The organism is Leptospira inadai serovar Lyme str. 10, from assembly GCF_000243675.2.
Classification (GTDB): domain Bacteria; phylum Spirochaetota; class Leptospiria; order Leptospirales; family Leptospiraceae; genus Leptospira_B; species Leptospira_B inadai.
The window spans coordinates 5,001-62,671 of sequence record NZ_AHMM02000008.1; the positions used below are offsets into that span (position 1 = coordinate 5,001).

45 protein-coding genes and 2 tRNA genes (2 of these 47 cut by a window edge) are annotated in these 57,671 nt (G+C 44.5%); 26 read left to right on the top strand and 21 right to left on the bottom strand.

The features are described 5' to 3' along the window. Window positions 1–1,282, top strand: partial view of an IS66 family transposase gene (gene tnpC, locus LEP1GSC047_RS02810; protein WP_010413169.1) — the 3' portion only. The gene continues 296 nt to the left of window position 1, outside the view; only the last 1,282 of its 1,578 coding nucleotides appear in the window; its start codon lies beyond the left edge, outside the window; the stop codon is at window positions 1,280–1,282. A 386-nt stretch (window positions 1,283–1,668) separates the two neighbouring features. Here the strand turns inward: tnpC and LEP1GSC047_RS02815 are convergent, their stop codons facing one another. Both LEP1GSC047_RS02815 and LEP1GSC047_RS02820 read right to left on the bottom strand, forming a co-directional pair. Then, a complete protein-coding gene (locus LEP1GSC047_RS02815) occupies window positions 1,669–2,613 on the bottom strand; it encodes a hypothetical protein (RefSeq protein WP_010413168.1) in 945 nt (314 codons plus the stop codon). Next, complete coding sequence (locus LEP1GSC047_RS02820; protein ID WP_010413166.1) at window positions 2,613–4,016, bottom strand: MBOAT family O-acyltransferase; 1,404 nt, start codon at window positions 4,014–4,016, stop codon at window positions 2,613–2,615. Before LEP1GSC047_RS02820 ends, LEP1GSC047_RS02815 begins: the two co-directional genes overlap by 1 nt. 306 nt (window positions 4,017–4,322) lie before the next feature. On the opposite strand from LEP1GSC047_RS02820, the gene LEP1GSC047_RS02825 reads away from it, so the two are divergent. Then, window positions 4,323–4,730, top strand: a complete 408-nt coding sequence (locus LEP1GSC047_RS02825) for a GFA family protein (RefSeq protein WP_039933964.1) — start codon at window positions 4,323–4,325, stop codon at window positions 4,728–4,730. Window positions 4,731–4,994: 264 nt separating this feature from the next. Further along, the gene (locus LEP1GSC047_RS02830; RefSeq protein ID WP_010413160.1) at window positions 4,995–6,356 is read left to right on the top strand and encodes a PP2C family protein-serine/threonine phosphatase; all 1,362 of its coding nucleotides are present in this window, start codon (window positions 4,995–4,997) and stop codon (window positions 6,354–6,356) included. A gap of 40 nt (window positions 6,357–6,396) precedes the next feature. Here LEP1GSC047_RS02830 and LEP1GSC047_RS02835 read toward each other — a convergent pair whose 3' ends face one another. The 3 genes from LEP1GSC047_RS02835 to LEP1GSC047_RS02850 all read right to left on the bottom strand — a co-directional run bounded on the left by LEP1GSC047_RS02835 (window position 6,397) and on the right by LEP1GSC047_RS02850 (window position 10,121). After that, window positions 6,397–6,855, bottom strand: a complete 459-nt coding sequence (locus tag LEP1GSC047_RS02835; RefSeq protein WP_039933984.1) for a DMT family transporter — start codon at window positions 6,853–6,855, stop codon at window positions 6,397–6,399. A 100-nt stretch (window positions 6,856–6,955) separates the two neighbouring features. Further along, window positions 6,956–8,959 carry a sensor histidine kinase gene (locus LEP1GSC047_RS02840; RefSeq protein WP_010413156.1) on the bottom strand — a complete coding sequence of 668 codons (2,004 nt, stop codon included), beginning with the start codon at window positions 8,957–8,959 and terminating at the stop codon, window positions 6,956–6,958. A gap of 568 nt (window positions 8,960–9,527) precedes the next feature. Continuing rightward, window positions 9,528–10,121 (bottom strand): dihydrofolate reductase family protein, encoded by a 594-nt coding sequence (locus tag LEP1GSC047_RS02850; protein ID WP_010413152.1) that lies wholly within the window; start codon window positions 10,119–10,121, stop codon window positions 9,528–9,530. Window positions 10,122–10,240: 119 nt separating this feature from the next. Between LEP1GSC047_RS02850 and LEP1GSC047_RS02855 the strand changes: the two genes are divergently transcribed. From LEP1GSC047_RS02855 to LEP1GSC047_RS02885, 6 genes are all read left to right on the top strand, one after another. Continuing rightward, window positions 10,241–10,660, top strand: coding sequence for a winged helix-turn-helix transcriptional regulator (locus LEP1GSC047_RS02855; RefSeq protein WP_039933986.1), 420 nt, complete (start codon window positions 10,241–10,243; stop codon window positions 10,658–10,660). A 177-nt stretch (window positions 10,661–10,837) separates the two neighbouring features. Beyond that, on the top strand, window positions 10,838–11,884 hold the full coding sequence (locus LEP1GSC047_RS02860) for a winged helix DNA-binding domain-containing protein (RefSeq protein ID WP_010413147.1): 1,047 nt from the start codon (window positions 10,838–10,840) through the stop codon (window positions 11,882–11,884). A gap of 279 nt (window positions 11,885–12,163) precedes the next feature. Next, window positions 12,164–12,511, top strand: coding sequence for a hypothetical protein (locus LEP1GSC047_RS02870; protein ID WP_010413140.1), 348 nt, complete (start codon window positions 12,164–12,166; stop codon window positions 12,509–12,511). 57 nt (window positions 12,512–12,568) lie between these two features. Beyond that, window positions 12,569–13,882: a TolC family protein gene (locus tag LEP1GSC047_RS02875; protein ID WP_010413137.1), complete on the top strand. Its 1,314-nt coding sequence runs from the start codon at window positions 12,569–12,571 to the stop codon at window positions 13,880–13,882. Further along, window positions 13,882–15,045, top strand: coding sequence for an efflux RND transporter periplasmic adaptor subunit (locus tag LEP1GSC047_RS02880; protein ID WP_010413134.1), 1,164 nt, complete (start codon window positions 13,882–13,884; stop codon window positions 15,043–15,045). The genes LEP1GSC047_RS02875 and LEP1GSC047_RS02880 overlap by 1 nt, the downstream gene beginning before the upstream one ends. Continuing rightward, on the top strand, window positions 15,045–18,152 hold the full coding sequence (locus tag LEP1GSC047_RS02885) for an efflux RND transporter permease subunit (protein WP_010413131.1): 3,108 nt from the start codon (window positions 15,045–15,047) through the stop codon (window positions 18,150–18,152). The genes LEP1GSC047_RS02880 and LEP1GSC047_RS02885 overlap by 1 nt, the downstream gene beginning before the upstream one ends. A gap of 70 nt (window positions 18,153–18,222) precedes the next feature. Here LEP1GSC047_RS02885 and LEP1GSC047_RS02890 read toward each other — a convergent pair whose 3' ends face one another. Then, window positions 18,223–18,672 (bottom strand): LA_3150 family lipoprotein, encoded by a 450-nt coding sequence (locus tag LEP1GSC047_RS02890; RefSeq protein ID WP_010413128.1) that lies wholly within the window; start codon window positions 18,670–18,672, stop codon window positions 18,223–18,225. A 25-nt stretch (window positions 18,673–18,697) separates the two neighbouring features. After that, window positions 18,698–20,458 carry a hypothetical protein gene (locus LEP1GSC047_RS02895; protein ID WP_010413125.1) on the bottom strand — a complete coding sequence of 587 codons (1,761 nt, stop codon included), beginning with the start codon at window positions 20,456–20,458 and terminating at the stop codon, window positions 18,698–18,700. A 735-nt stretch (window positions 20,459–21,193) separates the two neighbouring features. Between LEP1GSC047_RS02895 and LEP1GSC047_RS02910 the strand changes: the two genes are divergently transcribed. Beyond that, on the top strand, window positions 21,194–22,948 hold the full coding sequence (locus LEP1GSC047_RS02910) for a helix-turn-helix domain-containing protein (RefSeq protein WP_238325510.1): 1,755 nt from the start codon (window positions 21,194–21,196) through the stop codon (window positions 22,946–22,948). Between the two features lie 34 nt (window positions 22,949–22,982). Here the strand turns inward: LEP1GSC047_RS02910 and LEP1GSC047_RS02915 are convergent, their stop codons facing one another. Together LEP1GSC047_RS02915 and LEP1GSC047_RS02920 are read right to left on the bottom strand one after the other, a co-directional pair. Next, window positions 22,983–23,444, bottom strand: coding sequence for a TfoX/Sxy family protein (locus tag LEP1GSC047_RS02915; protein ID WP_010413114.1), 462 nt, complete (start codon window positions 23,442–23,444; stop codon window positions 22,983–22,985). A 115-nt stretch (window positions 23,445–23,559) separates the two neighbouring features. Further along, entirely contained in the window at window positions 23,560–25,839 is a 2,280-nt protein-coding gene (locus LEP1GSC047_RS02920; protein WP_020988179.1) for an NAD(P)-binding domain-containing protein, read from the bottom strand. A gap of 141 nt (window positions 25,840–25,980) precedes the next feature. On the opposite strand from LEP1GSC047_RS02920, the gene LEP1GSC047_RS02925 reads away from it, so the two are divergent. Next, on the top strand, window positions 25,981–27,621 hold the full coding sequence (locus LEP1GSC047_RS02925; RefSeq protein WP_010413111.1) for a hypothetical protein: 1,641 nt from the start codon (window positions 25,981–25,983) through the stop codon (window positions 27,619–27,621). Window positions 27,622–27,636: 15 nt separating this feature from the next. Here the strand turns inward: LEP1GSC047_RS02925 and LEP1GSC047_RS02930 are convergent, their stop codons facing one another. Further along, entirely contained in the window at window positions 27,637–28,899 is a 1,263-nt protein-coding gene (locus LEP1GSC047_RS02930; protein ID WP_010413108.1) for a PQQ-dependent sugar dehydrogenase, read from the bottom strand. A gap of 93 nt (window positions 28,900–28,992) precedes the next feature. On the opposite strand from LEP1GSC047_RS02930, the gene LEP1GSC047_RS02935 reads away from it, so the two are divergent. Next, a complete protein-coding gene (locus tag LEP1GSC047_RS02935) occupies window positions 28,993–30,654 on the top strand; it encodes a hypothetical protein (RefSeq protein WP_238325511.1) in 1,662 nt (553 codons plus the stop codon). 65 nt (window positions 30,655–30,719) lie between these two features. Here the strand turns inward: LEP1GSC047_RS02935 and LEP1GSC047_RS02940 are convergent. From LEP1GSC047_RS02940 to LEP1GSC047_RS02955, 4 genes are all read right to left on the bottom strand, one after another. Continuing rightward, window positions 30,720–30,792, bottom strand: a tRNA-Ala gene (locus tag LEP1GSC047_RS02940). A gap of 11 nt (window positions 30,793–30,803) precedes the next feature. Beyond that, window positions 30,804–30,877 (bottom strand) — tRNA-Ile (locus LEP1GSC047_RS02945). Between the two features lie 66 nt (window positions 30,878–30,943). Next, window positions 30,944–32,146: an acyltransferase family protein gene (locus LEP1GSC047_RS02950; protein ID WP_020988165.1), complete on the bottom strand. Its 1,203-nt coding sequence runs from the start codon at window positions 32,144–32,146 to the stop codon at window positions 30,944–30,946. Window positions 32,147–32,149: 3 nt separating this feature from the next. Further along, window positions 32,150–32,782: a cyclic nucleotide-binding domain-containing protein gene (locus LEP1GSC047_RS02955; protein WP_010413101.1), complete on the bottom strand. Its 633-nt coding sequence runs from the start codon at window positions 32,780–32,782 to the stop codon at window positions 32,150–32,152. Window positions 32,783–32,944: 162 nt separating this feature from the next. Here LEP1GSC047_RS02955 and LEP1GSC047_RS02960 point away from each other — a divergent pair, with 162 nt between their 5' ends. From LEP1GSC047_RS02960 to LEP1GSC047_RS02980, 5 genes are read left to right on the top strand one after another with little or no spacing between them, the layout of a single operon-like run. Then, entirely contained in the window at window positions 32,945–34,027 is a 1,083-nt protein-coding gene (locus LEP1GSC047_RS02960; RefSeq protein ID WP_020988177.1) for an SMP-30/gluconolactonase/LRE family protein, read from the top strand. A 27-nt stretch (window positions 34,028–34,054) separates the two neighbouring features. Next, complete coding sequence (locus LEP1GSC047_RS02965; protein WP_010413099.1) at window positions 34,055–35,230, top strand: acyl-CoA dehydrogenase family protein; 1,176 nt, start codon at window positions 34,055–34,057, stop codon at window positions 35,228–35,230. Between the two features lie 2 nt (window positions 35,231–35,232). Beyond that, window positions 35,233–36,276: a phosphotransferase family protein gene (locus LEP1GSC047_RS02970; protein WP_010413097.1), complete on the top strand. Its 1,044-nt coding sequence runs from the start codon at window positions 35,233–35,235 to the stop codon at window positions 36,274–36,276. 8 nt (window positions 36,277–36,284) lie between these two features. Beyond that, the gene (locus LEP1GSC047_RS02975) at window positions 36,285–36,680 is read left to right on the top strand and encodes a DUF6285 domain-containing protein (RefSeq protein ID WP_010413094.1); all 396 of its coding nucleotides are present in this window, start codon (window positions 36,285–36,287) and stop codon (window positions 36,678–36,680) included. A 6-nt stretch (window positions 36,681–36,686) separates the two neighbouring features. Beyond that, window positions 36,687–37,421 carry a histidine phosphatase family protein gene (locus tag LEP1GSC047_RS02980; protein WP_010413093.1) on the top strand — a complete coding sequence of 245 codons (735 nt, stop codon included), beginning with the start codon at window positions 36,687–36,689 and terminating at the stop codon, window positions 37,419–37,421. 110 nt (window positions 37,422–37,531) lie between these two features. On the opposite strand, the gene LEP1GSC047_RS02985 is transcribed toward LEP1GSC047_RS02980, so the two are convergent. Together LEP1GSC047_RS02985 and LEP1GSC047_RS02990 are read right to left on the bottom strand one after the other, a co-directional pair. Then, window positions 37,532–38,701 (bottom strand): PilZ domain-containing protein, encoded by a 1,170-nt coding sequence (locus tag LEP1GSC047_RS02985; protein WP_010413091.1) that lies wholly within the window; start codon window positions 38,699–38,701, stop codon window positions 37,532–37,534. 194 nt (window positions 38,702–38,895) lie between these two features. Further along, a complete protein-coding gene (locus LEP1GSC047_RS02990; protein WP_010413089.1) occupies window positions 38,896–40,062 on the bottom strand; it encodes an esterase/lipase family protein in 1,167 nt (388 codons plus the stop codon). A 163-nt stretch (window positions 40,063–40,225) separates the two neighbouring features. Here LEP1GSC047_RS02990 and LEP1GSC047_RS02995 point away from each other — a divergent pair, with 163 nt between their 5' ends. Continuing rightward, window positions 40,226–42,118, top strand: a complete 1,893-nt coding sequence (locus LEP1GSC047_RS02995; protein WP_010413086.1) for a PAS domain-containing sensor histidine kinase — start codon at window positions 40,226–40,228, stop codon at window positions 42,116–42,118. A gap of 63 nt (window positions 42,119–42,181) precedes the next feature. Continuing rightward, window positions 42,182–42,568 (top strand): hypothetical protein, encoded by a 387-nt coding sequence (locus LEP1GSC047_RS03000; protein ID WP_039933971.1) that lies wholly within the window; start codon window positions 42,182–42,184, stop codon window positions 42,566–42,568. Window positions 42,569–42,724: 156 nt separating this feature from the next. On the opposite strand, the gene LEP1GSC047_RS03005 is transcribed toward LEP1GSC047_RS03000, so the two are convergent. After that, window positions 42,725–43,342: a glutathione S-transferase family protein gene (locus tag LEP1GSC047_RS03005; RefSeq protein ID WP_010413078.1), complete on the bottom strand. Its 618-nt coding sequence runs from the start codon at window positions 43,340–43,342 to the stop codon at window positions 42,725–42,727. 289 nt (window positions 43,343–43,631) lie between these two features. Beyond that, window positions 43,632–44,231, bottom strand: coding sequence for a PaaI family thioesterase (locus LEP1GSC047_RS03010; RefSeq protein ID WP_010413076.1), 600 nt, complete (start codon window positions 44,229–44,231; stop codon window positions 43,632–43,634). A gap of 261 nt (window positions 44,232–44,492) precedes the next feature. On the opposite strand from LEP1GSC047_RS03010, the gene LEP1GSC047_RS03015 reads away from it, so the two are divergent. The 3 genes from LEP1GSC047_RS03015 to LEP1GSC047_RS03025 all read left to right on the top strand — a co-directional run bounded on the left by LEP1GSC047_RS03015 (window position 44,493) and on the right by LEP1GSC047_RS03025 (window position 47,172). Beyond that, window positions 44,493–45,524: a zinc-binding dehydrogenase gene (locus LEP1GSC047_RS03015; RefSeq protein WP_010413074.1), complete on the top strand. Its 1,032-nt coding sequence runs from the start codon at window positions 44,493–44,495 to the stop codon at window positions 45,522–45,524. 104 nt (window positions 45,525–45,628) lie between these two features. Next, window positions 45,629–46,396 carry a hypothetical protein gene (locus LEP1GSC047_RS03020; RefSeq protein ID WP_010413072.1) on the top strand — a complete coding sequence of 256 codons (768 nt, stop codon included), beginning with the start codon at window positions 45,629–45,631 and terminating at the stop codon, window positions 46,394–46,396. Between the two features lie 17 nt (window positions 46,397–46,413). After that, window positions 46,414–47,172, top strand: coding sequence for a hypothetical protein (locus tag LEP1GSC047_RS03025; RefSeq protein ID WP_010413070.1), 759 nt, complete (start codon window positions 46,414–46,416; stop codon window positions 47,170–47,172). Between the two features lie 7 nt (window positions 47,173–47,179). Here the strand turns inward: LEP1GSC047_RS03025 and LEP1GSC047_RS03030 are convergent, their stop codons facing one another. Further along, window positions 47,180–48,892, bottom strand: a complete 1,713-nt coding sequence (locus tag LEP1GSC047_RS03030; protein WP_010413068.1) for a methyl-accepting chemotaxis protein — start codon at window positions 48,890–48,892, stop codon at window positions 47,180–47,182. A gap of 482 nt (window positions 48,893–49,374) precedes the next feature. Between LEP1GSC047_RS03030 and LEP1GSC047_RS03040 the strand changes: the two genes are divergently transcribed. After that, the gene (locus LEP1GSC047_RS03040; RefSeq protein WP_010413062.1) at window positions 49,375–50,862 is read left to right on the top strand and encodes a hypothetical protein; all 1,488 of its coding nucleotides are present in this window, start codon (window positions 49,375–49,377) and stop codon (window positions 50,860–50,862) included. 128 nt (window positions 50,863–50,990) lie between these two features. On the opposite strand, the gene LEP1GSC047_RS03045 is transcribed toward LEP1GSC047_RS03040, so the two are convergent. Further along, window positions 50,991–52,487, bottom strand: coding sequence for a pectin acetylesterase-family hydrolase (locus tag LEP1GSC047_RS03045; protein ID WP_010413058.1), 1,497 nt, complete (start codon window positions 52,485–52,487; stop codon window positions 50,991–50,993). 183 nt (window positions 52,488–52,670) lie between these two features. Continuing rightward, a complete protein-coding gene (locus tag LEP1GSC047_RS03050) occupies window positions 52,671–53,609 on the bottom strand; it encodes an NADP-dependent oxidoreductase (protein ID WP_010413056.1) in 939 nt (312 codons plus the stop codon). 107 nt (window positions 53,610–53,716) lie between these two features. Between LEP1GSC047_RS03050 and lon the strand changes: the two genes are divergently transcribed. The 3 genes from lon to lvrA form a co-directional block, all read left to right on the top strand. Further along, on the top strand, window positions 53,717–56,167 hold the full coding sequence (gene lon / locus LEP1GSC047_RS03055; RefSeq protein ID WP_010413053.1) for an endopeptidase La: 2,451 nt from the start codon (window positions 53,717–53,719) through the stop codon (window positions 56,165–56,167). A gap of 60 nt (window positions 56,168–56,227) precedes the next feature. Next, on the top strand, window positions 56,228–57,343 hold the full coding sequence (locus LEP1GSC047_RS03060; protein WP_010413050.1) for a DegT/DnrJ/EryC1/StrS aminotransferase family protein: 1,116 nt from the start codon (window positions 56,228–56,230) through the stop codon (window positions 57,341–57,343). 266 nt (window positions 57,344–57,609) lie between these two features. Next, on the top strand, window positions 57,610–57,671 hold the start of the coding sequence (gene lvrA / locus LEP1GSC047_RS03065; RefSeq protein WP_010413047.1) for a hybrid histidine kinase/response regulator LvrA. 2,404 nt of this gene lie beyond the right edge of the window; only the first 62 of its 2,466 coding nucleotides appear in the window; the start codon lies at window positions 57,610–57,612; its stop codon lies off the right edge, out of view.

A 57,671-nucleotide genomic window follows, 5' to 3' on the forward strand; every position in this document is an offset into this window, starting at 1 on the left:
GAAAACGGGTCGTAAGCCGTTCCCTGATTATTTCCCTCGAATCAAGATCTTACACGATATTCCCGAAATCGAAAAAACCTGTTCTTGTGGGCATGAGCTGACTCGAATCGGAGAGGAAAGCTCCGAGAAGCTGGATCTAATTCCGGCAAAAATCCAAGTCGAAGTTCATATTCGCCCTAAGTATGCGTGCAAGCATTGTGAAGGGACTTCCGATGAAAATCAACCTGTCGTTAAAATAGCACCAGTTCCCAATCAAATCGCTGAAAAGAGTATGCTTTCATCGAGCTTTTTAGCGTACACACTTACTCAGAAGTTTGCAGATGCTCTTCCTTTCTACAGACAAGCAGGAATTCTTCAAAGATCGGGAGTCGATATTTCAAGAACAACTTTATCGAATACTGCGATCCAAGTATATGAAAAGCTTTCTCCATTGATTGAGGATATAAGAAAAGAGCTTTTCGAATCAAAGTATTTACAGATAGATGAGACGGTTCTCCAAGTGTTAAACGAACCGAAAAAGTCGAATACGGCCAAATCCTATATGTGGGTGATTCGGGGATTTATCCGAGAAAAACCGGTAGTATTATATCATTATGAACCGAGTCGGAGTGCTAAGTTTTTAGAAGAATGGATTTCCAACTTCGAAGGGATTATCCAAACAGACGGTTTTGAATCTTACGATTCTTTATTGAAAGTAAAATCAAAGATTCTTCATGCAGGATGTTGGAATCATGCTCGAAGGAGATTCTTTGAAATTTTAAAAATAGATCCTAAGAACGCTCAAGCAGAATGGATCGTAAAGGAAATCGGTAAGCTCTACACAATCGAGTCGAAGGCCAGAGAAGAAAATCTAAATTCGGAATTGCATTTAAGACTTCGACAATCTGAATCCAAGCCAGTCGTTGACGAGATCCGTTCCTGGATGAATAAACGAATCATCGAAGTCGCTCCGAAATCTTCGATGGGTAAAGCCCTTGGTTATCTCGCTAATCAATGGGAAAAACTGCTTATCTTTTTGGATCGTCCGGAATTGCAACTGGATACGAATCTGGTCGAGAATGATATTCGTCCTTTTGTGATCGGAAGAAAAAATTGGCTCTTCTCCGGTTGTCCGGAAGGAGCGACTGCAAGTGCAGGATTTTATTCTTTAGTTCAAATTGCAAAGCTCGCGGGAGTCGATCCTTATGCGTATTTGCGGGATCTATTTACCTCTTGGGAAAGCGAGCCGAGGAGTCTTTCTTATCAGGATCTGCCGCAACTCGCTATACCTGTGCTCGATTAGGCGCTTACGGAGCAACACTGTTGCTCCTCTGTGCTCCGACTGGTCGTGAGGCTTGACCATATTACGAAACGAAAATGATGTATGAGCATCGGGTGCAAGTGCGTTTGATTCAAACAAATGCCTTCACTTTGTTCAGGCAGCCATTCGGCTTCATCGCTTCCTATGGGCGCGATGAATGAAAGTATTGAGAAAGACAACTGTGGCGCTGCGTATAGCGGATTCCTGCCGCCAGAGCGGCGACCGGATGTTGCTCTACTCCTGTCGCTGGTGAAGAAAAGGAAATTCCCGCGCGTCTAAGAGAATGCGATTCAGACTACTATCACGACTCGCGGTTCATCACATATGCTTTTAGGGAAGAAACATACGAGAAGGTGTAATCAATTCGTCTATTTCAGGAAGGGGGCCATTTGCTGATAGAGTAGCTTTGAATAACGAGCTGCGTCCTCTTTTTGCAAGTGTATTCCATCTACCGTTTTGTAAGTCTTACAGTCGGGCATATCAATATATGAATAAGCGTTTCTTGGAAATACTTCGTAAAATTTTTCTCTAATGTCCTTAGCTTTCGGCATTTGGCAAAGTGATTTATCCACAGGCATTTCAAAAAAAACGACTTTGATCCTTTTTTCTTCGAGTTCATCGACGATGACTTTGAGACTTGCAAATTGCTCGTTTGTGAAAATAATATTCGGGGTTTTAGAGTAGTCTTTCGATTGTAGTCGTAATAATTCGGAAAATTTATCATCGACCGTCTCCACGCCCCATACATCGCCAACCGACGACCGAGCGCTATCTGTAGCCTTGTCTAAGAAAATGCCTAGAAACTTGTTGCTGATCTTGGATATTTCGACAATTAGTTTGCTCGAATCGATTTTTAATCTGATATATAAGGCAATTATGCCTAACGGCTGCTTATCTTCGCGAAGCGAAATGAAAATTCTTTTCAGCGCATTCGGAATCGGAGCAGTTACCGACTCCACAAACTTTTTGTCTTCGGTACGAGTGATGACGTTCATTTCTATAAAGACCGCCTTGGGAGGAAGATTCCCTTTTTGTAATATCCTCAAACCTTCATATATGCTCATACCTGAAAAAGCCAAATTGGTGACATCGGGCAGAAAGTTCATGTTCAAGTAGGTGGATAATGAAGAACCTACGATTATCGTTTCGTGGGCTTTTGGGGAATACAGAAAATTTTCCGCTTTTATGATATTGTCTTGTTGCGGGTACTGCGCGACAGACCAATTCGGTCTATAGAAATGTATGAACGTGTCGTACGATAGGAAAAGGAAAGCCGAGAATAAGAGTGATTGATATATTACTTTGTTTTTCATTAAAATTGAAAGTAAATAAAAGAGCCTGGAAAACCACGGTTCACGACGATTAAAAAAATCATTGTGCCGAAAGCGATAAATTGAAAATTCTCGAACATTTGATTCCCATTCCTTCGCATCAAATAATGCACATGATATAAAATCACCGGGGATGAATAGACGAATATGCTGACAATTAAATCATAACTGTTCGGTAAGGACCAATTACGTAATAATGCCTGGAAGAGTCTTGTAACGTCGTTGATATCGGGTAATTGAAAAAAGATCCAGGCGAACGTCACGAAAAAGAAAACCATAAAACCGTAAGATGCCCTACATATTTTGCAATTTTCACGAATAGAATCCATTTTGAGCGCCCTTTCTATCGTTAGAGCCGCTCCATGAACTAACCCCCAAAGGGCGTAACTCCAAGCAGCCCCGTGCCATAATCCTCCAATAAACATAGTTAGCATAAGATTAGCGTAAGTCCTCCAGCTTCCCTTTCGATTACCGCCTAAGGGAATATATAGGTATTCCATTAAAAACGATGATAGAGAAATATGCCAACGTTTCCAAAATTCCTTAAAGGAGGTGGAGATATAAGGAAATAGGAAATTCACTTTTAGATCATAGCCAAAAAGCTTAGAGATTCCGATTGCGATAGACGAGTATCCTGCAAAATCCGCAAATATTTGAAATGAATAACCGAACAGTAAACTTAGCAAAGTGAACGTCGATTTTGTATCAAAATACGGAAATTGAATCCAAAAGGTAAACTGTCTTAAATTGTCCGCGACTACGGTTTTCAAAAAATATCCGATAATAATTGCCTTGAAGCTTTCCTCCCAACGAATCGATGTGAATTTTTTTCTATCTATCTGATAAAGGAAATCATGAGCTTTTACGATAGGGCCCGCGACCAGTTGTGGGAAAAAAGAGATGAAGAACACTACATTACTAAGATGATTTTTGAAGGTTCTTTCTACGACTTCCTGGCGAGAAAAATACTTTTGAGAATATACGTCGATTAATAAGCTTATCCCCTGGAATGTGAAGAAGGAGATTCCGACAGGAAGGGGGATGGAAATTAGAAACTTACCTAACGAACTCTCGTCGATAAAAAAGGTTTTTGCCAATAGGCCGCTATATTTAAAGAAAATTAATAAGCCTAGATTCGTCAATACTCCTAAAATCGCTACCTTCCTTCTAATTGATTCTTTGCCGTAGGTGATTAAGTAGCTGGTCCCGGTATTTATAGCCGCAGAGAAAAATAATAAAAATACTAATATAGGAAAACCGAATGAATAAAATATGAAGCTGGAAACTATTATTATTTGTATTTGATATTTAGAACTAAACGGTGCGTAGTAAAGAATAAATACGATGACGAGGAAGATTAAAAATTCAATCGAATTAAATAGCATAAAATTTAGAGGCAACTACCTGAATTTTTTGTAAACGTTTTGTTCGCGCAGTTGCAATCGGTTCAGAGGAATAAATTAAAAGCTACTATTATGAAATTTTTTGCCTTCGCTATGTCAACATTCTTTTTAGCGGCAGTAGAAAGGATATTTTTCTTTCGTACCTTTTACAACTTTTTAAATATGACAAATCCTGGCATATATTTCGGTTAAACTTGAAGCGTTAATGGCAAGGAATAATCAGCGATCGAACTTCGGAGTTTAGAATTCCTAGAAAATCGTAATTTCCGGATTAACAAGGAAACAATAATGGCTCTCAAAACATACAAGGGAAGTTGTCACTGTGGAACAGTGAAATACGAGGCGGACATCGATCTTAGTAAGGGAACGGGGCGATGCAATTGCTCATTTTGTAGCAAGACTCGAAATTGGTCCGCCATTATTAAGCCTTCCACCTTTCGTTTGTTAAGCGGAGAGGAGAGTCTCGGATCGTATCGATTCAATACTAACAGTACTACTCATCGATTCTGCAAGAACTGCGGGGTGAGAACTTTTTCTAAAGGACACATCGAAGAAATCGGCGGTGATTTTGTGAGTATTTATTTGAGCGCCCTAGATTCAATGGATCCTTCCGAACTGATCGCGGCTCCGCTTTGGTATTCGGACGGTCTAAATAATAATTGGCGAAATCCGCCGGCAGAGTCTCGTCATCTTTAGTCTTCAAGGCGGAAATCGCATCTCCGATTGGAATGAGATTTCTGCCGTTTACCGGAACCTGCCGTCCCTCGACGAAATAAGAAACGTCTTTCTAATATCGATTTTCGTACTGGTACTGCAAAAGGAAGGATTATTCGGAATTCCTCCTTAGTTCAAGGATCGATTTTTAGATTGACCCAAATATTAAATCAGCCAAGGATATATGGCCTTTTCCCGATCGAATTGTCCTCTGGGTTCCCGTTCGGTCGGTCGCTTGGCGTCCGTATGCCGACATTTTTAGATCAGCTTAGGAAGACATTACGCAGCGAGGTTACCTCGTCTCTTTTTCAGGGGGCCTTCGGTGTAGCTTTATTTTGGGTGATCTTGAGATACCTTATCATAACGGTCGAGACCCCGCATCCGGTACTCGTAATTTTTAATTTCGTTTATACGATTTCCGTGGCCCTTTTTTGTAATTTTAAAATGGTTACGGGACGTTGGTCCGCAGCACTTTGGGCCAATCGAGCATTGAATCTCTCCTTACCTCTACCGGTATTTTACGGTTATTTTACCTACCTTGCTCCGGATTATTTCGCTGCAATGATCGTCTTTGTGATCGCGATCGAATTGCCGGTGTTGGGACTTGCAAAGAGTCGTTATTTGACGTTATGGTACGCCGTGTATTTTTTCTCCTTCCTCCTTCCATTGTTCTTATGGAAGAGAACCTACTTCGATTCTCATATATCGGCGATTGTGATATTCATGGCTTCCTATGCGTTCATCCATTTTTGGCTTGTAAGAGCTTCCGATAGCGTGAAAAAAATGGGAGAACAGTTAACCAGACATTTGGTTCAAACCAAGAAAAATAAAAGAATTCTAAAGCGCCTTCACACGATGCAAGCGGTCGACTTAACGTTAGCCCGCCGTCTTCAAAGGGATACTCTCCCCGATTTAAGAAAATTCGAATCCTCTCATCTACGCCTTTCCGCGAGATATCTTTCCCTTGATACGGTCGGAGGAGATTTTTACGATATCGTACAATTGGAAAACGATAAGATCGGCTTGTTCATCGCAGACGTCTCCGGGCATGGAGTCGCGGCGGCTCTGGTGACCATGATGACCAAAGCGGCCTTTCGTAATCATTATAGAGATCAGGAAGATCCGGCGCTTCTTTTGAAGATCGTGAATGAATCCTTATGCGGAATGCTGGAGAACCAAGGAATGTATGTAACCGCCTTTTACTGCATTTTGAATACAGAAGGAATTCTGTCTTATTCCAGTGCTGGACATCCCGCATCTTTGCTAGTGAGAAAAAACGAAAATCGAATTTACGAATTGATCACCGAAAACACTTTTTTTCTAGGCGTGGAACCGTACTGGAAATATGGCTCCGGCTCGATCCAGCTACAATTCGAAGACAGATTGTTTTTATATACGGACGGCCTCGTGGAAGCTAAGAATCGCCTGGGCCAGTTTTACGGGGAGGGGAGACTATTCGAACTTTTATTAAAGAAAACGAATCTTTCTCCGGATGAATTCTTGGAAACTTTATTATATGATCTCCACGAGTTTCAAAACGGTCGAAATGCGGAAGACGATATCGCCCTACTTAGCTTGGACTTTTTGCGCAGATATGATACTAAGTGATTTGATTCTAGTATTGCGTCGAATCGGTTCAACGAATCGCTTAACTTTCCTTCTTTACGAGCCAGGCTCCTAAAACCAAAAGACTTAGCCCGATGATTTTGGCGATAGAAATCGGTTTTTCCGGAAAACCCAGGATGCCATACCGCTCCAAAACGACCGACATAGTAACCTGTCCGACTAAAAAAAGTGCGATCCAACTCGTTGCTCCTAATTTGGGGGCGAAGACTAACGCGGAGGTTACTACGAGTACCCCTAGCAATCCTCCGGTCCAAACCCACCAAGGATTTTTAACGATCGTGTCGGAGAGAAACGACACCGATTTGGTTTCCCCCAAGAATAAAACAAATAAGATTAGTGCAAGAGTTCCCACGAAAAATGAAATCGTAGACGCCAACCAAGGACTCTGAACGCTTTTTCCTAATATGGAATTGATGCCCGGTTGCATTGACATTGCGACTCCGGATAAAAGGGCGAAGATGATCGGAACAAATAAGTTCATATATAACAAATCTTGCATTTCGTTTTTTTACACCAGCTTTTCCCGAAAGGAGGGAGAATTAATTTTCTTGAACTGAGTCTTTGCATTTTAACGATATTCGTTATGCGTTTAAAGGTGTCTGAGGAATGGAAAAAGTAAAGATAGTTCCGACTTCCAGATTCGACTGAACCGCAATTTTCCCGTGATACGCCTGAATGATGCTATGGACCAAGGACAATCCCAAACCCGTTCCGACTTCGTTCCTGGTTCCGTATCTCGTCGATTTAACTTCCGTCGAAAATAAATGCGGAATCATATCCTGCGGGATCCCGACTCCCGTATCACGTACGATAAATTCCACGGAATTAGGTTTTCGAGAGAATTCTATTTCGATTCGTCCGCCGTCTCTACAGAATTTTATCGCATTCGAAATCAGATTCATAAAAATGGCGGCCAATAAAGTCTTATCCATTACCATTTCCGCATTTTCAGGAATCTTGTTTTCGATCGTTATATTCTTAAATTTCGCTTGGCTCCAAAATTTACTGAGCACCTGCTCGATTTCCGGATTCAGATCGATCGGGATATTATCCAACGGAAACGATCCCGATCGCAATCGATTTAAATCGAGCAACGTGGAGATCATTTCGAGAGATTGTGTGGAAATTTTTTCGATCCGCTCCAACCAATCCATTATGGATCTATCATCCATCGAATCGTATTTGCTTCGAATCAATTGCAATACTCCGATGATATTCGCCAGAGGTGATCGCAAATCATGTGTGACGAGAGATATGAACGTGTCCTTTAGGGCGTTTGCTTCCTCCGCTATTCTCTTTGCGTCCCGTAATTCCTTGGTCCTTTCCATCACTTTTAGTTCCAGCGACTTTTGCAATTCTTCCAATCTGACGAAAGCATTCGAGAATCGTATAGAAAGCATCGTCGTTTGAGAAAATAGGAAAGCGAGTAATCCCCAATTCGCGAGGTATCCGGATTTAATCCAGAGAGCCTGAGTGAAGATGTCGTTTAATGTCGTCAGGAATAAAATGAAACCTCCCAGCAAAAATAAAAGAGCTCCTTCTCTTTTTCTCAAGAGAGTCATGATCATCGTGTAAATGAGGTACGGAGCTAGAAGAATTACGATTCCTTGAAATATCCGTATCCACCACATATACTTTGCGGAGGGTAGAATTATCACGATTCCTGCAAATAGTAAAGATATCAGAAATATTCCCCGGAGGGCGTATCGGTGGAATTCCTTCGGGAAGACGCTGCCTAAAAAATAAGAAAAGAGCGGAATTGCGACGATAAAACTGAGTATATCCACTTTATGAATGTACGTCCAGTATTGGTCGGAAAGCTTTTCATATATAAATACCGAACCCGTGAAAAAGGTTCTCACACTTACGTCGACGCAAAATAATCCGAACCAAAAGGCCGAGCGATCCACTCTTCTCATCAAATAAAGAATTAAATGATAAAGGCCCATGAGGAAGGTCGAGCCGAAAACAAGCCAACCCAGCGAAGCCTCGGCCTTCTTCGATTCGAAGATCGATAGTATTCTACCGAGTTGAATCGATTTTCTAAGTCCGCCGGTGACATGATAAAAATTCGAAACTTGAAATCGAATCCCTAGTTCGGTTGCCCCTTCCGGCAGAAATACGATAGGATGTTTATAGGAGGGGATCATCTCCTCTTTTTTGCGGCCTACTTTTCCGTTCTCCCATAATAGTTTACCGTTTGCGAATATACGATAAGCGGTAGAGACATCGTTGATCTGAAGGGCTAAATTCGGAATCGGTCGATCCAATAGAATTTTAAGATCGTAGGTTCCGGTACCTTCTCCTCCGTGCTCCTTCTCCGAAGTGCGGAAATGGTTCCAGGAATCCGGAACTTTTAAATATCCTCGAGTACGATTCGGATCATGATCATCCGCATCGATCAGCCCATCCGAAAATTCCCAATCTCCATCCAGGGAAATTATAGGCTGAGTATCCGGATTCCATCCCCTTAAATCCAAAACCCCCCGAGTCGCTTTTGGGGAATAAGCGACATCCGAGTCCGGAGTGCTGCATTGGAGAATCGCTAAGGAAAGAAGTAAAGTTATCGGGAGGAGCGACCGCATGGTATTAACGCTAGATTTTATCAAGGCAGGTTCTATGGAAGAAAAACCGAGCCGACACTTTCTTTATATTTGTCAAAGGCGATATCTTCGGATTTTTCTATCTAGAAGTTGTAATCCGAGTAGGGTCCCGTATAGAAAATTTTTCTTCGATCGCAAGCTTCTCAAGGCGGACTCGGACCCTATTTGCGGAATCCGGACAATTTGCCGTCGAACTTTCCGGGTCGGGACCCTATGTAAAATTATCGGATTCTTTTCTCCGCTTTCCCAGTAACCTGCGCGGGTTTATACGCGAATTTAAAGTTTTTTTAACGGTCATAATTATCTTGAATCAATACGCGGCCATTTACTTTTGAACAATTCCCTTAACGTTTTGAAAATGCAGTTTCCGGATACGCTCCGAAGAATCGGGACCGGATGATTCGATCTAGTTATGTCGAGTTAAAAGTTTACCCTAGCGAATGGGAATAGTCGGAAATGGAAATACTCTATGCAAACAAAGTGGAATTTCCCATTTTCATGAAATCGAAATCGGAAGAATAAACCCATTTTCAGCTTATTCGCATCGGGTTTACGTTTCAGGTATATATCTGTTTACGACCATGCCGCAATCGTATCCGACGGATCGAACCAATTTGAGCCTTAAACCCGTATTCAGATTATTGAATATTGAAAGTCCGCGGCCGACAGCCGTCGGGTTCACAAAGAATTGGAATTCGTCGATCAATCCTGCCTCGGTAAGGGAGGAGGCAAAGCTTGCGCCTCCGAAGGTGATGATGCTTCCTCCGGACCGACGTTTTAAGGCTTTCACTTCTTCGATTAAATTACCGTTTACGATCTCGGTGCGATCCCATTCGGAATTTTTGAGTTTACCGGTCGGTACCACCTTATTCGTATCGATTATCTTTTTAGCGAACGCATACTGCGGGTTAACCGGAAATTTTTTAGCGGCATTTCCCCAATGGTTTAAGTAACCTTGTTCTAACATCTTGCGACTTAATAGAATACAATCTATCGATTCGAAGATCGTATTGAAGTCCTTTTTGAGCCGGTCATCCCAGTTCCAATCATCACCCCAATCCCAGATCTGCCAATCGAGGTCCCTATCGACCGCGGAAACATATCCGTCTACGGACATCTGCATCTGTAATATGACTTTTCTCATCTAAAGTTCCCTTTATCAAAAATTCTTTTTTATAAGAGTTTCGAATAGTGATTGTAAAATAAAACTGGTTGTATAAAAGAATAGGTAGTGCTAAAATGCAAATAGTTTTTGGGAAAAATATGTCAGTTTATCAAAGATCGTCATGTCCGATCAATCTATCGTTAGAGATTTTCGGAGACAGATGGAGCCTTCTGATCCTTAGGGATCTGATGTTCGCGGGAAAATGTCATTTTAGGGAGTTCCTACAATCCCAAGAAGGTATCTCCTCAAACATCCTGGCCGAGCGATTAGGCAATCTCGTCGAAAGCGGAATACTGTCTAGGACTGATGACCCGAGTCACAAGCAGAAAGCGATTTATAGATTAACGCCGATGGGCATCGACCTTCTTCCGGTTCTTGCGCAAATCGGTATATGGGGTCGCAAATACCTTCCTGTTACAAAAGAGAGCGGTGCGGTTGCAGGCACTCTCGAAACGGGGGGACCGAAATTATGGAAAAGGCTCATGTCGGATTTGCGTAAAGACTTGTCAAATCCCTAAAGTTTCCATTAGAATCGTCCGCTTTATAATAGAACATAACGATAACGTAAATATCGAACAAACGATTGCAGGTATAAAAGAATAAAAATCGGAACCGCAATAGTAGGGGCGGATTTGCGCTTCAGGTTTTAGTCGAAAGTGTGAAAGAGATACGGTAGAGAATCGGAAACTAGTAGAATGAATATTTCCATGCATCGCCTTTATCGGCAGGAAATCTCCCGGAAAAGATTCAAAAAGGTTGAGGATGTGACGTCGTGGATGGGGGCGTTGCAGGCCCAGGATCGTTCGCAAGCAAAATTGGCAATTCGCCTGCGCGGCGAGGGAATTCAGGATGCGGATGTGGAAACCGCAATCTTAAAAAAGAAAATCGTCCGAACTTGGTCGCTACGAGGAACACTTCACTTTCTTTTTGCGGACGACGCTTACTCCATTCTCGCCCTATTGGGTACGCGAATGATATCCAAGCTGGCAAGTCAGCACAGAAATCTCGAATTGGACGCATCTATATTCAAAAAATCGAATGCGATCCTGTCGAAGGTTTTGCGGAACGGAAAGCAATTGATTCGGAAGGAATTATTCGCCGAGTTCGAGAATAAAGGGATTTCTACGAAGGGAATTCGCGGGTCCCATCTCCTGTACTATGCCGCATTAACCGGTTTGATTTGCCAAGGTCCGATGAAGGACAAGCAGGAAACTTTCGTTTTGTTTCAGGAATGGATTCCAAAACGAAAGGATCCGGATCGGGAGGAGGCATTGGGTATGTTAGCGAAACGGTATTTTACGAGCCATGGTCCGGCTACGGTTCAGGATTTTGCTTGGTGGACAGGACTGGCGTTGAACGAAGCTAGGCAAGGTCTTGCCATAGTTCAGTCCGATCTTTCTAAGGTTAGGATTCATGATCAGGATTATTGGTCGTCATCGTTCGAATTTGAAAAGGATATAGCGAATCGAAGAATTTATCTTCTTCCCGGTTTTGATGAATTCCTTTTGGGCTACGAGGATAGAAGTTTTTGCGTGCCGGTGCAATTCAAATCGCGTGTCGCCTCGAGCAACGGTCTTTTTTATCCAATCATATTGCTGGATGGACAAGTTATCGGAACCTGGAAGTGCATCTTAAAAAAGGGGGCGAGTTTGATAGAAACGGATCTTTTTGTTCCTCTCGATAAAACCGTAGTCTCGGCTCTCGAGAATGAGGTCGAAAGATACCAAGATTCGTATTTTTGAAGGGAAGCCGGAGATTCTTTTTGACATTCCGGAAACGAATGTGGGTTCGTTAAACGAAGCCACTCCTTCTAAAAGTCTTAAAATAAAATTAGATTTCCGTTTGAGATCCTTTATTGATTTGAGATTGGATTTCAGAATGAATGTCCGTTCTTTATCTTCCAGCTTATCTAAACGTTGATTTTTATCTCATTTTCCCCACTTACTATGATTCATAAAGAATTTGATTGAATTCTTCCCGACGTATAGTCTTATTGCATTGTAGACGGGAAACTCGCAAGAATGCTCGGTCATTGGCTTCCAAAACTTTTGCTTGAAGTATTTGTACTTCTGTTCATCGCGAATTTCGGATATCAAAAGATAGTCGATAACGAGGCAGTATGCGGAGCTTTAGGCGTGGCGGAAGAACATTGTCCGTATGCGGAGCACACTCCGGGCCACGACAGTGAATCGAACCATGTCTGCATTAACTGCCCCTGTAATTTAACTCTCTTCGTATCCTGGGATTTGTACGTGGCCAGAATTTATAGCCGGCTATCCGTTCTTTATTACCCGTCTCCGAAACCGGTCGTTCTCGCTTTCGAGCGGTCGATTCGTCTTTTTCGCCCCCCTCGAACCTCCTTCGCTTAAACACGAGCGAACCAAGGGAGGATCTCTATTTCATTAAGTCCTCCCTGAGGAGGTACTATGCGCATATTTATTTTATGGCTTCTCTACGCCGTCGCGTCGGGGAGCGTATATTCACAGGAGGTTGCTCGATCCGGCAACGCATCCTGTGCGGGTAGGATGGACCTGCGACGCATTACTATTTGCGTCTTAGAAGCCAGTCCCGAATACCGAACCGAACAACTGAAACTGAAAGAAATTTCCGGAAGAAAATTGGTCGCTTCCTATCTATTCCCGTCCAATCCGGTGGCCAGCGCCTATCTAGCCCATCGGAAGGGAACAACATCGGAAGGAGGTCCACTCGGGACGGGACCCGCGCCGATCGCTACGAACTACCAGACTTTGGTGACTCAAGAAATTTATGTCGGTGGTAAAAGAGAAAAGGCACAGCAGGTCGCCGACGAGGAATATAAAGTACAGGCCGGCAGATTGGAAGCGGTTCGGAGAAACATGCTTTCTCGGACCATATCGGCAACATTACGATACTCCGGTTTTAAGAGGGAGTTCGAGGGAACGAAACAACTGTACGAAGTCGCGAAGGATTTGCGCGATCTTTCCGCGGCAAGGGCAAACGAGGGAGTCGCTCCGGCAATGGATGTAGACGTTGCGAGAGCGGAGGAACTCCGTCTTTGGAAACTACTCAAGCAGGCGGAAAGAAAAATGGATTCGGCCAAGGGAGAACTTCTAATCCTGCTGAATTTGAATCCGGATGCTTCTCTAGAATTGGAAGTTACGGGCATTACGTTAAAGGAATTGCCGAACGATGTCGCCAGCTTGGTGAAAATCGCGCTTTCGAATCGACCCGAGATAGGAGTTTCCGAGAACGAAATTATTCTGGCGGCCAGGCGTTTGGAACAAACGAAACTACAAAGAATTCCTAACCTAACGATCGGAGGATTCATCCAATCCGACGGTTTTAATGAAAAAGTCGCAGGGGCGCAAGTGAGTCTACCGCTGACTCTTTGGAGAACCTACGAAGGAGAAATCCGAAGCGCGGCTTCCGTAAAAGAACAGGCCCAGGAAAACGCCAGAATCCAAGAGAGAAGCGTTCGAATGGAAATCGTCAATGCAGTATCTTCCTACTTGGCTCTCAGAACGGAGATAGAGCAGTACGACGCGAGTTATTTACGGGACCTTGATAAAGACTTGGATCTCCTGAAAGAAGCTCTCCGTACGGGAAGAATCAAAGTCGTCGATGCCTTAAATTCCCAAAGAATTTTGACCGGAGCAAAGCTGAACTTTATTCTCTCTCGAACCGAATACGCTCTCGCGCAAGTCGAATTGGTCCGCTCGATCGGACTTTCATTCGAGGACAATATCCAGGAAATCAAATAATGAAACGCATCATTCTGTCATTTCTACTTATCGCGTTAGTCGTAAGCGGTTCGTATTTTCTATATAAGAAGTTTTTAAAGTCAAAATCGAAATCCCGTCCCATGGAAATATCGGATTCTTCGGAGATCGGGGGCGGATCCGTAACTTTAGATAAGGAACAATCGGAACTCTTTCATATTACGACCTTGCGGATCGAAAAGAGACAGTTTCGAAGAACGATTTCTCTAATAGGAGAAGTTGCCCCGGTTCCGGATCGTATCATCGAGGTTCCGTCCAGGGTCGCCGGTAGGATCGTAACCGTTAAATTTGTGGAGGGTTCGCAGGTTTCCAAAGGACAACTATTGGCCGTTTTGGATTCTCCCGACTTAGCAAGACTTCGATCCGCGTATAATTCCGCTAAGACTCGACATTCGGCGGCGTCTCAAAACGTGGATCGGGTTCGCAATCTAGTTTCGATGAAACTTGCCGCCAAGCAGGAGGAAATCGATGCGGAGGCGAATCTGAAAGTGATCGCCGCCGATTTAAAAGCATCGGAGGAAAATCTTCGGGCAAACGGCCTCGAGCCGAGCGATGAGACGACCGGTAAATACTACATCTATGCTCCTATCGCCGGAATCGTTTTGAATAGAAACGCCCTGCCGGGTGCAATGATTCCGGGGACCCAGAATTTAGCGACGATCGGGAATATCTCCGAGCTTTGGTTTATGGCTAAGATCTTCGAGGCTGATTTAGGTAAGGTAGCCGAAGGCGATAAGGCGGACGTGATTCTCAATTCCTATCCCGATCTTTTATTCGAAGGAGTATTGGAACATATCGGAGAACAGGTGGATATCGCTTCTCGAACCGTTCATGCTAGATTAGTTTTTAAGAATAAAGGTAGGAAGGCTAAGATCGGTCTCTTTGGAACCGCAAAAGTCGTGACGGATACGGGAAGCGGGATCTTGGTTCCGGAAGGTTCTATATTCAAAATAAGTAATTCCGATTACGTATTCGTAAAAAAGGATACTTATAACTACGTTCCGAAAATCGTAAAAGTAGCGAATTCTGAAGACGGAATGGTCGAGATTTTGGACGGGCTGGACGAAGGAGAAGAAGTCGTAAGTCAAGGAGTCTTCGAATTAAAGTCACTTCTCCTAAAATCCTCGTTCGGCGAGGAGGGATAATGGAATTCTTAACCGCTATCGTTCGCTGGAGCCTCCACAACCGTCTCGCAGTCCTAATCTTTTCGATACTCCTTTTCGGTATCGGAGTCGATTCTGCAAGACGATTGAAAATCGATGCAGTTCCCGATATAACGAACGTTCAGGTCCAGATCATAACGACCGCGCCGGCCTTATCGACTTTGGAAATAGAGCAGTATGTGACTTATCCTATAGAGAGGGCAGTATCAGGAATTCCTAAATTACAAGAAGTTCGGTCGGTTTCCAGATACGGATTCTCGATCATCACCATCGTTTTCGAAGAAGGAGCGGATTTATATCTGAGCCGTCAACTCGTCAGCGAGAAATTAGTGGACGTATCCAACCAAATTCCCAAGAACTACGGCGCTCCTCAGATCGGTCCGATTTCTACCGGGTTGGGAGAAGTATATCAATTTATTCTAAAGAGTAAAACCCATTCGTTAACCGAACTTACGACTTATTTAAACTGGTTCATCAACCCCGTTCTGAAGACGGTTCACGGAGTCGTGGAAGTAAATACCTTCGGCGGAAAGGTTAAGCAGTATAGAATTATCGTCGATATATCGAAAATTGCGGCACTGGGTTTGGGGGTAAAGGACGTCTCCGATGCCGTATTAGTCAATAATACCGCGACCGGAGGCGGATATATCGAAAAAAGTAAGGAACACCTCGTAATCGGGACGGAAGGTCTTTTGAAAAGCAAGGAGGACTTTTATAAAATTTCGATCGGAAGAACTCCCGACGGCTTTCCCATTTACCTTTCGTCTGTGGCCCGTGTCGAGGAAGGATTTAGACTTCGTAAGGGCGGCGCAACAATGGAGGGGAAGGGGGAAGTCGTCGGCGCGATCGCTTTGATGCTAGTAAACGAAAATTCCCTGGAAGTCACCGATGCTATCAAGAAAAAGTTGGAGGAGATTAAGAAGACCCTACCCGCAGGAATGGAGATCGAGCCCTTTTATGATAGATCCGTAATGGTCAAAAACACGATCAATACCGTTCTGTGGAATTTAGGGGAAGGAGCGTTTCTTGTCATCATCGTTCTATTCCTAATGATCGGAGATCTGCGCTCCGGCTTAGTCATCGCCGTTACGATTCCTTTTGCGATGTTGTTTGCAATTTCCGTAATGAGATTCCGCGATTTACCCGCCAACTTAATGTCTATGGGAGCGATCGATTTCGGACTCATCGTGGACGGTGCAGTCATTCTGGTGGAGAATTCCTTTCGACGATTATTGGAATTGGCCAAGGAGAAAGGTCGAAGGCTTACCTTCGAGGAAAGAAAAGAGACGATTCTAACCGCAACGATAGAAGTTCGGAAAGCGACTATTTTCGGCGAAATCATCATCGCTGTGGTCTATCTTCCGATTCTTACCCTATCGGGAACGGAAGGGAAGATGTTTATCCCGATGGCGCTAACGGTTCTGTTCGCACTCTTGGGAGCTTTTTTTCTGACATTGACACTCATACCCGTTTTAGCTTCTTACTTTCTGGATCCTCGAATCCACCAAGAAGAAGAAACTTCGCTCTTTCGTAAAATCAGCCGTCTATATAAACCTTTTTTAGAGAAGGCGATGGGGAATTCGAAACGGGTCATCGTATCGGCTCTCGTCGCATTCAGTCTTGCCATTATCGGATTCGTGTTCATGGGCGCGGAATTTATTCCGACCATGGACGAAGGCTCCATTTTGCTGGAAATATCCCGCTTACCTTCCAGTTCTTTGCAGCAGTCTTTGGACACTTCCACGAAGATCGAAAAAGCGCTGCTGGCAAAATTTCCGGAAATCACAAGCATCGTTTCCAAGACGGGATCGCCGGAGCTGGCAAACGAACCGATGGGGCTGGATAAAACGGATGTGTTTTTGGAATTAAAGCCCCGTAAAGAATGGAGATTTACCAAGCAGGAATTCGAGGAGGAAATCTCCAAAACGGTTTCCGAACTAGTCCCGGAAGTCGCCTACGGAATTTCTCAACCGATTCAAATGAGAACCAACGAGATGATCGCCGGAATTCGTTCCGATGTCGGGATTAAAATCTTCGGGGAAGAATTAGCGACGTTGAAAATTCTCGCCGAAAAAATAGCGACGATCTCAAAAGGAGTCGAAGGCGTTGCCGATCTGCGAATCGAACAACTTTCCGGATTGGAGTATTTGCGGATTCGTCCCAGACGAGAGTCGATGGCAAGATACGGATATAACGTAAACGACGTGAATCAGATTGCGGAGTCTTTAGCATCCGGTTACCCGGTCGGAATCTTATTCGAAGGTCAAAAACGCTTCGAAATTGCGGTCGTTTCCGATTGGAAATTGGAGAATGATTTAGGGAGTCTTCGCGCCCTTCCGGTGGGTACGAAAGGAAAGATCGTGCCCTTCGGAGAACTTGCCGATGTTTCGATCGAAGACGGCCCGGTCCAGATCAACCACGAAAATCAGTACCGGTTGGCCCTCGTGCAATTCAACGTAAGAGGGAGCGACATGTTGAGTACGGTGCAGAGAGTGGACGATCGTATTCGATCTAAAATCGTCTTTCCTCCCGGGTATCGTTACGAGTTGGGTGGAGAATTCAAAAAATATAATTCGGCGCGTTCGACTCTTCTGATCGTCGTTCCGATCACCTTAGCGGTCATTTTTCTTTTTCTGTACTTGGCGTTTCGAGAACCTTCTCCGGCGCTTTTAATCTTCTTAAACGTTCCGTTTGCGATTACCGGCGGAGTGTTTTCCTTACTATTGAGAGGGATGCCTTTCAGTATTCCGGCCGGAATAGGGTTTATCGCCTTGTTCGGAATCGCCATTTTGAACGGGCTCGTTTTGGTCACGTTCGCAAGAGAGGAAGAAGCGGAAGGAGCCGACTCTGTGACCGCAATCAAAAAAGCGGCGGAACATCGCTTGCGTCCCGTGATCACGACGGCATTGCTTGCCTCGATCGGTTTTTTACCGATGGCATTATCGACCTCGCCGGGAGCGGAGGTACAGAGACCGTTGGCTACGGTGGTGATCGGCGGACTTATCAGCGCAAGTCTTTTAACGTTGATCGTTATTCCAGTGGTCTACGCGAGATTTATCCGTAGCGTGAAACGAAGAAAGGATAATTGATTTTGTTTTCGGAAAGAAAAAAGGCGGAGTCTCCTCCGCCTCAGTGGTAACTCTAAAAGTACTATGTTGATTAAAAACCGGCGGCTTGTATGGCGCTGAAAGTACAGACACCTACGTCGGGATTACAATAGTAAACTTTATAAAAGAAGTTGTTATCCGTACTTCTTTGAGTGATCCCTCCGGGAAAACCCAAAGCGGAGCAAGTGGATTTGGAAGGCTTTTCGAGAACTAAAGGAGGAGCGTTTTGCAAGGCTCCCAGAGTCGCGTTAAAGAAATCCGTTCCGGAAGGGATCGCAAGGCTGTTCGGGAGAGTAAAGCTATCGAAACAAACTCCGCTCCAGGACACCGAATCAAGCTGAGTGATTTTTACGACGGATTTGGTCCCATCCGCAGTCGGTGCCGCTAAGATCGAAGCCAATAGTCCGCTATAATCCGAGTCGTTCGTTTTACCCTTGTTACTACATCCCACCAACCCGATGGCAAGAGCGATGATTAAAGTTTTAATTACTGTTGATTTCATATTTTTTCCGTTTCAGATCTCACGATTAGTTAGATCTGGCGTTCCCCTCCGCTGCAGAATACTGTTTCTCATTAGTCGATACACCAGTTTGAAAGCTAAACTGAGCTTGCAGAATAATCGCTTGGTTGTCCAGAGCCTTGGCGCCTCCGGTTGCAGGATTATATCCTAACATGGTGTGAAAGTCATTATAGAAAAGTTGAAGTTTCATCAAATGTTTATCTAAATAGAGATTTATACCGGCCCAGTAGGAACGATATGCATCGCTAGGATCTATATGATGATCCCGGTTGAAATCCCCTTGCAGGTAATCATATCTCACGACAGGCATAATATAGTATTTCGAAAGAATCGGAACGTTATACCCCAATGTTACATGGTAACCCATCGTATTATTGGATGCCGGACCGCTCATCTTGGTGTAGGCAGCGTTTACGTAGATTCCGTTGGAATAGAAAGTCGTATCATACGTGTGCGCTACGAGACCCCAACGAGGTGAAGCCGGAGTGGTCGAGTTATTTTGAACTAATGTCGCGTTACTAGAGCCGGGAAGACCGTATGGGATTCCGAATCCGAAGCCGTTTGCCGAAGTGGGAGCAGTTCCGTTATCGGGAGTACTTTGAGGAGTTACGATGTTAACCGCAGCTGCTCCTCTCGGATAGGCGTCGACTAAAGCAGGGATCGTAGAGTTGGCAATCGTATTGAAACTTGCCGTCTGATATCCCGCCATACCTAGCGACCATTTGGTTCTGGATTGGAAGATCTCCTCCCCTTCATGCCAGCCTACTTCTTTGCCGACCTGGTTTACGAGACCACCCAGAGGGTTGAATACTACGCGCCAGATATAGGTAGGAGCGGTCGTTATCGTGCCCGTATTTCCGTTTCTGGTATTGTATAAATCGATTTTACGACCTGTTCCGTAGTCTCCACCCGCGCCTCTACCGTTTCCGACATATCCGGTTACGGTTAGCATTTGCGTGTATTTATCCCCTAAAATTTGTTTTAGAGGGTGAACGTTCAGCATCGCACCCATATCGAACTGGGGGAGAGCCGCAGTGATCATAGAGCGTTCGATGTTGACTAAGTTCTGAGAAGACGCAATGTATTCCCGGTTGAACGGAACGTTGAGTTGACCGAGGCTTATGCGAGAATTCGCGTATTTCGATTGGAGCCAAACGACCGCTTCCTGGACCGCGCCTCTGTTGTTCGCTAAGGTTTGACCTTTCGTCACAACAGTGGTTGTTTGCGTACAAGCCGCATTCGTACAGGCCGTAGCCGTAGTCGCGGGACTCAATTCGGGTCTAGCGACTAGGTTCTCCAAACGAATATTGACCAAACCACCCCACCAATCGGCGCCCTCATACATAGCGCCGAGACGGAGTCGTCTGACGTTCCAGTCTACGGCTTGGAAGTTATCGTGGCCGTTACTGTAGTTGGTGTCCTTGGATCCCGCAATTCCACGGAACTGAAGTCTTCCGTAGATCGTTAATTTCTCTTTTTGAGGATCTCTGGGACGGTGAGCGGATTGGTTAGGCACATCCGTAAAGCCGTAACCTTTCTGAAAATTGTTCTCCTGGGTAAGTCCGTTATCGACTTTATCCCCTCCGTTTGCGTTCCCGTTATCTTGGGCCGGCGCGTTCGAGTCGTCTTGCATTTTGACTCGATTCGCACCGGGGGCAGCAAACACTTGCCCGGTTGTTTTATCTACGTATAAGTCTTTTGAAAAAAGATTTCCTGACAAAGGCAGAAGGAATGCCGTTATTGCGATCCTCCTAATAAGCTTATTCATTTCATTTTTCCGTTCGTGTATTTCGGAATTGGCGATTGAATTGCTAATTCATTCCGATACGAAGGTTTATCCGGAAAAATGGTTACGGCTGCATTACGGAAGGTTTACTTTTTTGTATTATAAAAATATAATTTATAAATATATAAAGAAAAAGAAAGCCCCGGTAGATTTAAAATATTTCTACCTATCGTCGAAAATTGCCTGTGGGGGAGCGCAGTTCTTTATGCGTTTTGGGAGACGATATTTTCCCCCCTTTTTTCGTCGAAGTGATTTTTATTTTCGGTTCCGAAGAGGGTTAAAAAAGTATTCCAAATTTAAGAAATTGGAATTTATGTGAAAAGATTTAACAATGGATATTAATATAAAATAAAATATAATAATACTATAACTAAGTGGGTTCAATCGTGTGGCCCAATCGGAGTGCAAATTCCGGAAATTGTACTTCTACGATTCTCGGCGGATGAGGTTGACTTTAAGCGAAATCTTTGCTCAGATGCGACTTTTTTTACTGAAGAAATCGATGAAAGTGGTAAGTAGAATTAATATTCCAAATTCTGGAAATTGGACTATATTTGTCAAAATTCTCCGGGATGAATCTTGACTAGGGCAGATCGGAAACGGAAGGCCGCCGGAAGAGAAAAGGGACTTTTTCGGGAAAATCCGTCATGATCCTTTCTAAATAAAAAATCTTTATTACGATTATTTCTTATTCGTAAATGGGCGGGAATTCCTTCAATGTTCTTGACCGGGATTGAAAGTCGACTGAAATTAGCGGAAGGTCTTTCTTTCGGCAACGCATTCATGATAAACTTGTTACGTTTGAAAATTCCCTTTAAAAAGTATTCAGTTTCGATAATTCTTCCGAAACTTCTTTTTTTCTTTATTTGGACTCAAGCATTCCTGCTTTTTCCGTTGAATGCAGAATCTCCGGTCCGAATCGACGAGGGGATTCGTAATTTAAACGTCAGTACCTATGTAGAGTATAGACACCGAGATCGAAAATTCACTTCCTGTACGATCGATAACCTCAAAGGTTTGCAGGCTTTCGAGTGGTACTTAAATCCGATCGAAGACGTTTTGCGGGTGAGGAGGACATCCAACGGAGTTTGGTTGCGGTTGACCGTTCGGAACGACTCGAATGTTCCGTTGGATAGACGAGTTCTTTTTAATTCGATTAACGTTCCTAAGGCCGAATTATGCTACATATCGGAGAAGGGCGAGTTCCGCAGACTTGAGTTAACCGATCATTCCGACGAATTATATAACAAGATAGTCTCCCCGCGTCCTAACTTCCGTATTCGATTTCCCGCAAAAACGGAATACGTATTGTACATTCATTTGGACGCGTATGAAGAACTGACCTACGTGAATTTTCCGTTGAGTCTCTTGGACGAGGAGGCCTTTGATGAGATGGTCGTTTGGAAACGGGTTATTTTTTCGGCCATTCTCGCGATTTATTTATTTGCAGTCGGCTTAAATATCTATTATTCCCGCAGGCTGCAAGCTCGGGTCTTTCTCTCCCTCGCGACTTACATGACCGTCTTATTTTTCGGATTCTATTTTCTTCACGGACGTTCCATTCATTCCTGGATCGGCTGGGAGAACAAAATAAGTTTTTATTCATACTATCTATTTTTAACCGTCTTTTTTCTCTCCCTGTTCGGTTATCTCTTTCATCTTGCGCGATTTTTCGAACTGAAAGACAAGTCCCTTCTCTTTTTTGCGATCGGATGCCTGTTTAGTTATTCTTTCGTTCTCATTCCGCTCGTTAAGAATTTCGCGGAAGAAAGATTCTTCCTCTTGGCGGGAGGCTTCGGGATTTTAGCTTATTATTTCTATCGGGTTCATTCCAGTTTGATAGTAAAGAATAGCTTTCCTATAAGGCTCTACCTACTTTCCTGGCTTTTGTTCATTAGTTGTTTCTTCATTAAAGCCAGCTATCACTTCGATTATGCACCGTATAATTGGTTGATCGTTTTTTCCTTTTTGATTTTGTTTCCGTTACACGCCGTCGTTACGACCTATGCTTTATCCCGCATAATTTCCGAAGGATTATGGGTCTCTCTTCCGGCGAAGTCGTTTATTCGAAAAAGTAAAATCGGCTCGATCGATATCGGCCAAACGGTAGTGAAATTGAAAGAATTGCTCGAAGTGGATAAAATCTTCCTGAAACATTCGCTAAAGGAAGAACATTTGGCTAGAGAGTTGGGAATCGGCGCGCACCAGTTGTCCGAAGTAGTTCGTATGCAATTTCATACGACCTTTCCCAATTTGATTAATTCGTACCGCATCGAAGAAGCGAAGCGATTACTGATCGAAGATCCGGGTATGTCGACAAACGAAGTTCGAATCAAAGCGGGGTATAGCTCTAAATCTGCGTTTCATTTGGAATTTAAAAAGGCAACGAACACGAATCCGAACGCCTTTCGTCGGAAAGCGATTCTGGGAGACGATGGCAGCAGAAAAAACGGGCGGGAGATCTCGGTTTGAAATCTCCGGTGCTTAGGTTTTCCCGTTAAAGATCTTACCGTTTCTTTACCGATTTCTTCTTGGCCGCCACCTTCTTTTTAGCTGCCTTTTTCTTTTTGGCGGGGAGTTTCTTCTTCGCGACGATTCCCTTTTTCTTCGGCGCCGATTTTTTTACCGGCACTTTCTTTTTAGGGGAGGCCGCCTTTGCTGCTTCTGCCATCGCTTTTCGGAACCAGTAACGAAGATCCTCGTCGTCTTCCAGGATTTCCTCGGGCACTTGCCAATAGGACATACGGATCGGTTTTCCATTCTTACCTTCATAGGTGAACGGTGACATACTCGCGGCTTCATATTCGGCTTGGTTACCCGGACCGACTTTAAAATAAAGTAGATCGTTAATGATCATCCCGAAGATGTGATTTCCGGAATAAACTCCATAGCCTCCGAACATCGATTTTACCGTAATTGGACCGCAAACTTTTAAACGGTCTTGGGCATATTCTAAAAAGGAACTCATGGGAAATAATTTACTGAAATGATCGATACTCTGGCGAGAAGAAAATTATTTAGAGAGGTTATTTCAAAAGCCGAAATCGTTTTTTAGATTCGGCTCTTTTTATCTACGAATTCGCTCAGAGAGTCGCTTTCAATTTTCCGAATACGGAAAATCCGTTTATTTCCTCTCCGAAAGATAGTACGTTTGTCGGGCAATTGACTACACATGCCGAGCATCTGACGCATTGAACGCTATCCATCGGCCGTCCACGATTGGCGTAACTCATTACGTCGATTCCTTGGTGGCAAACTTTCGTACATATATTACAGGAAATACAGCGTTTCTTTTCCGAGAAGATTCTAAATCGACTGAATCTAGCGTAGATGTGCATCAGTCCGGCTAAAGGGCAGAACATTCTGCACCAGATTCTTCCCGAAAGAAAGAAATAGGCACCCAAGCCGAGGACTCCGGCCAAACCTATATCTACAACGGAATCGTACATTCGCTTAACGGAGTCGGCACCTAAGGACAAAAACCAAAGCGGGGAAATAAAACTTCCTAATAATTTAGCCGTTGTTAAAAGAATTGCGGCGAGTAGAACCCATTGCCCGGAATGCTCTAATCGATACGCCCATTTTCCGTGAGGCATTTTCGTTCGTGTTTCGTCTCCTAGGGTTTCCGCCAAACCTCCACAAGAGCAAATCCATCCGCAATATGCTCCTTTCCCGAACCGGAATACTAAATAGGGAATGATTCCGAAGCTAAGGACGAGTCCGTAAATCAGCCAAAAAGAGGTGATTCCGCCGTCGTAAAGAACTCCCATGTTCAAAGGCCAAGCAAGAATCAAGCCGTACGCCTTCCAATACGCACCTCCGGGAAATACTTGAGTCAGTAAAAATCCGTCGGAGGACCCGAGCAGTCCTAATTCCCCCAACCGCGGTAAAATGATTTCCGGCAGTAGAAAGAGAGGAAAGACCTGCACCAGGATTAAAGTCCAGGTTTGTCTCTTAATATATTTTGTTGGACGAACTTTCATTCTTCGAATTCCGAACACGGCAATCGTAAGGGAATACAATAAAGTATAATGAAAGCCGGGATACTTGTTCAGTAAAAACCATCCGAAGTATTTACTTCCGACATAGGCGAGGATAAAGTAAACGGCGGCAAACGATAGATATGTGGTCCTGAATAAATTCCAATTCCATTTGAAGGAGATCGCTTTCTTGTCTCCGCTTCCGAACCAGGCGGCCGAGAAGAAGATAAAACCGATTAATCCCGCACACGCAGCCCAGGAATACCATTCGATTCCGTAGAATGCCGCTTTCCCGAAATAAACGAGAAACGAAAAGGAGATCATCGCGAAAAATCCGAACCATTCGCGGAAGGAGCGAACGTTTTGAATGGCCAATCCGATTTTCCGTAAAAAGGAAATCGGAGGTTCGGAGCCGATCAAAATCAACGTAGAATCCGCAGGAACATTCGTTTGGGAATTTTTATGAAGGAATATTACATTCTTATTTTGTATTTCTTTTACGGACGAGGAAGGGAGAAAATTTATTTTCCCTTCGGAGACTTTGGATAAAAACTCGGTTTTATTTTCTTCCTTAGGCCTCACCAATTCCTCTCCGCGATAGGATAGAGATACGGATTTAGCCGTTTCTTCCAATGCTAGTGCGGCTTCGATCGCGGAGTCACCTCCTCCGACGACGACGATATCCTGTCCGGCAAAATCGGCCGGATCGATTAGACGATGAAAGACGTTCTCTCCGTCTTCTCCTGGAATGCCTAAGCGCCTACTATCCCCCGATTTTCCGATGGCGAGCACGACATTGAAGCAGAGAAATGTTTCCCCGCTTTCGGTACTAACTTCAAAGCGAGAACCTTCGATCCGGGAAGGAACAATTTTAACCACCTGCTTTCCTTCCAATATGGGTAGGTCATAGTCGTCCAATGCGGTTTGCAAATCGCGTATAAGAGTTTCCTTATATCCATTGTCGATCCGCAATGCCGAGGCGGATACGAACGCTTCCGGCTCGGCAAAAATCGGTTTCCCTTTCGGGTAGCTATGGATCGTATGAAACGCTTTATTCCCCTCCAGGATCAGAAATTTTAGCCCTTTTTTTTTGGCCTCGATGCCGGCGGAAATTCCGGAAGGACCTCCTCCGACAATCAATAAATCGTAAACTCTCTCCGATTTCGAGTCCGGGCTCGATTCCAGAAACGAGACCACTTTCGCGCCGCTATCGGCGGCATACTTTAAGAGAGGAATTCCGGTTAAGTCGCCGATGATATGGATGCCGGGAATGGAACTTCGAAATTCGTCTCCTAGTAAAGGGTAAGTTTCCACGGGTCCCCGAGGCGCATCGTTGCGAAGCCAATCAAAATATTCGGAGCTAAACGGTAAAAGGAGTTTCATTCATACGCCTATTTTGTACCACTATTTAGTAGGATAAATCCTCGGTTGATGCCACTCTTTTTCGTCCGGTGTTTACGACTCATCCGGATGAATTCGATAGTTTCCTAGGAAAAGGTTTCATTTAGAGGCAAATTTTCTTTCATGCGAAATATTTTATTCCCGATTTTTACGATTCTTTCCGCCGCCCTCTTTATTCTGAGCCTTGGGACGATCGCCCCGAATTCCCAACTGGCCGATTCGTTTTACAATGCGGACTCCCTCTTTTTTCCGATTCTCTATTCGGAAATTTTTTTACGCGAAGGGATCTTGGGACTTTACGGTTTTACGGATTGGTGCTGGACTCCGTCGACCTATTTCCTTCCCGATGCATTTTTCTATTTCGGACTCAGAACTTTGTTCCTTTTTTTGGATGTAGGTGCATGGGAATATACTCATCTTACGTATGCCGTCGTTCAATGGACCTATCTTTTATTCGGAATTCTATTTTTAATTCGGATAGTAGGGATCGGAAAAAAGAATCTTAAGGCCGAATATCTTTTTTTGGGATTAGGATATTTATTCGGCGCAGCTTGCATCCTGGAGCAAAGCCGCATTTTTCTTTTTCTGCCCGGATATCATACCGGCACTTGGGCGTCCGTTAGTTGGGCCTGGGGCTTTTATTATCTATGGAAACGTTCACGGAAAAGAATCTATTTCCTGGCTTGTTTCTTATCTTCGTTCCTATTCGGATTGAGCGATCTGTTCTTTTTGCCCGCCTTTTTGATTCCGTTGATTTTTTCGGAAGGAATTTCTGTCTTTCTTACGGGCGGAACGAGACGGGAGCGGCTCCGAAGTTTTGGTAAATGCATGATTCCTGTCCTATTGGCGATGATCGCCGTTAAGTTGGCGTACGGTCTATTAGATAAAAATAAAGTAATTCTTTTCCCCGGGCTTTATGCTTCGGGAAGGATCGCCTGGAAAACGATATTCGGAAATCCGGCCGTCTGGTGGACCGGATTTTATGACGCGTCCGTTTCCGTTTTTATCGCCAATCGTTTCGAGTGGATTGCCCTCGTTTCGACTTCGGCATTTTATTTTTTGCTCCGGAGGAATAGCGGAGTTCGACTATCGACTGTTAGTCGAATATTACCCGTCGTTCTATTTTTTTCGTTGGGCACGATTGTGCCTCTCTTTCTCGTTTTTATTCCCGCAATCAACGGTCATGCCGCTCAAGGAACTCCGCCTATCGATCGTTATTTCGGAGAGATGATTCTCGCTGCCCTCGGGAGCCTGGCCGGTCTATTGCATATCGCTTCCAATATAAAATCGTATTCTCGGTTTTCTTTACTATTATCGTTTATTCTCAGTATATTTGTTTTTTATAAAGTATCATTCCGTGAAAAAGGAATCCTCTATTATCCCGATAGCATCGCTTGTATCGATCGGGAAATTCAAGCTAGGGATTGGCGTAGAGGCCTCGCGAGTTTTTGGGAAAGCCGCCCTTTGCGAATCTTTTCCCGCACTAGGATTTCCGTAGATGATTATTTGGAGGATATGAATCTCTTCTATTGGCAAAATAGTTTTCGCTGGTTTTTATCGGATGTTCCCTACGCATTTGCCGTGATGAACGGAATCAAAAAGGAAGCTTATGAGATTTACTTCGGCCCGGCCTCCGCCGTGATACGTTGCGGAGACTGGAACGTATACGAAGTCTTTGATCCGACGGGTACTAAATCCGCAGCGTTGAACGACATGAATCGTCGGAAGATCGATTTATGGAAAACTTCGATCGGAAAAAAATAAATACGATTCCCGTTCTTATTTTCCGGGATCGACTCGGAGAATTTTTCCCGATCCGAAATCGGCCAGATATAAGGAGCCTCTCGCATCTTTTCCGAATGCGGAGACAAGGATCGGCCATTTTCCTAACGCGAAGACTTCCTCCACTTTTCCGCCGTCTTTCGGGATCGCAATTGCCCAGAGTCTTCCGGATATGAAATCTCCGAAGACGTATTTCCCTTGGAGATCTCCGATGCGATCATTGGTAACGACATATCCTCCCGTAATTGAGCTGCCGTCTTCCCTGCCGTACTCGTAGATAGGATCGGTAAGTCCGTTGCGATCGCAGTTTTCCTTAGGTTCGAAACAGTGAAAGCCTTCCGTCTTGTTCCAACCGTAATTTTTACCCGCTTCGATGATGTCCACTTCTTCGAACGCATCTTGCCCTACGTCGGCGAGGATCAATCTGCCTGCCGGATCGAAAGAATATCTCCAAGGATTTCTGAGTCCGTACGCGAACGTTTCAGGCTGATAACCTTTGATTCCTACAAACGGATTATCTTTCGGGACCGCATATTGTTTACCGGGGTCCTTTGAATCTATATCGATCCGCAACATCGATCCCAAGAAAGTCATCGGATTTTGTCCGTTTCCGTTCGGATCGTTTCTCCATCCTCCGTCTCCCCAGCCGATATATAATTTGCCGTCCTTTCCGAACGCTAATTGCCCCGCGTTATGGTTTCCGTAAGGCTGGGCAAGTTCCATGATTATGCGTTCTTCGGAAAATTTTCCTTTTTTCGGATCTCCGGGGGACTCGAACGTCCATTCGGAGACTCGGCTAGTGTCCTTGCCGTTTTTCTTTATTACATAATTAAGATATATTTTCGGTTTTTCCGGAAAAGAGGGATGCAACGCTATCCCCAACAGGCCTTCTTCGGAATCCGTAAGAACATTGGGAATCTTTAATAAAGTCCCCGAACTTCCGTCTTTTGGGTCCAGCCATTTGATCGAACCCGTTTTTTCCAGAACCAGGAAAATCTCCGGACCTGGAATCATCAGTAAATCGGTGGTTTGATCGAAACCCTCTCCGATCGTAGTTAAGGAAATAGGGATTTTCTTTCGATTTTCATCTTTAAGGGTGAAAGTGGGCTTAAATCCCGACTCCTTTCCTTCGGCCTGGTATTTGGAAGCGTCTCCGATATTTGCGACCAAGATTCGCCTAAGTTCGTCGCAGGAAGACAGGAAGAGGATAAAAAAAAGACAGACCGGAAATTTTATTATGCGAAATACGGAAATGCTCATTGTCCGCATCTTCGTGCTAAGAAAAAGAAGATCCACCTTTTTTTAAACGGATAAGACTTGATCCCCGGGAACTTCGGGAAAAGGATTTCTCGCGTGATCGATAACAAAGCCGATTTACGGAAGGTATTTGAAAAGCCGGTTGGCTTCGGACTTTTTGTCGTATCCTTTTTTCTGGTATTATCGACGATCAATACGGATCCGGAGTTAGGAAACGTATTTTATAGTTCCGATTCCTTGTTCTTTTCCAATCTTTATTCGGAGTTCATCGTTAATAGAAATGAAGGAAACGGGACGAATATTTTTCGGGATTGGACTTGGACCCCTTCTCCTTATTTTTTCCCCGACCTAATCGGCTATTTCCTAATACGATTCCTTGTCTCTTGGATCGGCTTCTCGCCTGTAGAGTTTGCCCAGATCGGTTATGCGGCATTTCAATGGAGTCTTTTTGTTTTCGGCTCCCGTTTTCTTTTATTCGCCGTCGATGAAAAAAAGGAAAGATCGGTTTCGGTTTCGGTTCTTGTTCTAGGTTTTACCCTGGGCACCATTCTCCTCCTTTTCCGGCAAAATTTATATTTGTTCCTGCCGGGTTTTCATGGAGGGTTATGGGCGCTTCTTCCCTGGTCTTGGGGATTTTATTTTAAATACCGTGGAAACCGGAGCCGGGTCGATTTTCTCTCGGGGGCCGTTCTATCTTTTTTATGCGGTATTTCGGATCCGCTGTATTTACCGACGTATCTTATTCCCGTAGTCGCGGAGACGGTTTTTCGGAAGCGACCGATCGGTTCCGAGCCGTTCCTTTTCAAATTAAAAAACTTCTTTCAGAATTTTTTCCCGAGCCTGATCGGGATATTCGGATCCATATTTGCATATCGTTTATTAGCCAGGAATAAAACGATTTTCTTTCCCTTTCATTATTTTTCCGATTCCGTTAACCTTGATGCGATTCTGAGGAATCCGCTCGAACTGATTCGCCGAATATCCGAAACCACTTTGCGACTCATTTACGACGAAGGAATCTTTTTTGCTATTCTAATTACGGGATTCGTATATTCTATATTTCGAATTCTTTATAGATTGAGAAGGGGGGAGGTCGAAGCTCCGGACCCGATTCGGGTTTTGTCGTTGGTTTCCGGCTTAGCTGTTCCGGTCTGTATAATCGTAATCGGATTACTCCAGGGAGTCTTAAAGTCGGGAGAGCCGGTTGACAGGTACTTCGGAGGGATTGTCGGTGCGGCCTTCTATATTTCGGTAAGCGTCTTTTTGCATCTGGGAAAAATCCGGAATCGGATTCTTCTAAGTGTAGCCTTCGTCCTATTCTGTTTTTGCATTCTTTTCGCCTCTCAACGAGGCATTGCGACTCGATACTATCCTGCTTGGATAAAATGCTTGGACCGAACGGCGGAAGAGTGGAATTTGAAACGAGGCATTGCCGGATTTTGGAGGGCCTCGCCGATTCGAAACTTTAGTAGAATGTCTTTAATTGCGGATCCGTTCGAAGCGGACTTAAGCGTTACGGTTTGGCAAAATTCATTTCGCTGGTATGATCCCGGGGAACCTTATTCGTTTGCGATTCTGGATCCGATAAAAACGGATTCCGTTGAAAAATATTTCGGTAAACCCAGGCGGGTCGTTCCATGTTCCGGAATATCGATTTTTATAATGGGTGAAGAAGGAAGAATTTCATCCCGCAAATTTTTAGAGGAGAAACAATCGCAGATTTTGCTGTGGAAACGACTTACGGGAAGATTAAAATAGGAAGAGATCCCCAAGTCATTTTTCAGAGAAAAAGAACCGGAATTACGGTCTGCGAGGAGGAAAATTGGAGCGTATCGGGATCGAACCGATGACCTTCTGAATGCAAATCAGATGCTCTCCCAGCTGAGCTAACGCCCCTTGCATGACCCTGGGCCTGATGTGACTTGAACACATGACCCCACGCTTATCAAGCGTGTGCTCTAACCAACTGAGCTACAGGCCCGGTAAGAGACATGATTTTGTTTTGAGATCGGATGGCAAGGGATTTTTGGATTTGGGACGGTGTTTTTTAAGATATCCGAGGGGGCGATACGTTTTTGGCATTCCCTAATATATTATTCAAGAAATGAGAATTTCGAATCAGGAAATGATAGATCGCAAACGTAAGAAAGTACGTCGATAACAGATGCAGCGGGAACTTGATCCAAATGGACCAGGGTTTTTGTACTATGACAAAACCGATTCCGAGAGCGACGGGGTGATGTACCAGATAGACGGGGAGACTGGAATCTCTCAGGTATTCCGAGAAACTATTTTTACCGGAAAAGAAAAACTGAAAAACGCGAATAAAAAAGGAAACCCAAAGCCACCCGCCTAGGCATTTCAAAAAAATGTGAAGAATTCTTCTCCAGTCTCCTGTGTAACCGAAATAGGACCAAAACGGATCGATTCCCTTGATCCAATAAAATCCTTTGAAAACAAGTAACGCCAAGATGCCGAGCAGAAATATTTCCTTTCCTTTTGTCTCTCCCGTTAATATTGTTTTTTCCTTATATAGAAAAAAGCTGCCGGCGGCGAAGAAGCTGATATCATAAACGAATTGGACGGGTTCGATCGTAAAGTACGAGCTGTCCTTTAGGAAAAAGTAATTTACCGAGCACGTCCAAAAGGCGCTCCAAAGTCCTAGAATCAGCAGGACCTCCCATCTTTTCGGGGAGAACGGTTCGATCTCGGCGTCTCCGTATCGACTATAAGGAAAAAGATATTGTCCGATCTTGGATAAAATCGGACGGATAGCTACGTAAAGAAACGTGTACAAAACCAAGTATTGCAGGAACCATAGATGCGAAGGTCGGGGGCTCTTGAGCAGGAATTCGTTCCATAGAAAGACGAAATAATTTTCCTGATAACCGTCGATGAGAGCGGCGATATAATATTGCATAGGTGCAAAAAGTATAATGCCGCTTATCAACGGGATAATGATCCTGAATCCTCTTAGTCGAATGAAATCGACAAGCCCTTTGGAGCGAAACGTTCTTTCGCTGAAATAACCCGATAAAAAAAAGAACAGAGGCATTCGAAAGAGGTGGACCCATTCGCCGAAGACGTCGAATACCCAAGTGCGGTCCGCGTTTCGTAAAGGATATTTGATTTCTGCCGCATAAACTATCGCAACGTGAAAGGCCAGCCCTAAAAGAAGCGCAAAAGATCTGAGATTGTCTAAATAATCTAACCTCGTCGCACTGCGAGGTCTGGGTGAGGAAACGAGCAAGGATTACAGGTCCACCGTATACTTAAATAAAGCCTCTCGAATGTATAAAAGGCTTGGATCGTTTTTAGGTTGTTCCACCAACTTGTCCCGCACCAACAGGTTTATCGACGAAACTAAATCTTGGTGCTCCAATCCTACTCTAAGGATGGCCCACTTGATAAATGCCGATAGATGTATTTTATAGAGGCCGCCCTCCTGTTCGCCTCTCGTCTGACTAAAGGCGATCAAGGCCGAAGTAACTAGATTCTTACGATCCGCCTTAAGAAGACTCGTAATCGTCTGATTCGTTTCTCTTAGGCGGGACGAGAGCATCTTGACCATCTTGAGAGAGAAGGAAGGATTGGTCTGAACCATATTATAAAAAACAGGTTCAGTAATCGCAAAAAGCAGGACATCGGTTTTTGCGATGGCACGAGCGCTGCGCGGCTTCTTATCCACCAAAGCCATTTCCCCGAACATATCCCCTTCTTTCAGTTCGATCAAAAGCTTAAAGGCTTCTTTGATTTTTTTATGAATGCCGACCTTCCCGGAAAGGATAAGATACATTTGATCTGCAGGTTCGTTCTCATCGAAGATAATCGAGGATTCCGTAAATCGGACTCCGTGCTTTTGGACCATTTCTTCCGAAATTTTCATCTTTTAGAAACGCAAACCTTCTAAATTAATTCTGTAAGGTATCCATAATTGGTTGGGAGCCGCAATCAATAATTGTAAAGGCTCTGTATAGAACCGGAAATTTCCGTTGACTGAACTCCCTTCCAAGTTAGCTTCTTCAACGTTTTCCCTAAGGAGGGAATCGTGAATACGAAAAAAATCCTCCTCCTCATCGCGGCCATTTTCATGATTCTTGCGGTGGGGATTCTCCTAAAAGCCTCACCTATCGAACCGATCGCATATGATCCCCCTCCGGCCCCCGGAATGATCGGCTTGTTTGCAGAAAATCAACTTTTGAAGTCCGCGGAATTGATCGCATTAGGCAAGATTCACGGCCCGGAAGATATCGAGGCCGACGCGGACGGGAACGTTTACTCCGCCAGCGAGGACGGAAAAGTTTATTTCATTTCTAAAGACGGGGAAATGAAAGCGCATGCATCGACCGGAGGAAGACCTTTGGGGATGAAACTAATTTCCGACGGAACATTGTACGTGGCCGACGCGGTTAAAGGGCTCTTACGGATCAATCCTAACGGTAGAGTCGAAGTTCTTTCGACCGAAGCCGAAGGAATTCCCTTTAAATTTACGGACGATCTGGATGTCGCAAAGGACGGAACCGTTTACTTTTCCGACGCAAGTTATAAATACGGTGCTCCGGAGTATTTATACGATTTGATGGAGGGAGTTCCCCACGGTCGCCTTTTGAAATACGATCCAAAAACCAAGAAGACGACGGTTTTATTGAAGGATATTTTCTTCGCAAACGGCGTGGCTCTTTCCGAGAACGAAGACTTTGTAGTGTTAAACGAAACATATAAATATAGAATACACCGCTATTGGTTGAAAGGACCCAAAGCCGGAACCAGCGAGATATGGATAGAGAATCTCCCGGGATTCCCGGATAATATATCTTCCGACGGCAAAGGAACTTTTTATCTGGCTCTATTTACGGTCAGGAACCCGATGATGGATAATTTACTTCATCCTCGTCCCTGGGCGAAAGTCGTGGTCGCGAAATTGCCGAAATTTCTATGGCCTAAACCTAAACCCTACGGATTCGCAGTTCTGTTAAACGAAGATGGTCGCGTCTTGGCGAGTTTTCAGGAACCGAGCGGAAATCACCTGAAGGAAATCACTTCGGTGAAAAGGAAGGGAGACTATCTATATCTCGGCAGCCTTCATAACGATAGAATCGGAAAATTCGAACTCCCACAGGAGTTTCGGTAAATATAATTAAGGAAAATTGAACCTATCATGGATTTAACAATCTCTCAGAATGTCGAAGAAATAAGGCAAAAGGCCAGAGCTTTTGTGGAAGAGGTGGCGATTCCTGCGGAAGATCATTATGACTACGATCACGGAAGAATGCCCGAAGCACTCGTACAAAAATTGCGGGAGGAGGCGAAGAAGCGGGGATTATGGACGGCTCATTTGCCCAAGTCCGAAGGCGGTTTGGGGCTGGATATGGTCGGGACCGCTCTGGTTTTCAGCGAACTAGGCCGTTCTCCGATCGCACCTTATTTATGTAATTGTGATGCTCCTGATGAGGGAAATATGCACCTTCTACATTTAGCCGCTAATGAAGAACAAAAGAAAAAATATTATTATCCCCTCGTAGAGGGAAAAATCCGCTCGGGCTTCGCTATGACCGAACCTCCTCCGGGTGCCGGTTCCGATCCCATGACTCTCACCACGAATGCGGTTAAGGAAGGAGATCATTATATTCTGAACGGCCATAAATGGTACTGCACCGGCGCAAACGGGGCCGCCTTCCTGATCGTAATGGCAAAAGTAAACGATAGCTTTCGCAGAACTTCGATGTTTCTGGTTCCTACGGATGCTCCAGGCTACACTATGGTGCAGGAAATAGGCGTTCTCGGATCCCATGGTCCGGGCGGACATTGCGAACTCAAGTTCGAAAACGTAAAAGTGCCTGAATCGCAGGTACTCGGAAAAATTGCGGAAGGATTTCGTCTTTCGCAGGAAAGACTCGGCCCCGCTCGCCTAACGCACTGTATGCGGTGGATCGGATTGTCGAGAAGGTCTTTAGAGATCGCGCGAAACTATGCGATTAAGCGGGAATTATTCGGAGGAAAACTTTCCGAGCAACAGGGAATTCAATGGATGTTTGCCGAGGCTGCATTGGAAATAGAATCCGGGTTCTTATTAACTCTTAAAGCTGCGGATATTCTGCGAAAAGGAGGCGATGCAAGGCAGGCTATCTCGTTCGCAAAATGGCAGGTGAGTGAAACGTTGAATAAATGCGTGGATCGGGCCATTCAAATATGCGGTTCTCACGGATTCAGCCGTTATTTGAAGTTGGAACTTTTTTATCGCGATGCGAGAGCGGCCAGAATCGCCGACGGGCCGACGGAAACTCATAAGATGGTTATCGGGCGAAATTTAATGTCCGGAAAGGAAAGCTTTTAACAGTGAAGGATGCCGAATTAAAAGAAAGATTGGAAGCGTATTTAGGTAATAGATTAAAAGGAAAAGTAGAAATCTCTAATATGATTTCACTTTCCGGCGGAGCGTGCCAGGAGAATTTCTCCGCAGACATTACCGTTGCGGACGGATCCGATAAGGGGCTTTACCAGACGGTTTATCGAACCGATAAGGGAGCCGCTCTTCTTGCCTCCCTTTCGAGAATCGATGAATTTAAAGTATGCAGAATGGCCTTCGAGGCCGGCGTCAAAACTCCCGAGCCGTTTTGGTTGGAGGCGGATTCGAGTATCACCGGAAATCCTTTTTACTTTATGAAACGGATTTCCGGCAAGGCCACCGGCCGATTTATCGTTAAGGATCCGAGCTTAAACAAAACTAGAAAACAACTTACCCAGGAATTGGCCGAGAACTTGGCGAAGATACATTCGGTTACCCCGGAACAATGTAAGGACGCGACTCTAAAAGCAGTGCTAGCATCAGGACAGGATCTGAGCGATAAAACGGTGGCAAAGAGTTCGATTAAAAATCTTCGATCGCAGTTGGAAGGAATGAGTGAACCGTATCCTGCTATGGAAATGATTTTGAACTGGCTGGAAAAGAATCCGCTTCCTAGCGATAAGATCGTTCTGATTCACGGAGATTTTAGGACCGGAAATTTCATGGTAACTCCGGAAGGTTTGCAAGGCATCGTGGATTGGGAATTCGCTCACTGGGGCGATCGACACGAAGATCTAACTTGGCTTTGTATGCGCGATTGGCGCTTCGGCAAATTGAATAAGGAAGCGGGCGGTTTTGCGGACAGACAGGGATTTTACGAGGCGTATGAGAAAGCGGCGGGTGTTGTATTGGATCCGAAGAAGGTAACGTACTGGGAAGTGATGGGAAATCTGCGCTGGGCGATCGGATGTATCGGGCAGTCAGAGCGTCACTTATCAGGCAAGGATAAAGGAATAGAACTTGCGGCTATCGGCAGAAGGGCCTGCGAGATGGAATACGAGGCCATGCGCCTTATCGAGGAATCCCTATCTTAGGAAATTTTATGCAAGATAAACCTACTAGTACGGAATTATTGGAAGCGATCCAGGATTTTTTAATGAAAGAGGTTCTTCCCGAATTTCGCGAGAACGACTTACTCTCATACAAAACATTGGTCAGCTGGAATATGTTAGGCGTGATCTCACGGGAAATTCGTTCCGGGGAAGAGTTACTCGATAAGGAACTCTCTCGGTTGGCTAAGCTGCTGAAAAAGGACGGAAAACTTCCGTCTACGCTGAACGAAAAAAAGAAGCTCGCCTCCGGCTGGAATTTAGAATTGCGGGACTTGATTCGAAAAGAAAAGAAAACGATCGACGATCGTCTTTATTGGGAGCACGTGAAGGAATCCGTGCGGGAAAAGGTGGAAGTAACCAATCCTCGTTTTACTACGGAAGCATAACAGGAAATGTCGATAGTCTATCTCGTACGCCATGGCCAGGCAAATTCTCAAGGAGAAGATTACGATTTACTAACCCCTCACGGAAAACAGCAGTCGTTTCAACTGGGAAAGTTTATGGCGGAAAACGGAGATATTCCAGACCGAATCGTCACCGGGACTATGCGTCGTCATCAGGAAACCGCCGCTTCGTTTTTGGAAGGAGTATCTTCGGTTATAGGCCGGAACTCGCATTTCATGCAGGACTTACTTCAGCAGGGAGATGCGGGTTGGAATGAGTTCAGTCCTGCACTCTGGAGTTCTTACGCAAAAATACTCTCGTCGCGGGACGGAGATTTTGCGCGATCATTAACCCAATTTTCAAAGGTCCGATTGAGGGGAGGAATTCGTTCCGCCGCTTTATTTTTTAGGTTAACGGAAGAGATTCTAAGAACCTGGAGGGACGGGAAAGAAACTCCGTCTGGTATCGAATCGTACAGCGCTTTCGAATCCAGGGTGCTTCAATCTTGCGATACTTGTTTTTCTCCTTCGAATAAGGAAAGGGTTTTTATTTTCACCTCCGGTACGCCGATTTCACTCGCATTAAAGCGACTTTTAAGGCAGGAGGAGGACGGGTTCGCTTGGATGCCCTGGATTTGGAATACTTCAGTCAGTACGTTTCGGTGGGTTCGAAGTCGGTATCTACCCGTTTCGATTAACAACGTGCCTCATTTGCCCGAAAAGAATCATCGAACTCTTTTTTAGAAACTGCTAGTATAGGAGATTTCGTCGTTTGAAGAAATGATCGGAATTTCGGAACGATCCTATATTTTACGTTTATTGAATATTTAAGCCCGTTTTAGGGGAGGGATATCTTAGGAAGCGCGTACGTTCATTAATCTTTTATACTGTTGACTCAATACGTCCAAGTTTTTCTCTAATCTTTTTCTTTCTACTTCTTTGTCCGCCTGATTCTCGAATTCCAATCCCAGATACAAATACCCTTTTTCGTCCTTATTCCACCAACGAATCGTAGCGGTGACCGGAAGCGGTTTTTGGCGTTTGAAAAGGATATCCAATTCGAGCTTTTGTCTTTTGGGCAAAGTTTCGATCAATTTCTTTTCCTGAATTCTGAGGCACATACCTGTGCGTGAAATATCCATGATTTTGTACGAAGCCGTGGTTCGAAACGTATTCCAGCTTCTTATAATATCCACGATTTCTTCCGCAATGGATCTTAGCTCCTGCAAATCATTGATATCGATTTTACGATCGGAATTTTTAATCCAAACGGCTCCCAAGGGAACGGGCTCATTACGATGATCTTTATAGATTATCGGAAGAATTAATTCGGATTTAATGCCGTCGTCCTTGTATTTCTGCATGATCACCTGAAGATGATTGTTCACTTCTCCTTCGAAATTCAGTAGAGACGGATCCTTGTATCGAAAACTTTCGATCTCAGCAGTGTCTTGGACGAAAAGGGCCTTCATCGTTTTTCTGACGATTTCTAATTTTGCATCCTGATGCGGTTTGAAGACTTCGACTTTTACGTGTTCGAATCGACCGTTTTGTAACCGTTCCTGGTATTTCGCGAAGATATCGTTGACTATATTCGGAATTTTAAACTGCTTGGTATCCTCGAATGATTTGTACGTAAGAATATTGCTGGCAAATCCGACCTCGATCGGTACAGGTATTCTCTCTTCTCTTCTGGCCGTAGTCGCGATACCCAAGCCTATCAGCTTGAATAAGTAATTATACTCGCTCGCCTCTCCTTCGTATACGCAATCCAATTGAACGTATTTCGAGAATGCCTTGAAAAAGGATAAAGGGTTTCCTTTTGTTAGGTTAATACCCGTGGGAATGTTAACGAGAATTTTATCCTCATTCTCGAAGCAAGCCGTAATTACCGCTTCGAAAAAGAAGGGCGCTCTCTTAATGTACAGATTTTGATTTAAAAGATAGGTATTGATTGCTTGGAATCTTTGCTCGCGATCCGGGAGAAAATTTAAATCTCGATGATCAATCTGTTGGTGGTCCATTTTCTATAACTTTAGTGATAAATTTAAAGAGTGATTCGCTTCGATTTTTTACTTAAGCTAGATAGACGAGATACAGTATCGAATTCAGACATTCGGGAGTTTGATATTAAGCAATCGTCGTTCTTCTTTTTAATAAAAATGAAAGAACTGTCGGAAAAGCGGATTTTCTTCTCGGGAATCGAACGCGAATACGCTTATAGTTTCGATCCGCTGAATTCTAAAATTTTGGATTGCACTTTAGGGTCGTTTAATAATTCGGAATGACCTAGTTCGGATTCGAAGAGCTCGTACGGAAACCCGTCGGGAGGTAACGCACTTTCCGCCGTAACTCTACCGTCTCCGTTTACCCTTTTGGAAGCGCGAAAATCCCAATTCCATCCTCGCGCGTCTTTGGAGCCGGATAAAACCCGCAATGTAGGACGATTCGCGGCCCTAATTACGAGAGCCGGAGGATACTTTGTTCCTTTTTTAGGAGACAAGGAATCCCGAAACGACTTCGCCTTATCCAAACGGGTTTGAAACTCGGTTACGCTAGGCGTAGGATTACAGGATGCGGTTTTACTAAAAGCTCCCAGCTCATGTTCTTTCCAAAACGAGGCTTCGAAGAAGCGGGTCGGAAGAAATTCTCCATTCTTATTTTGTAAAACGTCCTTAGTATCGAATGAGGATTCGCGCGGAAAGAAAGTGTACACACTGATAAACGAAGACGCGACACAGGGTCCCATAATTTTTCCGTTTAGTCCGGTAGATTGATCTAACGTTAAATCTTCCATAAATCCGATTCCGGAGCGAAAGGGGGCACCTACGAATACTGCCTTGGCGATCAAATTAGGGCGTCGGTTTAAAACGCTTAGAGTGAGGGTGCCTCCGTTACTATGTCCGATAACAACGGGAGATTTACCGTCATTGCTTTTCTTAATTCGGGTTAGAAAGAGCTCGAGTTGGGTGGATGTATCTCCGTTGTCTTTTCTCCAATCATAAGGGAAAACATAGGGAATCCAACGCTTTTCGGAGATCATTCGATCCAGCCAGGGCGCGTAAACTTTTACATCCAACAAGACCGGTATTGCCGTAACGGAACGTAAGACGTCGCCCGGTTGAATTTCATCGCTTTCGCGCAGCATAAGATCGGGCGAAGAGAGCGCTAGAGCCTGTGCGGGACTTAACCAAACTTTTCCTTTCGAAGAAATTAATTCCGAGCCTTTATATCCGGGGACGAAAACGATCGGAGTCGAATCCGGTAAAATAAGCTCGGTAGGTTTCAGGAGTCTAGGACCGTGATTTTTTTCTCCTCCTGAACAGGTTAATAGTGGAAAAGAGAATAAAAGTAGGGACAATAAAACGCGATTCGCATTTGCCATGAGGGTTAGACTCTCATTAAGACAAAAGATTGTCGAATCGATTTTTAAGAAGATTATTATCGCCGTTCCCGATCTTCGAAAACGGGAAAAATAAGCTGGATACGGACCGAGCGAATGATAGAGTAAGTTACAAGTTCTCCAGGACTCATATCGGACTATTTACGTGGACCGGGAATTAAAGATATTTTACCGCGCAATTTTTGAACAGTCGCCGACAGGTTTTGTTATCTTGAATCGCGAAGGTAAAATCGTGGATGTGAACGATGCAACTCTTCAAATTCTCAAAGCGTCAAGGACGGATTTAATAGGCGTTTCTTTCTTAGGTTTAAAAGATAAGAATATGATCGCCATCCTGGAGAAATCGCTTTCCGGGGAAACGCAACAATACGAAGGCCCGTATTTCACTTCCGTTTCCAAAATGACCATCCAGATCGCATTAAGAGCCGCTCCGATCTTCGACGATTTCGATCACATAAACGGAGTGGTCTTAACTTTCGAAGATATTACAAAAAGAAAAAATACCGAAAAGAAACTCGCTAGAAATCTATCTAAAAGGATAGAGATGCAGAGAGCTCTTAGGGAAAAAGAGCTGAAATTCAGGGCATTATTCGAGGCCGCGGGGGATGCAATTTTTCTAATGGATGAAAGATTCTTTCTGGAATGTAATCGAAAGACGGAAGAAATTTTCGGATGTAAAAAAGAGGATATTATCGGACATTCTCCCGTCGACTTTTCTCCGGAATTTCAACCTGACGGAACCCTTTCCTTGGAAAAGGCGGCTTACAAGATCAGTTTAGCGTTCGGCGGCAAGCCCCAGACTTTCGAATGGCTTCATTGTAAGAAGGATCGAACGAATTTCGATGCAGAAGTGACTCTTAACTCCGTGACAGTGGGCGGTAAGCATTTATTGCAAGCCATCGTGAGGGATATATCGGAGAGGAAGAAGTCCGAAGAGCAAATTCGGGCGCTTAACGAAGAATTGGAAGTGAAGGTTTTACTCAGAACCGAGCAACTGAACGCAAGCAATCATTATCTCGAACGAACGAATATAAACTTACGATCCGCGCTTTCGGAATTAAAATCGACTCAGGCGCAATTGGTCCAGTCGGAAAAAATGGCGGTCCTAGGGCAATTGATCGCGGGCATCGCTCATGAAATAAATACGCCGTTAGGAGCGATCATATCCTCCAACGAAGGTATTCAAAGCGTTTTTCGGGAGGGATGGGAATCGTTTCTTGCGGAATATTCCCGATTCGACGAAATCGAAAAAAAACTTTGGAGAAATTTATTTTCAAAGGGAAGTATACTTCCCGAATTTTACGACTCCATCGAGGAAAGAAGAAAGCGTAAAGCGATCCGTGATCGGTTAAAAGCCTCGGGGTTTTCCAAAACCGATTCGTTATCCGATAATCTAGCGGAACTCGGTATTCATCTGGAAGACTTGCCGGAACTCGTTAAGGACGTTTCTAAGGAGCGGTTTCATTTCGTAGTGGAAAATGCGGTGCATTTGTCCGGTATTTTCCGGCAAAGTAACGTTATTCGAGAGGCTGCGCACAAGGCTTCGCAGGTAATCCGTGCGCTGAAAACTTACGTATATCAGGATCATGCGGGTGTCTCGGAAGTTAACGTTCCGGAGCAGCTCGATCTAGTTCTTACACTATATTATAATAAACTAAAAAATGGGGTGGAGATCGTCCGAAGATTTTCGGAACCTTCTTTGGCTTACGGGCAAGCCGATCAACTGACGCAGGTATGGGCTAACCTGATCAATAATGCCTTCCAAGCGATTTCTTATAAGGGTCGGTTGGAACTCGAAACTCAAAAAGAAGGAAATTATTTGAACGTTTTAATTACCGACAACGGTCCCGGCATTCCGCCGGAAATACGCGATAAAATTTTCGAACCTTTCTTTACCACTAAGGCAAAGGGAGAGGGGAGCGGTCTCGGACTCGATATCTGTAGGAAGATTGTTGAAAGCCATAAAGGTAGGATAGAAGTGGAATCGACGGTCGGTAGAACTACGTTTAAGGTAATCTTACCGTCCCGCCCTAAATGATGAATTTTTATAGACGCTTTCTCGAATACAGGTACGCTATTGTGCGATTAAGAGGTTGATTCTTTGAAGACTATCATTGTAAGAGTGCTGTTGTTCGGCTTTTTGGTTTGGTTGATTCCGTTCGTTACGGCTTTCGGGTTTTACAGTCCTGACGGCAAGCTTCAGGCGGACATTTTCCTGTTTAAGACGGTGATGATTTTAGTCGGAAACGCGACGGGTTGCTATTTCTTATTTTTACTTTCGAAACGCGTCGCTCTTCCCGCATTCGGAACCTTCGTGATCATCGGAGTCATTTGGTTATTGGAAAATTTAGGATTGGACATGCTGATTCTTATTCCGATGTCTAAAATGAATTTAGGCGATTATTTTATTCAAATCGGACTTCGGTATTTCGTAATTCTCTTTGTTTCCGCTACGGTCGGGGCTGCGATCGACTCTTCTAAACGATAAAATTCGAATTCGCTTATTTGATGAATAAGCGAAGCGAAATTCGGTATGGTCCGGGAATGTCGCTTACTCTGCGGTATTCGACTATCCGACGTGTAGTCGTTTTTTGCATAAACGAATATCACGCGGATCTCGATCGTAGCGAAGGGCCTATCGAATTTATTTTTTGACCGGAATATCCTTGCCTTTGACAAAGCCCGGGCGTGCGCCTAATTTCTCCAACCAGTCCTTTATTTTAGGAAACTCATCGATGGAAATCTCGGCCCAAGAGTGCCCCGCAACCCAGGGCCAGGTCGCGATGTCTGCGATCGATATTTCCGTCCCGGCCAGAAATTCCGACTCGTGCAAACGGCGCTCCAACACCGCATATAGCCGCTTTGTCTCATTTTGGTATCTTTGGATCGCAAACGGAATTTTTTCCGGTGCCGATCTTAGAAAGAAATTGGCCTGACCTTGCATGGGACCGATGCCTCCCATCTGAAACATCAACCATTGTATAGCCACCGACCTTTCTTTCGGATCCTTGGACAGGAACTTCCCCGTCTTTTCGGCAAGATAAATAAGTATCGCTCCGGATTCGAAAACTACAAAATCACCGTTATCACGATCGACAATCGTAGGAATTCTTCCGTTTGGATTCATTTTTAAATACCATTCTTCCTTTTGCTCCAATTGGTTCAGGTCGATGGGATGAATCTCGTATGGAAGTCCTATTTCTTCCAGCATTATGGAAACTTTTCGTCCATTCGGCGTGGAAGCCGTATATAGATCGATCAATGGCATTCTCCTTTATATTGCATTAGACTCGATTCGGAGTCGGTCAATCGGTAAAAGGCGACTCCTCCTTCACTCGTTTCGGACCCGCGTTTTCAAACTAGATACCTATCAGAACCGAATAAACTATGTGTCCGGAGAGCGCAAGCATCACGGCGATTCCTAGATCGTAAGCCAGATGTCGTCAAGGTTGTCTTTGCTTTAGGTACGCGATTGAATGCGCAATTCTGGAAAAAACGAAGAGAGATGCGTAGATGGCGCTGCCTTTTTTTGATTCTTTTAACGAAAACAATTAAACGTTTTCGGACAGTTGTCCTTGTTGCTTTGCCTTTTCTTTCCGTAACCGTTTTCGGATTTCCTTACCTCGCTTCTGATTTTCCTCTAAAACTTTCGCTATAGTTTCAACGGGAAACACCGTGCCTTGGAACATTCTGGCGAAGACTTTCTCGGGCATATCATACCAACGAGCTTTGGAAGAAAGTAGAAGTTCGCCGGTTTTCTTAAGATGTACCGTTCCTTTCGTGTATAGCCTTCTTCTACGAACCATCGTAACCCAACAGCGGACTTCTATCTCCGCGCCTAACGGACAGGCTTTAAGATATCGCATGTACAATTGATCGGTCATTACGAAATGACCTAGATGAAAGCAAAGAACTCCTTGCGCTTCGTCCATTAGCGTCGCGAGTGCGCCTCCGTGCGTATAACCCGGCGCGCCTTCGAATCCTTTTTCCATAACGAAACTGAATCGGACTTCGCCGGTCGATTCGTGGAAAGGAAAACTCGCATGCAAACCTTTCGGGTTTTCGGGACCGCAACCGAAACAGTTTTTATGATGCCAATCTTGGCCGTTTTGACTGGCTTTGATTTGTCGATAGAGTTGGTCTTCTAACATGAAAGGGGCTCCGTTTTGCGGAAAGCGCGGATTGATACCATGGAAAAACGAGTCCGAACATGGACAAGGAGTAAATCGCTTCCGTTTAAATCATGCAACCTAACGAACAGTGATAAGTCTTATTAAAACGTCGGATCGAAAATATCGCCGGAACGGTTTCGACGCCAAACGATTTGCATGTTCTTCCTCGTTGCGAATGATAATCCCTTGACCTAGCGCTTTGCTCTTCTATTCTACGTAGCGTCCTACTTGGAGTTTGAAATGAAAGCCGCAGTCTTAGAATCCGGAAAAAGATCCTTAGAAATCAAGGAAGTTTCAGTTCCGCCGATGGAACCTACGCTCGTCAAAGTGAAAATCAGAGCTTGCGGGATCTGCGGTTCGGATATACATTTGGTCCTACATGGAACGTTAAAGTGCAGTCACTATCCCCAAATTCCGGGACATGAAGCCTCCGGTGTCGTGGAAGAAGTCGGAGAGAGCGTTACTAAATTCAAAAAAGGTGATAGAGTTGTGATCGCCGCCGGTACGAGTTGCGGACAATGCGCTCATTGTCTGAACGGTCGCGAGAATCTCTGCAGGAATCTAGGCGTTTTCGGTTTCGATCGGGCCGGAAGCTTTGCGGAATACAACGTCGTGGAAGAAAGATATCTTTATCATTTGCCCGATGCGATTCCGTTCGAGCAAGGAGCGATTCTTGCCGACGCGGTCTCCACTCCGTACAATGCCATAAAGTTTCGCGGTCAGATCAAGGACGGAGATACCGTTGCCATTTTCGGTTGCGGGGGATTGGGAATTCACGCAGTAGCGATCGCTCGCGCTCTTACCGGCGGAAATGTGATCGCGCTGGATGTGGATCAAGGTGCGCTTAACAATGCTCTTGCTTACGGGGCAAACGAGGCGATAAATCTACGCGAAGTCAAAAATGCGGGTAAGACCTTAAAGGAAATCACTAAAGGTGTGGATCTATTGGCCGATTTTTCGGGGAGATATTCGAATATCCAAGAATCTCTTCGGGCGATGAATTCGGGTGGACGAATGGTCTTAGTCGGAATCGGAAGAGATCCCTTAACTTTCGCGATTCCATTTTCCATCATCGAAAAACAAATCACGATCGCAGGTTCGTACGGATCGGATCGCAGAGCGATTCCCGAACTGATCGATTTGTATACGCAAGGCAAACTAAATTTGACCAAGTCCATCACCGATGTTCGCAAGTTGGACGATATCAACGAAGGACTCCGCGATTTGGAAGATCGCAAAGGAAATCCGATACGCTTTATCATTTCCCCATGAATCTGCTTTTTTCCCGGGAGAGTTTTTTCGACTTATTTTGAAGAATTGTGTTTTCCCGGAAACGCATCGATAGGAATCGTTACGTATTCAGAACGGAAAACAGGATGAGAATCTTCCTAGAATTTAAGAATTACCTTTTAACCCTCCGGACCTTTTGGTTTTTTTGGGGAATTAGGGTGGTTCTTTCCATCTACATAAGTTACACTTCGTTTATCATTTTTAGTTCTCTTTTAAACGGCGAAGGAGTCGATCGCTCGAATTTCCTATTTTCATTGGCTCAAACCGTTCAATTATTCGTTTTAATCGGGACTTTTTTTTTGATTCGAAGGGATATGGATTCGGAAAATCCCGTTACTAAGAAAGAGTTCTTTCTGTTTCTCCTTCGCGTATTGGGTCTCATACTTGCACTCGTCTTATGCTTCGTTATTTTTTCCTTCGTACTTTCCCTATTCGGTATCGGTGCGTCTAAGGATGCTCCTGACGAGCCGGCGGGAAAAAGCTCGACGATTCAATCGATTCGGGCTTTTTCGATCATGGTCGTCGCGATTCCGATTATTACGTTTTTATTTTCCGTGCAGGTCGGCTCTTTAAAAGTTTTTCCTGGCTGGAGGAACTTACGCAGCGTGATTAAGGATCGTGAATTCCTGCTCAGTTGGTTACTTACGTTGATAGTCAGCTTGGGGTCGTACGTTTTATCCTTCGCTCTTGCGGGAATTCCGGATGTCTCGGAGTTGGAAACGGTTTATAAACATAGCCGGACAGCCGTCATCGTCTACTCAATCCCGGCGCTATTCTACGAATTCCTTTACGCTCTCCCCGTATTCGCTTATCTTCGAAGCATGAATCGAAAGCGGGCGGAATCGAAACCATGATCGAGGCTTTTGCATAAATGCTTAAACAATATTTTCAGTATATTACGAACCTTCGAAAAGTAAGAAACATCATAACCATTCGATCGTTATTATTAATTTCATCCATGTATATTCAGCCGATGCTGCAAGGTGGGAACGCCCTGGCGGCATTAGCTCTTGCGGCGATTTTCGTCGGACTAATCGGAACCTACGCGGCAAACGGATATGAAATTCGTGCGAACATGGAGTCGAATAGGCCGATAACGTTAGGAAGCTATCTGAAGTTTTTTTTCCTGATGCTCGTGTTTAGCGCGGTTGTCGTCCTGATCGTCGATTTTGCGGCAAGTCCGTTCGTCGGTCCGCAATTAAAACCGTACTTGGAGAGTTATATTAAGGATCCTAAAACTCCGTTGCCTCCCGAATTGGAAAGGTTATACATTCTGCTTCCGTTCGCGATAGGCTTGATTTTGTTCACTCTAGTTCCGGTGCTGATCGCAAAAATAAGCGTTGTTCAGGGAATTTTATTCTTCGGAAAATATTTGCGTAGAGCTGATTATATCCAAATTGCTTGGACATCCTACTTGGTATTTTTCGTACCTTTCTTCGTACTGTACATTCTATCCTCTTTTCCGAATTTCCTATCATCCTTCTTCGGGTTGCTTTTGGTCCTTATCGTTATCTTTCTCTCCCTAACCTGGGACCTTATATTACATTTTCCGGTTTTTTATATCGTAAGAAAAATCGAAGCCTCCGCAGATACAGATCATGCTCCGGACGGTCCGTCGGAATCCGAATAAGCGGAATTTAGGCTTTTAGGAAACTCATCGTTTCCTTTAAATTTTTTGCTATATTCAATAAACTTGAAGCATTGCCGGCAATTTCCTCGGAATTTGCCGCGCTGCTTTGGATCGTGATCGAAATGTTCGAAACCGCATTTGCCGTCTCGACGATCGCTATCTTTTGCTCTTTCACGGAAATTCGTATCTCGGCGGATTTGGAATCGACTCGATCCACCCCGTCGCGGATAGTCTCCTTCTTTTCCTGCTGGGATTTCATTATCCCGACGATATTGTCCGATGATTCTTTCACGAATTTCAACCCTTCCATGATTCCGATGTAAACTTTGGCCGAGTTTTCTACGAATCCCTTTCCCGATTCTATCTCCTCGTTACTGGTTCTAATTAGCTCTTCGATCGTTTTCGTACTCTCGTCGGTCTGTTCCGCTAAACGGGTAATTTCAGAGGCTACGACTGCAAACCCTCTTCCATGATCTCCGGCTCGAGCGGCCTCGATTGCGGCGTTCAAAGCCAATAGATTTACTTTTTCGGAGATCTCCTTGATAATTGCGGTTATTGATCTCATTTCCACGGAGCTGCTTTCGATCTTTCCCATGCTGGTCGATAAATTTCCCATCGTGTTCCTACCGGCTTCCACCTTAGAATACATTTCCGAAATTCTCGACAAGGATTCCCTTACTCCGTCACCGACCTGATTGATAAGCGAATCTAGTTCCCTCATTTCTCCGGCAAAAGACGAAATCGAGGAATACTGCTCCTCAGCGTTCTTAGTTACCTGTTCCATGCCCGCACTTATCTCTTCCACGGAGGCCGAAATTTCCTCGACCGAAGCGGATTCGGACTGCGCATTTTCCGATAGATAATTGCTGGCTTTGGAAAGTTCTTCCGAAGCGGTTAAGATCGATTCGGAAAAGGAAAAAATAGTGGAAAGCATCGTTCTGACCTTCTTCTGAAATTCCCGAAAGGCGATTAAAAGTAAATGCAATTCGTCTTTGTTTCTGTCATCGTCTTTCACATCGATCGGTCGACTAAAATCGGCGTCTTTGATGGAAGTCGTTACGATTGTAAGTCCTCGCACGAGACGAATGGAGAAAGCAATTGAAGAAATTAGAATATATGCGATCGTCGCTATCGAAATCGTCAGGAACACCGCTAAGCTATATTCGTATTCCCGCTCCGCCTGCGCGTATATTCTTTCGGAGATGGTCAATTGGACTCGGATTAATTTATCGATCTTTTCGGTTACCGGATCGATTTTAGGATATAGCTTACGATCTGCAAATTCATCCAACGCCTTCTTATTTTCCAAGACAAAAATATTCCTAACCTCCGCGGTCGCCTCGTTTGCTTCCGAAAATAGCGGATTTAGTTCGTTTATAATCTCGACTTCTTCGGGGACCAAGCGAGTGGCTAGATACGCCTTCCATACTTCGGAAATTTCCTTTTTGGCTAGATCCAAAGTATCGATTCCCTTTTTATAACTGAAGGTTCCACTCCGGACTTTATGTACGCAATCCACGATGGAGATCGCATAATGATCGGAGATCGTCTTTAATTGTTTTAGGGGAACGATTCGATCGTCGTGGATCGTTTCGATATCTCTGATTCGCGAGGAGGAATTTATCAGAGATAGAGCTAGGATTATGATAATCGGGAAAAGAAGAGAGGAGAATAAAAGTGTAAGTTTGATTTTTAAACCTAAATTAGAATACCAAGTCATTTAAAGAACCCTCTCGGCCGAGATTTCGAACTAATCGACTAACGAATTCGTCAATAATCGACTATCGAATTTGCGACGAGTGGAGTATATTATAGTAACTCGAAGCTTCCCGCCAGAAATTTTTAGTAGGATTTAATTTATCTTCGCGTTCCTTGTCGATTGTTTAAGCGAAGTAGAATCGGAAGAATATAAGGGTTCCTGTTTTGGAAATTAATTATTCTATGGAGGTATTCTAAACCGATATCTTATTGAAAGAAGCGTAACCGAATTCGAATATGGAATCGAAGGCTTTAAACCTTACATCCGATATCGGTTTATGGAATTATGTGGAAACTTGGTGTTCCCATATTCGGTTTCTTTCGGAATTCCAAAATTGTAGCGATCGCTATACACTTGACATTCGCCGGTCTCCCGATAAAGTTAGGGAAGCGGCGCTTGTTCTATTTGGAACAATTGTTTTATAAAAAGGAGAAATGGGGATTATGTTCTTTTCAGCCAAACTAGACGAAAGCGATAAACGGAGCAAAGCGTATCGATTTTACTTACTTCTGTTTCTTCTATTCATTTCAGGGTCTTTATCGGCCGCTTTTTCTTTGCGGGAAATCCCGGACTCGATCGGACCGGATGGAAGAAATATATCCCGGCAATTTTTCCAATTTTTGAAAGTAGCGGCTCTTAAAAACAAATACGACGGTAGGGCGGTTGAATTTCACAAATATTTGGATCGATCCTTGGAAAGGTTCGAATTAAAAAATTTATATAATTCGGAGTTCATGCAAAAAGAAAATGGAACTCATTTTGTGACCTATAAAGGAAGGTTCGCGCAAGACGGTTATCGAGTGAGCTTGGAGCCGATTCGGATGAAAGAGGTTCCCGTTGCCCAGTTCGGAGATTTTTCCGCAGAGTTCGCAATGAAGCACAACTCAAGTCCTAACTTTGGAGGGAATTCCTATTCGGGAAATTTGGATATCCTGACTCATCTCGGTCCGTTTACTCATAAGCATGGGATCAATGCGATGGATTCCGGACTAAAGTTTTTGGATGGGCACAATCTAGGTGCTATCAACGCTCCTGCCACCGGATTCTTTCGAAAGATAAAAGATCCCGAAGCGAGGAAGGCCCTGGACGATTTTGCGGCTTCTTTCCCGGCACTTGCAAAATTTATGAACTACTATTTCGGTTTAAATTCTCTCGTCAAGGTCGGTAAAGACGGAAAAATCCACGGACTCACGGAGTTTTCCTTCGAAGGAAATATCGAACAAACACTGACGCACGATTTCACGGATCTGGGGGAATATTTAGACGATATTAAATATTTAGGATGGATTAAGGCGAAGCTTACTAATCTCCAAGGCAAAACTCTATTCGAATTTGCCATCGAATCCAAGAAGGCCGAGATGAAAATGCGCTTCTTCACTAAGGATGGAAAAGTTATTCCTTTCGATAATAAGGGTAATTTTTATCCTCAGGATTCTTTCTCTTTGGCCTCTCTAACCGAATTTCCGTTTCTTGTCAAGGCTTCCCTCGAGGCGAATTTATACGGCCTTTTATTAGAGAACGATGATATTCAACTCTTGGGAAGGTTTTCCAATACCGCGAATTCGGGCGTGCTGAATCTAAAGCTAACCAAGATAGAAAAATTCGAAGTTAGCGGGGCATTCGCTTATCTGGCTCCGAGCTGGGCGATCAATCTTTTCATTCCGGGAAATTTGCAATCCATCATTCATGAGTTTACCGAGACGTTGGTAAAGGCTAACGGAGGGAAGGGATCTTACTTTGTGCTGCGATGGGATCGGGAAAATTCCAGAACGCTAATGAGAACTCATATCGAAAGCGAGTTTCTGGATAATTTCTTTATTCGCTTCGGCTTGAAAATTTGGAACCATAAAGTTCTCCCGGACGAAGACGCCCGCGACGATATCCGAAAGGTTTTCGGAAAAATAATGGATTTAGTCATTCTGTCGATTTGAAATTCCGAAAGGTCCGACAAAGATCGCGTCGTGCTTCTCTCGGTCGTTTATCGTCGATTTCGAAAATAGGCTTTAAAGTGCGGGCATCTCTTTCTTAGATCGGAGGAGATGCCGTTCTTTTCCTTTCTTTATAATCCTAGTCCTGCAAAGCCGCCGCAAGCAGTGTATAAATTCCGCGATAGACCGTACGATTGATCCGAAGTTACCTGTCCGAGATTTCTTTCCACCGTATTATTGACCAAATTCGTCGAGACGCAGGAGCCGCCGTTATCGCTGCATTCTACGTTAGCCGGCATCGACCCCGTCGCAAAATTGGTGAGCCAGGTGGTAAAGTCGCTACCTCCGCTCGAAAGCGTGAACATCGTATCGGAAGTGGTGATCGTATGAACGTCGCCTGGACCTAAATAGTAACGATAATTCGTTCTGGCCGCGGCAACCGTTTTCATTTTTGAAATGGCCTGTTTTGACCAATCGCAGGTCGTAAAGTCGGCCGAGCTAGAGGAAGTTCCGTCGGAAATGGACGTCCCGTCGCTGTCTCCGAATATCGCGGAGTAGGTTCTTCCCACGTCGTACGGATCCGCCGTTGTCGAATCCGAATAAGTGAGAGCGGCGCCGACTCCGTTGATTCGATTAATCTGGCTCATTACGTAATAGAAGAAGCGTTGGTTCGAATCGAAGATCGCCGCGTACTGCGCCAATCTATCGCCGCTATAAAACGCGGCGACTTTGGTAAAGTAGTCGTTCATCGATGCGTTGTTTGCCGCGTTCGAAGTATAGTCGGATTGAATTCCCGTAACCCAGGTCGGTAGATTCTGAGCGGCCTCCACTCCCCATTTAGAGGCCAGTTTAGGGAAGAAGGCGCCCGGCGTTCCCGACGCAGGCACGATCCCGTTGGACGCGTCGGATAGCATACTGACTTGCGCGCTCGCGTTGATTCCTTTGATCGTTTCTCGAACAACAGGATAATTTAATATAGCTCCGTAGCCGCCCGCACTTTGTCCCGTGACGAATACGGTTCGGACGTTCGTATAGTTTTGCTGGATGTACTTCAATACGGAAAGCACATTGTCGTAACCGTAATGATTGATGGTGGTATTGGTGCCGGTTAACGGATTCACATAGACAGTGTTTGCGTGGCCGATATGCAAGTCGCCGGTGCAATAGGGAATAAACACCACGTCGTAATTTTTAAACGGATTTGCCGCAGCAGTCTCATTCATAATTCCGCGAAACGCGAATTTTACGAACAAGTCCGGAACGGCATTCAACTGATTGAAATAGGTGGTCGTATTATTCCCGAAGCAATTGGATCCGTCCCAACAGGCTCCTCCGCCCATGAAATTGATTAAGAGCTTCGTATTATTATCTACGATTTTTTTGCGAAAGAAATCGAAAGTCGTGTTTCCCGGTACTCCCGAACAGGACGGGCTATATGCACGGTTGGTGTAACTTGCTCCCGCGATCGTGATCGTCCCTGCGGTCGGAGTGATTTTTTCGTACGGGTTATAAAGTGCGACTGCTAAAGCCAGCTCTACGATCTCCTTGTTTTTATCGTTTTTCGTTTTGCAACTTGCTACCGTTAGACAAATTGCCAATGCCCCGATGATGATTCTATCTATTTTCATGAGAGTAAACTCTTCCTACTCGTAATCTAATTATCTTTTTTAGAATTTAATCTAGACTTTTTATTTATTCGCTTTGCATAAGAGACTTATTTATGTTCTTCCAAGAGTATAAAAAAGTCAATCCGTTCCTTATGACGGGCTATGATATATAGCGATTGTTATAAAAAATGAATCCCGGGTCGATCAGGGTTTCAGAATTATTTTTCCCCTCGTGTGCAATTGCGAAATTCTTTCCTGAGCGAGTCCCGCGTTCTCCAGCGTAAAGATTTCACTTATATGTACCTTGAGTCTTCCTAAATCTGCCCATCTGGCAAGATCCGATAATTGTTTGGAATTAGGTTCTACGAAAACATAGGAAGTCTGAAAATTTCCGTTGGTAGGAAAATCATTAACGATGATGGAAACGAGATTGCCTCCGGGTTTAACGCAACCCAAACCTTGGGCGAATGTCTCGGCTCCCACGAAATCTAGAACGAGATCGGCTCCTTCCGGATGCGATCGGAGGAATGCGCTTCTAAAATCTGCGATAGAGTAATCGATAAATTCGTCCGCGCCGAGAGAGCGTAGATATTGTTCGTTTCTTCCGCTCGCTACTGCGACGGTATTGGCACCCGCGTTTTTTGCGAGCTGTAAGGCAAAGGATCCGACTCCACCGCTGGCGCCTAAAATCAGGACCAGGTCATTCTCGGAACAATCCGCCGCCTGAAATAAACATTGGAAGGCGGTCATTCCCGCTAGAGGAACTCCCGCCGCTTCTTCGTGAGTTAAAGATCGAGGCTTACGGGCTAAGTACGTTTCGGGAAGACTGATCAACTCCGCATACGATCCCATTTGAATCCAAGGTCTTCGGCAAAACGAAAATACCTCGTCGCCTATTTCGAACTCTCTGGCAGAATAGCCCCTGCCGATCACGATTCCCGAAAACTCCCATCCGGGAATAATCGGAAGAATATTCGGCATACGCGATTGAAATCTTCCTTCGCGAATCTTCCAATCGGAAGGATTCACTCCGGAAGCGATAATTTTAACCAGCACTTCCCCTTCCGCGGGGACCGGATCAGGAAGGTCCAAGTGCTGTAGAACCTCCGGTCCTCCAAAATTTCGAAATTGGATCGCTTTCATACTATTTTCTTAGACTAAAAGAATGGTTTAAGAATCTTGCACGCTGTGAGATTCTGGACAAGGCCGGAACGAACGAGTCGTCGCGCCGCCTAAAAAAAGGAGATAACTTGGAACCGATCGACGAATTGAATGAATTGGAAAGCCATATTGTTCCGGTAGATGCGATTTTACCTCCCGAACTTTTTCTGATTCCGATTAAATCCCGTCCAGTCTTTCCCGGAATCATCACCCCATTAATCGTTCCAGGCGGAAAGTTCAGCAAAGCCGTCGAAAATTCCCTAAGGGGGAACTCCTTCATAGGATTGGTTCTACTGATAGACGAGGAGCACGAAAAAAATACCGAAGAAAATATTTATGCCTACGGAGTCGTGGCTAAGATCCTGAAAAAAGTAAACCTTCCCGACGACGCAATTAATATCCTGATCAATACGGTACGAAGATTTAAAGTGGAGTCCTTCGTTTCCACCGAACCGCTTCTCGTCGCGAAGGTCTCCTATCCCGAAGAGGACCCGGGAGCTCCGAAAAATACGATCAAGGCCATGATGCGGACACTCCTGGTAATGACCCGAGAATTGGCTCAGAACAATCCCCTTTTTACGGAAGAGATGAAACTTACGATGCTGAACGTCAACGAGCCGGGAAAAATGGCCGACTTTGTATGCAGTATTTTGAATATAGAAAAAGCGGATTACCAATCCGTTATCGAAGCGATCAATCTAAAGGATCGGATCGAGAAAGTACTTCTGTTTTTGAGAAAAGAAATCGAGCTCGTCAGTTTGCAACGGGAAATCCAGGAAAATATCCAGGATAAGATCGATAAACAACAAAGACAATTTTTCCTAAGGGAACAACTAAAGGCGATCCAAACCGAATTAGGTCTTAAAGAGGATAAATACGAGAAGAAGTACGAGAAATTTCTGGAAAGATTAAAGGCGGTCCCTGCGGATCCGGAAGTGATCGAAGAAGTCGAACGGGAAATGGAAAAGTTTCTCTACACCGATCAGAATACGGCCGACTATAACGTAATTAGAAATTACTTGGATATTTTGGAGAGCCTTCCCTGGGAGCCGGCTCCTATGCGAGAGATCGACCTTGAAAAAGCCCGAAAGACGCTGGATAAGGATCATTATAAATTGGACGACGTCAAGGAACGTATATTAGAATTTCTTGCAGTAAAAAAATTGAAACCGACCGAGAGGGGATCCATACTCCTGTTCGTCGGCCCGCCGGGAGTCGGTAAAACATCCATTGCAAAATCGATCGCGGAAGCGATGGGTCGTAAATTCTTTCGCTTTTCCGTCGGTGGTATGAGGGACGAAGCGGAGATTAAGGGGCATCGTAGAACTTACATCGGGTCTATGCCCGGTAAAATCATCACTGCACTACGGATCACGAAGGAAAAAGATTCCGTGATTCTCTTGGATGAAATCGATAAACTAGGAGTGGGCATGCAAGGGGACCCGGCTTCCGCATTATTGGAAGTATTGGATCCGGAGCAAAACAAGAACTTCCGGGATCATTATCTGGATCTTCCTTTCGATCTTTCCTCGGTCTTTTTTATAGCGACGGCCAATACGTTGGATAGCATCAGTCGAATTCTGCTGGATCGTATGGAAGTCATAAATCTCTCCGGTTATATCACCGACGAAAAGGTGCAGATCTTTACCAGACATCTTTGGAAGAAGGTATTGGTGAAGAATGGACTCGAACCGTACGCCATCCAAATGGACAAAACCGCGGTCGTGACGATGATCGACCACTATTCTCGCGAATCCGGAGTGCGAGGTTTGGAAAAACAAACGGATAAGCTGGCCAGAAAGATCGCTTTGCAAATCGTAAAAGGTCAAAAATATCCAAAAACGATTCATTCGGCGGATATCGAATCTTTATTAGGAGTTCCTAAATACGTAGACGATAGAATGACCAAGCCTACCGTTCCAGGCACCGCGTTGGGACTGGCCTGGACCTCGGTGGGAGGTGCGACATTATTGATAGAAGCGGTATTCGTCAAAGGTAAAGGCGGTATCATGCTGACGGGTATGATCGGAAAATCGATGGAGGAATCTTCCAATATCGCCTTAAGCTTCATTAAGAATTTCTTAGGTTCCGAAGATCTCTTTACGGATAAAACGATTCACTTGCATGTTCCTGACGGAGCTACCCCTAAGGACGGTCCGAGTGCGGGTATCACGATGGCTACCGCTATCTTATCTCTTGCGATAGGAAAAAGAATTAAACTAGGATTCGGTATGACGGGAGAACTTACGTTAACCGGAGAAGTTTTAGCGATCGGAGGGCTGCGGGAAAAAGTCGTGGCTGCAAAGAGAGTCGGAGTGCATCGAATTATTTTTCCGAAAGACAATCAACCGCAATTGGATGAAATCCCGGATTATGTGAAGAAAGGGATGGAGTTCTTTCCCGTTTCGAAATTCGAGGACGTGGAGAAGTTAGTGTTTGATCCGAAAGTTTTAGCTCCTTATATGAACTCGAAAACGGTCGCCGCAAAGAAAACGAAAAAAAGTAAGCCGGTATCGGTAGTAAAACGAAACCGCAAGTAATGCAGTCTCAAAAGAATTGCTTTTTCCGCTATGGATCTAAAGCTGTTCGAAGGAGATCACATGGGCGTACCATTTATCGACATAAAGCGTTTTGAACCGGGGCTTCTTGATTCTTGGGAAGAAAAAGTCAAGACTCTCAGTAAAACCGCTTCTTTTATCGGTGGGGATGAAGTCTCGACCTTGGAAAAAAATTTAGCCGCGGCAACCGGAACAAAATTCTCCGTCGCATGCGCAAACGGAACGGACGCGTTGCAGTTGGCTTTGCGTGCGCTTGGGGTCGGAAAGGGAGATACTGTCCTCATTCCCGATTCTACGTTTTGGGCCACTTTCGAAGCCGTCGTCAATGTGGGTGCGAATCCCGCGACCGTTGATACGAATCCTGTCGATCTTCAAATGGATTTTGAAGAATTCAAAAAAGCCCTGGAAGAAGTAAAACCGAAAGCCGCGATCATCGTTCATCTTTACGGTTGGGGGAGCTCCCGCTTGGAGGATTTCCGGACGCTCTGCAAATCCAAAGGAATCCCTCTACTGGAAGACGGGGCTCAATGCTTCGGAGTTCGATACAAAGGGGGACCGATATACAAGGACGCCGTAATTAGTACGACATCTTTTTATCCTGCAAAAGTTTTGGGAGGCGCGGGGGATGGCGGAGCCGTCTTTACGAATAGCGAGGAACTCGGCGCAAAAGTTCGGATGTTGGCGAATCATGGAAGGACCTCGCATTACGGTTACGGCGACGTCGGTTGGAACTCACGCATGGATACTTTGCAGGCGGGTTTTCTGAATTTGAGCCTACCGTTCTTGGAGTCCCGCATCGAATCTAGGAGAAAGGCCGCGGATAAATATTACGAGGTCTTACCGGGATTAGGCGTAAACGTCATCCATCCTCCGAAGGACTTCTTTGAAAACGGTTATTGTAATGTGACTTTGTTCGATCCGTCCGAACGACCTAAAATTCAGGAAGTCTTAAAAACGAAAGGAATCGGTTTCGGAAATATTTATCCGGGCGCTATGAGTGATCAGGAAGGCGCTAAGCCGTATATTAAAGGCAGATTCGGAAAAGAGCATAGAACGGGGCGAATCTGCTCTTCCGTTCTGAATTTCCCTCTATTTCCGTATATGACCGATTCGGAACTAGAGGAAGTTTTTTCGGCGATCGGAGAATACAAAAAATAGATAATATCGATTCCGATATATCGATTTTATATCTTAATTTCCAAGATCGACCGCTAAGATCCCCGATAAGGGCTTAGCGGTTTTTTATTACCCGAACGGAATCCGATTTTAGATTCATTCTTTTGACATATTGTCAATAAATTTTTAAGTTCAAAAGGATGCGAAAGCGTCGTCGATACCCATTAAAATTCTTGAAAATAACCGAAGCGTATATTAATTTATTTTAACGAGTCATCGCTCTTGTACTATATTGCTGGAGATTCCATTTGCACTCGAATCCTGATTTTAGACTTCTCTTTGAATCCATCCCCGGTTTATTTTTGGTATT

Coding starts and splice junctions, on each gene's coding strand:
- LEP1GSC047_RS02925 (WP_010413111.1), top strand. CDS start 25,981: ATGCGAAATATTTTATTCCCGATTTTTACGATTCTTTCCGCCGCCCTC.
- LEP1GSC047_RS03030 (WP_010413068.1), bottom strand. CDS start 48,892: ATGACTTGGTATTCTAATTTAGGTTTAAAAATCAAACTTACACTTTTA.
- LEP1GSC047_RS03020 (WP_010413072.1), top strand. CDS start 45,629: ATGAGAATCTTCCTAGAATTTAAGAATTACCTTTTAACCCTCCGGACC.
- LEP1GSC047_RS02955 (WP_010413101.1), bottom strand. CDS start 32,782: ATGAAAATTTCGGAAGAAATGGTCCAAAAGCACGGAGTCCGATTTACG.
- LEP1GSC047_RS02835 (WP_039933984.1), bottom strand. CDS start 6,855: ATGAACTTATTTGTTCCGATCATCTTCGCCCTTTTATCCGGAGTCGCA.
- LEP1GSC047_RS02990 (WP_010413089.1), bottom strand. CDS start 40,062: ATGGCAAATGCGAATCGCGTTTTATTGTCCCTACTTTTATTCTCTTTT.
- LEP1GSC047_RS03050 (WP_010413056.1), bottom strand. CDS start 53,609: ATGAAAGCGATCCAATTTCGAAATTTTGGAGGACCGGAGGTTCTACAG.
- LEP1GSC047_RS02885 (WP_010413131.1), top strand. CDS start 15,045: ATGGAATTCTTAACCGCTATCGTTCGCTGGAGCCTCCACAACCGTCTC.
- LEP1GSC047_RS02980 (WP_010413093.1), top strand. CDS start 36,687: ATGTCGATAGTCTATCTCGTACGCCATGGCCAGGCAAATTCTCAAGGA.
- LEP1GSC047_RS02910 (WP_238325510.1), top strand. CDS start 21,194: ATGTTCTTGACCGGGATTGAAAGTCGACTGAAATTAGCGGAAGGTCTT.
- LEP1GSC047_RS02815 (WP_010413168.1), bottom strand. CDS start 2,613: ATGAAAAACAAAGTAATATATCAATCACTCTTATTCTCGGCTTTCCTT.
- LEP1GSC047_RS02975 (WP_010413094.1), top strand. CDS start 36,285: ATGCAAGATAAACCTACTAGTACGGAATTATTGGAAGCGATCCAGGAT.
- LEP1GSC047_RS03060 (WP_010413050.1), top strand. CDS start 56,228: ATGGGCGTACCATTTATCGACATAAAGCGTTTTGAACCGGGGCTTCTT.
- LEP1GSC047_RS02860 (WP_010413147.1), top strand. CDS start 10,838: ATGAATATTTCCATGCATCGCCTTTATCGGCAGGAAATCTCCCGGAAA.
- LEP1GSC047_RS02930 (WP_010413108.1), bottom strand. CDS start 28,899: ATGAGCATTTCCGTATTTCGCATAATAAAATTTCCGGTCTGTCTTTTT.
- LEP1GSC047_RS02920 (WP_020988179.1), bottom strand. CDS start 25,839: ATGAAACTCCTTTTACCGTTTAGCTCCGAATATTTTGATTGGCTTCGC.
- LEP1GSC047_RS02890 (WP_010413128.1), bottom strand. CDS start 18,672: ATGAAATCAACAGTAATTAAAACTTTAATCATCGCTCTTGCCATCGGG.
- LEP1GSC047_RS02870 (WP_010413140.1), top strand. CDS start 12,164: ATGCTCGGTCATTGGCTTCCAAAACTTTTGCTTGAAGTATTTGTACTT.
- LEP1GSC047_RS02880 (WP_010413134.1), top strand. CDS start 13,882: ATGAAACGCATCATTCTGTCATTTCTACTTATCGCGTTAGTCGTAAGC.
- LEP1GSC047_RS02875 (WP_010413137.1), top strand. CDS start 12,569: ATGCGCATATTTATTTTATGGCTTCTCTACGCCGTCGCGTCGGGGAGC.
- LEP1GSC047_RS02965 (WP_010413099.1), top strand. CDS start 34,055: ATGGATTTAACAATCTCTCAGAATGTCGAAGAAATAAGGCAAAAGGCC.
- LEP1GSC047_RS02825 (WP_039933964.1), top strand. CDS start 4,323: ATGGCTCTCAAAACATACAAGGGAAGTTGTCACTGTGGAACAGTGAAA.
- LEP1GSC047_RS03025 (WP_010413070.1), top strand. CDS start 46,414: ATGCTTAAACAATATTTTCAGTATATTACGAACCTTCGAAAAGTAAGA.
- LEP1GSC047_RS02855 (WP_039933986.1), top strand. CDS start 10,241: ATGTCAGTTTATCAAAGATCGTCATGTCCGATCAATCTATCGTTAGAG.
- LEP1GSC047_RS02985 (WP_010413091.1), bottom strand. CDS start 38,701: ATGGACCACCAACAGATTGATCATCGAGATTTAAATTTTCTCCCGGAT.
- LEP1GSC047_RS02830 (WP_010413160.1), top strand. CDS start 4,995: ATGCCGACATTTTTAGATCAGCTTAGGAAGACATTACGCAGCGAGGTT.
- LEP1GSC047_RS02895 (WP_010413125.1), bottom strand. CDS start 20,458: ATGAATAAGCTTATTAGGAGGATCGCAATAACGGCATTCCTTCTGCCT.
- LEP1GSC047_RS02820 (WP_010413166.1), bottom strand. CDS start 4,016: ATGCTATTTAATTCGATTGAATTTTTAATCTTCCTCGTCATCGTATTT.
- LEP1GSC047_RS02850 (WP_010413152.1), bottom strand. CDS start 10,121: ATGAGAAAAGTCATATTACAGATGCAGATGTCCGTAGACGGATATGTT.
- LEP1GSC047_RS02915 (WP_010413114.1), bottom strand. CDS start 23,444: ATGAGTTCCTTTTTAGAATATGCCCAAGACCGTTTAAAAGTTTGCGGT.
- LEP1GSC047_RS03045 (WP_010413058.1), bottom strand. CDS start 52,487: ATGAAAATAGATAGAATCATCATCGGGGCATTGGCAATTTGTCTAACG.
- LEP1GSC047_RS03010 (WP_010413076.1), bottom strand. CDS start 44,231: ATGTTAGAAGACCAACTCTATCGACAAATCAAAGCCAGTCAAAACGGC.
- LEP1GSC047_RS02840 (WP_010413156.1), bottom strand. CDS start 8,959: ATGCGGTCGCTCCTCCCGATAACTTTACTTCTTTCCTTAGCGATTCTC.
- LEP1GSC047_RS03040 (WP_010413062.1), top strand. CDS start 49,375: ATGTTCTTTTCAGCCAAACTAGACGAAAGCGATAAACGGAGCAAAGCG.
- LEP1GSC047_RS03015 (WP_010413074.1), top strand. CDS start 44,493: ATGAAAGCCGCAGTCTTAGAATCCGGAAAAAGATCCTTAGAAATCAAG.